The sequence below is a fragment of the Streptomyces sp. NPDC004134 genome (assembly GCF_042874195.1).
GTDB lineage: Bacteria > Actinomycetota > Actinomycetes > Streptomycetales > Streptomycetaceae > Streptomyces.
Window position 1 is genome coordinate 168,392 of sequence record NZ_JBIAMS010000011.1, and the last position, 40,942, is coordinate 209,333.

Annotated in this window: 34 protein-coding genes and 1 pseudogene (1 of these 35 only partly in view); 18 read left to right on the forward strand and 17 right to left on the reverse strand. The window is 74.9% G+C overall.

All coding sequences use genetic code 11. The features are described 5' to 3' along the window. Together ACFYVJ_RS16605 and ACFYVJ_RS16610 are read left to right on the forward strand one after the other, a co-directional pair. On the forward strand, nucleotides 1-334 hold the 3' portion of the coding sequence (locus ACFYVJ_RS16605) for a methylated-DNA--[protein]-cysteine S-methyltransferase (protein ID WP_388891732.1). It extends 152 nt beyond the left edge of the window; only the last 334 of its 486 coding nucleotides appear in the window; its start codon lies beyond the left edge, outside the window; the stop codon is at nucleotides 332-334. A 147-nt stretch (nucleotides 335-481) separates the two neighbouring features. Further along, nucleotides 482-1,609, forward strand: coding sequence for a glycerate kinase (locus tag ACFYVJ_RS16610; RefSeq protein WP_388891841.1), 1,128 nt, complete (start codon nucleotides 482-484; stop codon nucleotides 1,607-1,609). A gap of 242 nt (nucleotides 1,610-1,851) precedes the next feature. Here the strand turns inward: ACFYVJ_RS16610 and ACFYVJ_RS16615 are convergent, their stop codons facing one another. Beyond that, nucleotides 1,852-2,808 (reverse strand): LysR family transcriptional regulator, encoded by a 957-nt coding sequence (locus tag ACFYVJ_RS16615; protein ID WP_388891735.1) that lies wholly within the window; start codon nucleotides 2,806-2,808, stop codon nucleotides 1,852-1,854. 105 nt (nucleotides 2,809-2,913) lie between these two features. Between ACFYVJ_RS16615 and ACFYVJ_RS16620 the strand changes: the two genes are divergently transcribed. Continuing rightward, nucleotides 2,914-4,923 carry a M4 family metallopeptidase gene (locus ACFYVJ_RS16620; protein WP_388891738.1) on the forward strand — a complete coding sequence of 670 codons (2,010 nt, stop codon included), beginning with the start codon at nucleotides 2,914-2,916 and terminating at the stop codon, nucleotides 4,921-4,923. A gap of 140 nt (nucleotides 4,924-5,063) precedes the next feature. Here ACFYVJ_RS16620 and pssA read toward each other — a convergent pair whose 3' ends face one another. From pssA to ACFYVJ_RS16665, 9 genes are all read right to left on the reverse strand, one after another. Then, nucleotides 5,064-5,912, reverse strand: coding sequence for a CDP-diacylglycerol--serine O-phosphatidyltransferase (gene pssA / locus ACFYVJ_RS16625; RefSeq protein ID WP_078898493.1), 849 nt, complete (start codon nucleotides 5,910-5,912; stop codon nucleotides 5,064-5,066). Further along, nucleotides 5,899-6,552, reverse strand: a complete 654-nt coding sequence (locus ACFYVJ_RS16630) for a phosphatidylserine decarboxylase (protein ID WP_388891741.1) — start codon at nucleotides 6,550-6,552, stop codon at nucleotides 5,899-5,901. The genes pssA and ACFYVJ_RS16630 overlap by 14 nt, the downstream gene beginning before the upstream one ends. Before the next feature lie 167 nt (nucleotides 6,553-6,719). After that, the gene (locus tag ACFYVJ_RS16635; protein WP_388891744.1) at nucleotides 6,720-7,937 is read right to left on the reverse strand and encodes an acyl-CoA dehydrogenase family protein; all 1,218 of its coding nucleotides are present in this window, start codon (nucleotides 7,935-7,937) and stop codon (nucleotides 6,720-6,722) included. Continuing rightward, complete coding sequence (locus ACFYVJ_RS16640; protein WP_388891746.1) at nucleotides 7,937-8,455, reverse strand: MaoC family dehydratase; 519 nt, start codon at nucleotides 8,453-8,455, stop codon at nucleotides 7,937-7,939. The genes ACFYVJ_RS16635 and ACFYVJ_RS16640 overlap by 1 nt, the downstream gene beginning before the upstream one ends. 1 nt (nucleotide 8,456) lies before the next feature. Continuing rightward, a complete protein-coding gene (locus ACFYVJ_RS16645; RefSeq protein WP_388891749.1) occupies nucleotides 8,457-9,431 on the reverse strand; it encodes an HpcH/HpaI aldolase/citrate lyase family protein in 975 nt (324 codons plus the stop codon). Then, on the reverse strand, nucleotides 9,428-11,452 hold the full coding sequence (locus ACFYVJ_RS16650; protein WP_388891751.1) for a protein meaA: 2,025 nt from the start codon (nucleotides 11,450-11,452) through the stop codon (nucleotides 9,428-9,430). Before ACFYVJ_RS16650 ends, ACFYVJ_RS16645 begins: the two co-directional genes overlap by 4 nt. Continuing rightward, nucleotides 11,452-12,870, reverse strand: coding sequence for a crotonyl-CoA carboxylase/reductase (gene ccrA, locus ACFYVJ_RS16655; RefSeq protein WP_388891754.1), 1,419 nt, complete (start codon nucleotides 12,868-12,870; stop codon nucleotides 11,452-11,454). Before ccrA ends, ACFYVJ_RS16650 begins: the two co-directional genes overlap by 1 nt. A 381-nt stretch (nucleotides 12,871-13,251) precedes the next feature. Next, entirely contained in the window at nucleotides 13,252-14,040 is a 789-nt protein-coding gene (locus tag ACFYVJ_RS16660) for a TetR family transcriptional regulator (protein WP_388891757.1), read from the reverse strand. 79 nt (nucleotides 14,041-14,119) lie between these two features. After that, on the reverse strand, nucleotides 14,120-15,943 hold the full coding sequence (locus ACFYVJ_RS16665; RefSeq protein ID WP_388891760.1) for a 3-hydroxyacyl-CoA dehydrogenase family protein: 1,824 nt from the start codon (nucleotides 15,941-15,943) through the stop codon (nucleotides 14,120-14,122). A gap of 422 nt (nucleotides 15,944-16,365) precedes the next feature. Between ACFYVJ_RS16665 and ACFYVJ_RS16670 the strand changes: the two genes are divergently transcribed. Further along, a complete protein-coding gene (locus ACFYVJ_RS16670) occupies nucleotides 16,366-16,977 on the forward strand; it encodes a HEAT repeat domain-containing protein (RefSeq protein WP_388891763.1) in 612 nt (203 codons plus the stop codon). Between the two features lie 104 nt (nucleotides 16,978-17,081). On the opposite strand, the gene ACFYVJ_RS16675 is transcribed toward ACFYVJ_RS16670, so the two are convergent. Continuing rightward, nucleotides 17,082-18,140 carry an Rv2578c family radical SAM protein gene (locus tag ACFYVJ_RS16675; RefSeq protein WP_388891766.1) on the reverse strand — a complete coding sequence of 353 codons (1,059 nt, stop codon included), beginning with the start codon at nucleotides 18,138-18,140 and terminating at the stop codon, nucleotides 17,082-17,084. Between the two features lie 322 nt (nucleotides 18,141-18,462). Here ACFYVJ_RS16675 and ACFYVJ_RS16680 point away from each other — a divergent pair, with 322 nt between their 5' ends. The 5 genes from ACFYVJ_RS16680 to ACFYVJ_RS16700 all read left to right on the forward strand — a co-directional run bounded on the left by ACFYVJ_RS16680 (nucleotide 18,463) and on the right by ACFYVJ_RS16700 (nucleotide 26,738). Continuing rightward, nucleotides 18,463-20,943 (forward strand): MFS transporter, encoded by a 2,481-nt coding sequence (locus ACFYVJ_RS16680; protein ID WP_388891768.1) that lies wholly within the window; start codon nucleotides 18,463-18,465, stop codon nucleotides 20,941-20,943. 214 nt (nucleotides 20,944-21,157) lie between these two features. Then, nucleotides 21,158-21,991: a M55 family metallopeptidase gene (locus tag ACFYVJ_RS16685; protein ID WP_101420685.1), complete on the forward strand. Its 834-nt coding sequence runs from the start codon at nucleotides 21,158-21,160 to the stop codon at nucleotides 21,989-21,991. Then, entirely contained in the window at nucleotides 21,984-23,351 is a 1,368-nt protein-coding gene (locus ACFYVJ_RS16690) for a M20/M25/M40 family metallo-hydrolase (RefSeq protein ID WP_388891771.1), read from the forward strand. The genes ACFYVJ_RS16685 and ACFYVJ_RS16690 overlap by 8 nt, the downstream gene beginning before the upstream one ends. Before the next feature lie 106 nt (nucleotides 23,352-23,457). Further along, nucleotides 23,458-26,436, forward strand: a complete 2,979-nt coding sequence (locus ACFYVJ_RS16695) for a prolyl oligopeptidase family serine peptidase (protein WP_388891774.1) — start codon at nucleotides 23,458-23,460, stop codon at nucleotides 26,434-26,436. Nucleotides 26,437-26,510: 74 nt separating this feature from the next. Then, on the forward strand, nucleotides 26,511-26,738 hold the full coding sequence (locus tag ACFYVJ_RS16700; protein WP_125937852.1) for a lipopolysaccharide assembly protein LapA domain-containing protein: 228 nt from the start codon (nucleotides 26,511-26,513) through the stop codon (nucleotides 26,736-26,738). Nucleotides 26,739-26,756: 18 nt separating this feature from the next. Here ACFYVJ_RS16700 and ACFYVJ_RS16705 read toward each other — a convergent pair whose 3' ends face one another. Further along, nucleotides 26,757-27,632 (reverse strand): LysR family transcriptional regulator, encoded by an 876-nt coding sequence (locus ACFYVJ_RS16705; RefSeq protein ID WP_388891776.1) that lies wholly within the window; start codon nucleotides 27,630-27,632, stop codon nucleotides 26,757-26,759. 73 nt (nucleotides 27,633-27,705) lie between these two features. Between ACFYVJ_RS16705 and ACFYVJ_RS16710 the strand changes: the two genes are divergently transcribed. The 4 genes from ACFYVJ_RS16710 to ACFYVJ_RS16725 are packed head-to-tail and all read left to right on the forward strand — an operon-like array spanning nucleotide 27,706 to nucleotide 30,727. After that, complete coding sequence (locus tag ACFYVJ_RS16710) at nucleotides 27,706-29,220, forward strand: pyridoxal phosphate-dependent decarboxylase family protein (protein WP_388891779.1); 1,515 nt, start codon at nucleotides 27,706-27,708, stop codon at nucleotides 29,218-29,220. 10 nt (nucleotides 29,221-29,230) lie between these two features. Further along, nucleotides 29,231-29,770: an endonuclease domain-containing protein gene (locus tag ACFYVJ_RS16715; RefSeq protein WP_388891781.1), complete on the forward strand. Its 540-nt coding sequence runs from the start codon at nucleotides 29,231-29,233 to the stop codon at nucleotides 29,768-29,770. Nucleotides 29,771-29,777: 7 nt separating this feature from the next. Beyond that, entirely contained in the window at nucleotides 29,778-30,149 is a 372-nt protein-coding gene (locus tag ACFYVJ_RS16720; protein WP_101420679.1) for a glyoxalase superfamily protein, read from the forward strand. Between the two features lie 23 nt (nucleotides 30,150-30,172). Then, nucleotides 30,173-30,727, forward strand: coding sequence for a GNAT family N-acetyltransferase (locus tag ACFYVJ_RS16725; protein WP_388891785.1), 555 nt, complete (start codon nucleotides 30,173-30,175; stop codon nucleotides 30,725-30,727). A 28-nt stretch (nucleotides 30,728-30,755) separates the two neighbouring features. Here ACFYVJ_RS16725 and ACFYVJ_RS16730 read toward each other — a convergent pair whose 3' ends face one another. Continuing rightward, complete coding sequence (locus ACFYVJ_RS16730) at nucleotides 30,756-31,103, reverse strand: VOC family protein (RefSeq protein WP_027770346.1); 348 nt, start codon at nucleotides 31,101-31,103, stop codon at nucleotides 30,756-30,758. Nucleotides 31,104-31,180: 77 nt separating this feature from the next. Continuing rightward, complete coding sequence (locus ACFYVJ_RS16735) at nucleotides 31,181-31,981, reverse strand: methyltransferase domain-containing protein (RefSeq protein WP_388891788.1); 801 nt, start codon at nucleotides 31,979-31,981, stop codon at nucleotides 31,181-31,183. A gap of 162 nt (nucleotides 31,982-32,143) precedes the next feature. Between ACFYVJ_RS16735 and ACFYVJ_RS16740 the strand changes: the two genes are divergently transcribed. The 3 genes from ACFYVJ_RS16740 to ACFYVJ_RS16750 all read left to right on the forward strand — a co-directional run bounded on the left by ACFYVJ_RS16740 (nucleotide 32,144) and on the right by ACFYVJ_RS16750 (nucleotide 34,947). Beyond that, a complete protein-coding gene (locus ACFYVJ_RS16740) occupies nucleotides 32,144-32,386 on the forward strand; it encodes a DUF6158 family protein (RefSeq protein ID WP_388891791.1) in 243 nt (80 codons plus the stop codon). A gap of 219 nt (nucleotides 32,387-32,605) precedes the next feature. After that, on the forward strand, nucleotides 32,606-33,919 hold the full coding sequence (locus tag ACFYVJ_RS16745; protein ID WP_388891793.1) for an aminotransferase class I/II-fold pyridoxal phosphate-dependent enzyme: 1,314 nt from the start codon (nucleotides 32,606-32,608) through the stop codon (nucleotides 33,917-33,919). Beyond that, nucleotides 33,916-34,947 (forward strand): MBL fold metallo-hydrolase, encoded by a 1,032-nt coding sequence (locus tag ACFYVJ_RS16750; protein ID WP_388891796.1) that lies wholly within the window; start codon nucleotides 33,916-33,918, stop codon nucleotides 34,945-34,947. Before ACFYVJ_RS16745 ends, ACFYVJ_RS16750 begins: the two co-directional genes overlap by 4 nt. 49 nt (nucleotides 34,948-34,996) lie before the next feature. Here ACFYVJ_RS16750 and ACFYVJ_RS16755 read toward each other — a convergent pair whose 3' ends face one another. Both ACFYVJ_RS16755 and ACFYVJ_RS16760 read right to left on the reverse strand, forming a co-directional pair. Beyond that, on the reverse strand, nucleotides 34,997-35,641 hold the full coding sequence (locus tag ACFYVJ_RS16755) for a DedA family protein (protein WP_388891843.1): 645 nt from the start codon (nucleotides 35,639-35,641) through the stop codon (nucleotides 34,997-34,999). 2 nt (nucleotides 35,642-35,643) lie between these two features. Continuing rightward, nucleotides 35,644-36,426 carry an MBL fold metallo-hydrolase gene (locus ACFYVJ_RS16760; protein ID WP_388891799.1) on the reverse strand — a complete coding sequence of 261 codons (783 nt, stop codon included), beginning with the start codon at nucleotides 36,424-36,426 and terminating at the stop codon, nucleotides 35,644-35,646. A gap of 149 nt (nucleotides 36,427-36,575) precedes the next feature. On the opposite strand from ACFYVJ_RS16760, the gene ACFYVJ_RS16765 reads away from it, so the two are divergent. Beyond that, complete coding sequence (locus tag ACFYVJ_RS16765; protein WP_388891802.1) at nucleotides 36,576-39,125, forward strand: phage holin family protein; 2,550 nt, start codon at nucleotides 36,576-36,578, stop codon at nucleotides 39,123-39,125. 18 nt (nucleotides 39,126-39,143) lie between these two features. On the opposite strand, the gene ACFYVJ_RS16770 is transcribed toward ACFYVJ_RS16765, so the two are convergent. Next, the gene (locus ACFYVJ_RS16770; protein ID WP_388891805.1) at nucleotides 39,144-40,100 is read right to left on the reverse strand and encodes a LysR substrate-binding domain-containing protein; all 957 of its coding nucleotides are present in this window, start codon (nucleotides 40,098-40,100) and stop codon (nucleotides 39,144-39,146) included. A gap of 252 nt (nucleotides 40,101-40,352) precedes the next feature. On the opposite strand from ACFYVJ_RS16770, the pseudogene ACFYVJ_RS16775 reads away from it, so the two are divergent. Continuing rightward, nucleotides 40,353-40,772: pseudogene (locus ACFYVJ_RS16775) on the forward strand (hypothetical protein); the annotation flags it as partial. Nucleotides 40,773-40,942 lie beyond the last annotated feature (170 nt).

A 40,942-nucleotide genomic window follows, 5' to 3' on the forward strand; every position in this document is an offset into this window, starting at 1 on the left:
CGCGGCGGCGGCCGTGCAGCTCGCGGCGTACTTCGCGGGCGAGCGCACCGACTTCGACCTGCCGCTGCACCTTTCCGGCACGCCGTTCCAGCAGCGGGTGTGGGAGCAACTGCGGCAGATCCCGTACGGCGAGACGATCTCCTACGGCGAACTCGCCGAGCGCGTCGGCAACCCCGCCGCCTCCCGCGCCGTCGGCATGGCCAACGGGCGCAACCCCGTGGGGATCATCGTCCCCTGCCACCGCGTCGTCGGCGCCAACGGCAGCCTCACCGGGTACGGGGGCGGGATCGACCGCAAGAAGCAGTTGCTCGCGCTGGAGCGGCGGGAGGGCTGAGCGCCCCGCCCCGGTCGCTGCCGTACGGGCCCGGGGCCGGCGTCATGCGCCGGTCCCGGGCCGATGGGCAATCGGGCGGGCTTGCGGATAGGGTCGCAGCGGCGTGACCAGGACCAGAGCGAGGGGTGGCAAGTGACGCACGGATCGGTGACCCGGGTGCTGATCGCGGCCGACAAGTTCAAGGGCTCCCTTACCGCGGAAGAGGTCGCCCAGCGGGTGACGGCAGGGCTGCGGAAGGTCGCGCCCGGCCTCGCGGTCGAGGCCCTGCCCGTCGCGGACGGCGGGGACGGCACGGTGGCCGCGGCCCTGGCGGCCGGCTTCGAGCGCCGCGAGGCGCGGGTCACGGGCCCGCTCGGCGAGCCGGTCACCGCGGCGTACGCGCTGCGCGACGGCACCGCCGTCGTCGAGATGGCCGAGGCGTCCGGGCTGCAACTGCTGCCCCCCGGCCACTTCGCGCCGCGCACCGCCACCACGTACGGCAGCGGCGAACTCCTGCGCGCGGCGCTCGACGCCGGGGCTCGGAGCATCGTCTTCGGCGTCGGCGGCAGCGCGACCACGGACGGCGGCGCGGGCATGCTCGCGGCGCTGGGCGGGGTCTTCCTGGACGCGGCGGGGGCGCCGGTGGGCCCCGGGGGCGGACCGCTGGCGGATCTCGCGCGGGCGGACCTGAGCGGGATCGACCCGCGGTTCGGGTCCGTGGAGCTGATCCTCGCCAGCGACGTCGACAACCCGCTGACCGGCCCGACCGGCGCTCCGGCGGTCTACGGCCCGCAGAAGGGCGCGAGCGCGGCGGACGTCGAGGCGCTGGACGCGGCGCTGGCGCACTATGTGCGGGTGCTGGAGGAGGCCGTGGGCCCGCGGGCCGCCGCGCTGGCGCGGGAGCCGGGCGCGGGGGCGGCGGGCGGCATCGGGTACGGGGCGCTGATCGGCCTCGGCGCGGTCTTCCGGCCCGGGATCGAGGTGCTGCTCGACGTCCTGGGCTTCGAGGCGGCGGTCGCGCGGGCGGACCTCGTGATCACGGGGGAGGGCTCGCTGGACCGCCAGACGCTGCACGGCAAGGCCCCGGCGGGCGTCGCGTCGGCGGCGCGCGCGGCGGGGAAGCGGGTGGTGGCGGTGTGCGGGGGCCTGTCGATCGACGAGGCGGCGCTGCGGGGGGCGGGGATCGAGCGCGCGTACGCGCTGTCGGCGCTGGAGCCGGACGTCAACCGCTCGATGCGCAACGCGGGCCCCCTGCTGGAGTCAGTGGCCGAATCCCTCGCCCGCGACTACCTCTGACGGCTCCCACCCGCGGGGCCGCGCCCCGGCCCCCTGCGGGGCTGCGCGCCGAACCCCCGCGGGGCCGTGCGCCGAACCCCCCGCGGGGCTGCGTCCCAATCTGCCACGGTCCCCCTCGGACCCCGGCGCTGCGCCCCTGCACCCCCTGGGCCGCGCCCGGGCCTCTCGCCGCACTCCGGCGCTCCACCCTGACTCCGCACGCAGTCCCCCTGAATCCCGCGGGCTCCACCGCCCCGCCCCACTCACGTGCGTTCCGGGTGGATCTCCGGGTGGTTCTGCCACCACGTCCCGTACCGCGGGTTGTTCGCCAGTCCCGCCTCGTACGCCCGGGACGCCGCCCGGTACAGCAGGTTCGCCTGTTCCGCCGGGACCGCCCGGCGTTGCCAGGCCAGGGTCAGGCGGCCCCTGATCGGGTCGCCTGCCAGGGGGCGCAGGGTCACGCCTGCCGTGGCGGGGGCCGTGGGCTGGAAGACCGCCACCGCGCGGCCGGCCGCTATCAGGCGGCGGTTCAGGGCCGTGTCGCCGATGCGGTAGCGCAGCGACGGGGTGAAGCCCGCCGTCGTGCAGGCCGTGTGGAGGGCTTCCGGGCCGCCGTCGTCCTGGCTCGTCATCGCCATCCACTGCTCGTCCGCCAGGTCGCCCAGCTCCACCCGCTCCCGCTCCGCGAGCCGGTGCCGCTCCGACAGGGCGATCCAGAACGGCTCGCCGGCGACCAGCGTGCGGGCCGTGACGCCGGAAGGGAGCGGCGTGCGGTGGTCGTTGACCTCGCCGTAGAGGATCGCGTCGTAGTGGCCGGAGCCCAGCAGCCGGGTCAGCGCCGTGACCGAGTCCTCGCTGTCGACCGTCGTCTGCCGCCCCGGCAGCAGCTCGTCCAGCTCCGCGACCAGCGCGCCGAGCATCACCAGCACGATGCTCCCCAGCCGCAGCGGCCCCGCCGCCGCGGCGCGCGCACCGGCCGCCAGCGCCTCCATCTCGTCCAGCACCCGGTGCGCCTTGGAGAGCACGAACTCGCCCAGCGGCGTGGGCAGTACGCCCCGCGGGGTGCGCGTGAACAGCTCGCCGCCCGCCACCCGTTCGATGCGGCGGAGCTGGGCCGAAAGCGCCGGCTGGGAGACGCCGAGGAGGCGGGCGGCGCCCGCGAGGCTGCCGGTCTCGGCGATCCGGCAGACAGCCTGCAGGTGCCGTAACTCCAGCTCCATTCCAGCAGCGTATAACCCGGGTATGGGGGCGGGTGGGATATCCCCGAAGCGCCATGTCCATGCCGATACTCGCGTCACCGGTTTCCCTAGAGGGGAGCAACAGACGTGAAGTCCACAAGACTTGGCGCGGTCGTGGCGGCACTCGCCCTGACCGCCGGCCTGACCGGTGCCTTCACCGGCACCACCAGCGCCGCGCCGCCGCCACCCGAGCAGCCGGGCGGCAAGGCCCGTGCCCTCGCCGCCGCCGACCGCGCCGCGGACAGCGGGCTCGACGGGCTGCGCCACAGCCCCGGCGAGGAACTCGTCCGCACCGGGGTGACCCCCTGGGACGACGGGCTCTACTACGCCGCGTACGAACGCACCTACCTCGGGCTGCCGGTCACCGGCGGCGACGCCGTCGTGCTCGCCGACAGCCGCGGGCGAGTCCTCGACGTGGCCGCCGCGCCCGCGCCCCCGCTGTCGCTCTCCCCGCGCGCCACGGTCTCCGCGGCCGCCGCCGAACGGACCGCCACCGCGCGGGTCGCGCACCCGGAGAAGGCCACGGCGCCCGAACTCGGCGTGCTGCTCAAGGGCGGCGACGCCGGCAAGGGCGTGCTGACCTGGCAGTCCACCGTCACCGGGACCACCGCCGCCGGCGCCCCCAGCGTGCGCGAGGTGTACGTCGACGCCCGTACCGGCAAGGTCGTCGAGACCCGCGAGCAGGTCCGCGACGCCTCCGGGCAGGGCTACCACTACGGCACCGTCGAGATCGACACCGCTGCCAACTCCATGACCGACCCGCTGCGCACCGGCTTCCAGTGCGGCGGCCAGAACGGCGCCCCGTACACCACCCCGCCCTGGGGCAACGGCGGCGCGAACGACCTGGAGACGGCCTGCGTCGACATCATGTACGCGGCCCAGCAGGAGTTCGACATGCTCAAGGAGTGGACGGGCTACAACGGCCAGAACGGCCGCGGCGGCCTCGTCCCCGCCCGCGCCGGTCTCAGCGTCGTCAACGCCTACTACGACGGCTCCAAGACCACCTACGGCCGCAACCAGACCGGCACCAACCAGCTCACCTCCATCGACGTCGTCGCGCACGAGTACGGGCACGAGATCTTCGACCGCACCCCCGGATCGAGCGGCTCGGGCAGCGAGAACGGCGGCATGAACGAGTCCACCGGCGACATCTTCGGCGCCATCACCGAGGCGTACGTCGACAGCCCCGCCGATCCGCCCGACTACACCGTCGGCGAGAAGGCCCGCTTCTACGGCGACACCCGCCCCATCCGCAACATGTACAACCCGTCGCTGGTCAACAACGACCCCAACTGCTACACCCAGCTCGGCTCCGGCACCGAGGTGCACGCCGCCGCCGGCCCGCAGAACCACTGGTTCTACCTGCTCGCCGAGGGCTCCAGCCCGGGCGGCGGCAAGCCGGACAGCCCGATCTGCGCCGGCGGCCCCTCCTCCGTCACCGGCGTCGGCGTCCAGAAGGCCGCGAAGATCTTCATGGGCGCGCTGCTGCTGAAGACCTCCGGCTGGAACCACCGCGCCGCCCGCGCGGCGACCATCACCACCGCAAAGGCCACCTACGGCACCACCGAGTGCAACGCCGTCAAGGCGGCCTGGAGCGCCATCGCCGTGCCCGCGGCGGCCGGCGAGGCGGACTGCGGCGGCAGCCAGACGCCGGACTTCTCCCTCGCGCTGTCGCCGAACTCCGGGAGCGCCGAGGCCGGCGGCTCCGCCACCGCCACCGTGAGCACCACGACGACCGGCGGGAACCCGCAGAGCGTCGCGCTCACCGCCGCCGCGCCCGCCGGCGTCACGGCGGCCTTCTCCCCGGCGACGGTGACCTCCGGCAACTCCGCGACGCTGACGCTCGACATCGCCGCCGGAACGGCGGACGGCACGTACCCGATCACGGTGACCGGCACCGGCAGCGCCACCCACACGGTGACGTACACCCTGACCGTCGGCTCCGACCCGGGACCCGGCACCTGGGCGGCCGGCACCTCCTACCGGGCGGGTGACACCGTCACCTACGGCGGCCGGGGCTACCGCTGCCTCCAGGCCCACACGGCCCTGCCGGGCTGGGAGCCGCCGAACGTCCCCGCGCTCTGGCAGCCCGTCTGACCCCGATCCAGGGCGGGCAGGCCGAAAAGGCCGCCGCGCCCGGGGGAGCGATCCCCCGGGCGCGGCGGTGCGGTCGTTCTCGTACGCCACGGGCCCCGCGGCGTGCCCTGCCGGACCCGTACGGCCCTGCCCGGCTCCGCTCAGCCCTGCGCGGCGGCGCGCGCTTCGCGGCGGCCGACGCGGAAGGTGTTCACCCGGCGGGCGGTGGCGAACAGCGGGATGGTCGCGGCCGTCACTATCTGCAGCGCGCAGCCGGTCTGGAGCAGCAACTGCCCGTTCGGCGCGTCGAACGCCCACGCGCCCAGGCAGGTCATGCTGATGAAGATCCACACCAGCGTGGCCACCGCGAGCCGGCCGCGCGGCTTGGGGTACTCCACCCGGCTCACCATCAGCCAGGCCACCCCGACGATCGCCAGCAGCGTCGGCACGAACGGCAGCTCCAGCAGCACCACCGAGATCACCGTCAGCGCCCCGAAGGGGCTCGGCATGCCCTGGAAGACGCCGTCCCGCACGGTGACGCAGGAGAACCGGGCAAGCCGCAGCACCACCGCCAGCACCACCGCGACCGCGGCCACCGTGGAGACCCGCTGGTGCGCGTCGTCGGCGACCATGCCGTAGACCAGCACGAAGTACGCCGGCGCCAGCCCGAAGCTGATCAGGTCGGAGAGGTTGTCCAGCTCCGCGCCCATCGCCGAGCTGCGCAGCTTGCGTGCCACCAGGCCGTCGAAGAGGTCGAAGACCGAGGCGAGCAGCATGAGGATCACGGCGGTGGCGGCGCTGTGCCGGGCGATGCCGCCGGCGTCCTCGCCCGCCAGGTGCGGGACCAGCACGCCGGTGGTGGTGAAGTAGACGGCGAGGAAGCCGCAGGTCGCGTTGGCCAGGGTGAGGGTGTCGGCGATCGACAGCCGCGTGGACAGCGGCATGTCGTCGTCGTCCTCGTCGACCTCGGGGACCCAGCCGGCCTTCGTCTCGGGATCAATCACGGTCAAGGCGCGTCACCCCCGCCGTGGTGGTCTGGCCGACGTCCACGCCGGGGTCGATGCCCTGCGGCAGGTACACGTCGACGCGGGAGCCGAAGCGGATCAGCCCGACGCGCTCGCCCTGCTCGACCTTGGTGCCGCCGGTCACGTACGGCACGATGCGGCGGGCGACCGCGCCGGCGATCTGGACCATCTCGACATCGCCGAGCTCGGTGTCCAGGTGCCACACGACGCGCTCGTTGTTCTCGCTCTCCTTGTTGAACGCCGGGACGTAGCCGCCGGGAACGTGCTCCACGGAGCGGACGGTGCCGGCCAGCGGCGCGCGGTTCACGTGCACGTTCAGCGGGCTCATGAAGATCGCGACCCGGGTGCGGCCGTCGGGCCACGGCATGATGCTCTGCACCACGCCGTCCGCGGGGGAGACGACCCGGCCGTCGGCGATCTCGCGGTCGGGGTCGCGGAAGAACCACAGCATGCCCGCCGCCAGCGCGGCGGGGGGCACGGCGGCCAGCCGGTCGGGCCAGCGCCCGCTGCGGCGGGCGCGGACGGCGGTGACGGCTGCGGTGGCCAAGGTCGGCAGGAGCCACGGCGATGCGCCGCGCGCCAGGCGGATCCGGCGGCGCGGAACGTTATCTGGGCTGTGGGGCATGTTTGACCTTCGTAGCGGGAGGGGGCCGCGGTGATGGGGGACGGCGGCTTGTCGGGGATGTTATCGGTTGGCACCGGCAACTCGGCAAGCCGAAGCGAGCTTTCGCCCGCCGGGGCCGCGTGACCGGCTGTCACGCCACCCCTGCCGCCTGCCCCTGAAGCAGTCCTTCAACCCTGGGACCCGTACTCCTCGAGCAGTCGCCGTCCAATGATCATTTTCTGGATCTCGGCGGTGCCTTCGCCAATGAGAAGCATCGGCGCCTCCCGGTAGAGGCGCTCGATCTCGTACTCCTTGGAGAAGCCGTAGCCGCCGTGGATGCGGAACGCGTCTTCCACGACTTCCTTGCAGTACTCGGAAGCGAGATATTTGGCCATTCCCGCCTCTAGGTCGTTACGTTCTCCAGTGTCCTTTTTGCGTGCCGCTCGCACCATCATCGCATGCGCCGCCTCGACCTTGGTAGCCATCTCGGCCAGTTTGAACTGGATCGCCTGGTGCCGGGCGATCTGCCGGCCGAAGGCGTGCCGCTGCTGTGCGTAGCCGACGCCCAGCTCGAAGGCCCGCTGGGCGACGCCGCAGCCGCGCGCGGCGACGTTCACGCGGCCCACCTCGACCCCGTCCATCATCTGGTAGAAGCCCCGGCCCGCCCCCTCGGGGCCGCCGAGCACCCGGTCGGCAGGTACGCGCAGCCCGTCCATGATCAGCTCGGTGGTGTCGACGCCCTTGTAGCCCATCTTGTCGATCTTGCCGGGGATGGTCAGCCCCGGCTTCACGGTGCCGAACCCCGGCTCCTTCTCCACCAGGAACGTCGTCATCGAGCGGTGCGCGGGCGCGTCGGGGCCCAGCCCCTCGTCCGTCCGGCACAACACCGCGACCAGCGACGACGTGCCGCCGTTGGTCAGCCACATCTTCTGCCCGGTGAGCAGGTAGTCACCGCTTTCCGCGTCCCGTACGCCCTTGGACGTGATCGCCGCCACGTCCGAGCCGAGCCCGGGCTCCGACATCGAGAACGCGCCGCGCACCTCGCCCGCGGCCATCAGCGGCAGGAAGTGCTCCCGCTGCTCGGCCGTGCCGTGCTGCTTGATCATGTACGCCACGATGAAGTGCGTGTTGATGATCCCCGACACGCTCATCCAGCCGCGGGCGATCTCCTCCACGCACAGCGCGTAGGTGAGCAGCGACTCGCCGAGACCGCCGTACTCCTCCGGGATCATGAGGCCGAAAATGCCCAGTTCCTTCAGGCCCTCGACGATCTTCGCGGGATACTCGTCGCGGTGCTCCAGGTCCGTGGCCACCGGCAGGATCTCTTTGTCGACGAAGCCGCGGACCGTGGCGACGATCTCGCGCTGGACCCCGGTCAGCCCCTCCGTCTGCGCCAGCCGCCCCATCACCGCTCCCCGCCGTGCCCGGCCGGCTCCGGGCGGCCCGGCTGCTCGCCGCCGCGCGCCCGGACGTACGCCTCCGTGGGCACCATCACCTTGCGCCGGAAGACGCAGACCAGGGTGCCGTCCTGCTTGTGGCCGCGGGTCTCGACGTGCACGATGCCGCGGTCGTCCTTCGACTTCGAGGGCCACTTGCCGAGCACGGTCGTCTCTCCGTAGACCGTGTCGCCGTGGAAGGTGGGCGCGACGTGCTTCAGCGACTCGACCTCCAGGTTGGCGATCGCCTTGCCGGAGACGTCCGGCACGGACATGCCGAGCAGCAGGGAGTACACGTAGTTGCCGACGACGACGTTGCGGCCGAAGTCGGTGGCCCCGCCCGCGTAGTGCGCGTCGAGGTGCAGCGGGTGGTGGTTCATGGTCAGCAGGCAGAAGAGATGGTCGTCGTACTCGGTGACGGTCTTGCCCGGCCAGTGCTTGTACACCGCGCCCGGCTCGAACTCCTCGTAGGTGCGTCCGAACTGCATGTCAGCCCTCCGGCGGGGTGAAGGCGGTGGTGCGGGTCATGCCGGCGGCGCGCCCCTTGCCCGAGATGACGAGGGCCATCTTGCGGCTCGCCTCGTCGATCATCTCGTCGCCGAGCATCGCGGAGCCCTTCCTGCCGCCCTCGTCCGAGGTGTAGTAGTCGTACGCGTCGAGGATCAGCTCGGCGTGGTCGTAGTCCTCCTGGGACGGCGAGAAGACCTCGTTGGCGGCCTCGATCTGGCCCGGGTGCAGCACCCACTTGCCGTCGAAGCCGAGCGCGGCGGCGCGGCCCGCGACCTCGCGGAAGCCGTCGACGTCGCGGATCTGGAGGTACGGGCCGTCGATGGCCTGGAGGTCGTGGCTGCGGGCGGCCATGAGGATCCGCATGAGGATGTAGTGGTAGGCGTCGGCCGGGTAGCCGGGCGGCTGCTGCCCGACGACCAGGGACTTCATGTTGATCGACGCCATGAAGTCGGCGGGCCCGAAGACGATGGTCTCCAGCCGGGGCGAGGCGGCGGCGATGGCGTCGACGTTCACCAGCCCCTTCGCGTTCTCGATCTGCGCCTCGATGCCGATGCGGCCGACCTCGAAGCCCATCGTCTTCTCGATCTGGGTGAGCAGCAGGTCGAGCGCGGTGATCTGCCCGGCGTCCTGGACCTTCGGCAGCATGAGGCAGTCCAGGTTCGGCCCGGCGCCCTCGACGACGGTGATGACGTCGCGGTACGTCCAGTGCGTGGTCCAGTCGTTGACCCGTACCACCCGCGTCTTGCCGCTCCAGTCGCCCTCGTTGAGGAACTTCACGATGGTGTGCCGCGCGTCGGGCTTGGCGAGCGGCGCGCAGGCGTCCTCCAGGTCCAGGAACACCTGGTCGGCGGGCAGCCCCTGCGCCTTCTCCAGGAACCGGGGGCTGGACCCGGGCACGGCGAGACAGGAACGCCGCGGCCGCAGCCGGTCGGACGGGGTGGGGGCGGGGCTCATGCGGGGGCCTCCTGGGGGTCGAGTTCGTTCGCGCGCCTGATCTCGTCGACGATACGGCCGATGATCTGCGTGATTCCGAAGTCCTTCGGGGTGAACACGGCCGCCACCCCGGCGGCGCGCAGCGTCTCGGCGTCCGCCGCCGGGATGATGCCGCCGACGACCACCGGCACGTCGCCGGCGCCCGCGCGGCGCAGCCGGTCCAGCACGTCGGGGACGAGTTCCGCGTGCGAGCCGGAGAGGATGGACAGGCCGACGCAGTGCACGTCTTCGGCGACCGCGGCGGCCGCGATCTGCTCCGGCGTCAGCCGGATGCCCTGGTAGACGACCTCGAAGCCGGCGTCCCTGGCGCGTACGGCGATCTGCTCGGCGCCGTTGCTGTGCCCGTCGAGACCCGGCTTGCCGACGAGCAGCCGCAGCCGGCCGCTGCCCAGCTCCGCGGCGGTGCCCGCGGCCCGGTCCCGTACGGCGGTGAGCGCGGCCTCGCCGCCCGTCTCCGCCGCCGGGACGGCGACCGGCGCGCCGCCGACGCCCGTCGGGGCCCGGAACTCGCCGAAGACGTCGCGCAGCGCCCAGGCCCACTCGCCGGTGGTGGCGCCGGCGCGGGCGCACTCCAGGGAGGCGGGCATCAGGTTGGCCGTACCCGCCGCGGCGGCCTTCAGTTCCGTCAGCGCGCGCTGCACGCGCGGCTCGTCGCGGGACAGCCGCCACTCGTGCATGGCGGCGACGACCCGTGCCTCCACGTCCGGGTCGACTGTCATGATCGCGGCGTCCAGGTCCGCGGTGAGCGGGCTGGGCTCGGTCTCCGTATGGCAGTTGACCCCGACGATCCTCTCCTCGCCCGACTCGATCCGGGCCCGCCGCTCGGCGTGCGAGGCCACCAGCCGCGCCTTGAGGTAGCCGGACTCCACCGCCGCGACGGCGCCGCCCAGCTTCTCGATGTGCGCCATCTCGGCGGTCGCGCCCTCGACCAGTTCGGCCACCCGCGCCTCCACCACATGGCTGCCGGCGAAGAGGTCGGGGTGCTCCAGCAGGTCGCTCTCGTACGCCAGCACCTGCTGGATGCGCAGGCTCCACTGCTGGTCCCACGGGCGCGGCAGGCCCAGCGCCTCGTTCCAGGCGGGCAACTGCACGGCCCGGGCGCGGGCGTCCTTCGACAGCGTCACGGCGAGCATCTCCAGCACGATGCGCTGGACGTTGTTCTCCGGCTGCGCCTCGGTCAGGCCGAGGGAGTTGACCTGCACGCCGTAGCGGAAGCGGCGCTGCCGGGGGTCCTCGATGCCGTAGCGCTCGCGGGTGAGGGTGTCCCAGATGCGGGTGAACGCCCGCATCTTGCACATCTCCTCGACGAACCTGACCCCGGCGTTGACGAAGAAGGAGATCCGGCCGACGACCTCGCCCAGCTTCTCCGGCGGCACCTGGCCGGAGTCGCGGACGGCGTCCAGGACGGCGGTCGCGGTGGCCATCGCGTACGCGATCTCCTGCACCGGCGTCGCGCCCGCCTCCTGGAGGTGGTAGCTGCAGATGTTGACGGGGTTCCACTTCGGCATCTTCCCGACGGTGTACGCGATGGTGTCGGTGGTCAGCCGCAGCGAGGGCCCGGGCGGGAAGACGTACGTGCCGCGGGACAGGTACTCCTTGACGATGTCGTTCTGCGTGGTGCCGGCGAGCTTCGCGACGCCCGCCTCGTCCAGGCCCTGCTCCTCGGCCACCACCTGGTAGAGCGCCAGCAGCCACATCGCGGTGGCGTTGATGGTCATGGAGGTGTTCGTGCGCTCCAGCGGGATGCCCGCGAAGAGGCGGCGCATGTCGCCCAGGTGCGAGACGGGCACGCCGACGCGGCCGACCTCGCCGCGGGCGAGCACGTGGTCGGGGTCGTAGCCGGTCTGGGTGGGCAGGTCGAAGGCGACCGACAGGCCGGTCTGGCCCTTGGCGAGGTTGCGCCGGTACAGCTCGTTGGACGCCTCGGCGGTGGAGTGGCCCGCGTAGGTGCGCATCAGCCAGGGCCGGTCCTTGGCCGCCATCACGCGTTCCCGGCGTGCTCGACGGCCCGCTCCGGCGCGCTGGGACGACCCGGTGCCGCGGCCGCCCGCGGCCCCGGCGGGGGGCCGCTGCGGAAGAGGTGGATGGCGTCGATGTGCGCGGCGCGCTTCTCCTCGTCCCGTACGCCCAGGCCCTCGGCCGGGGCGAGGCAGAGCACGCCGACCTTGCCCTGGTGCAGGTTGCGGTGGACGTCGTACGCCGCCTGGCCGGTCTCGGCCAGCGGGTAGGTCTTCGACAGGGTGGGGTGGATCCGGCCCTTGTCGACGAGCCGGTTGGCCTCCCACGCCTCGCGGTAGTTGGCGAAGTGCGAGCCGATGATCCGCTTCAGCGACATCCACAGGTAGCGGTTGTCGTACTCGTGCACGAAGCCGGAGGTCGACGCGCAGGTGACGATGGTGCCGCCGCGGCGGGTGACGTAGACGGAGGCCCCGAAGGTCTCCCGGCCGGGGTGCTCGAAGACGATGTCGACGTCCTCGCCCCCGGTCAGCTCGCGGATGCGCGCGCCGAAGCGCTTCCACTCGCGCGGGTCCTGCTCGTGCTCGTCGCGCCAGAAGCGGTAGTCCTCGCCGCGCCTGTCGATGATCGCCTCCGCGCCCATCCGGCGGCAGATGTCCGCCTTCTCGGGGCTGGAGACCACGCAGATGGGCGTGGCGCCGCCGGCGAGCGCGAACTGCGTGGCGTACGAGCCGAGTCCGCCGCTCGCGCCCCAGATGAGCACGTTGTCGCCCTGTTTCATGGCGGCGCCGTTGCGGGAGACGAGCTGGCGGTACGCGGTGGAGTTGACCAGCCCGGGGGCGGCGGCCTCCTCCCAGGACAGGTGGTCCGGCTTGGGCATGAGCTGGTTGGACTTCACCAGCGCGATCTCCGCCAGGCCGCCGAAGTTGGTCTCGAAGCCCCAGATGCGCTGCTCGGGGTCGAGCATGGTGTCGTCGTGGCCGTCGGCGCTCTCCAGCTCCACCGACAGGCAGTGCGCCACCACCTCGTCGCCGGGCCGCCAGGCGACGACGCCGGGTCCGGTGCGCAGCACGACGCCGGCGAGGTCGGAGCCGATGACGTGGTACGGCAGGTCGTGGCGGCGGGCGAGGGGGGAGAGGCGGCCGTAGCGCTCCAGGAAGGCGAAGGTGGACAGCGGCTCGAAGATCGAGGTCCACACCGAGTTGTAGTTCACGGAGCTGGCCATCACCGCCACCAGGGCCTCGCCGGGGCCGAGTTCCGGCACCGGCACCTCGTCCAGGTGCAGCGACTTGCGCGGGTCCTTCTGCCGGGTGGTGAGCCCGTCGAACATCTCCGTCTCGTCCTTGTGCACCGTCACGGCCCGGTAGGACTCGGGCAGGGGCAGGGAGGCGAAGTCGGCGGCCGTGCTGTCCGGTGCCTGAATCGCGGCGAGTATCTCGTTCATGGTGCTGCCTCCGGCGAAGCGTGTCGGGGACGCTTGAGGGACGTCGGGGGTGAGAGCTGTGCGGCGTTCGCGAGGCGGTTCGGCTCCGGCGGTGCCGGTGTGCGCGGTACGGGCGCGGTGGCGCCCCCGCGACTGTGACGAGGCGCGGGCCGGGTGCGCGAGCCGGGGGCTTGCGGGGACAGCCGGCGCGCGCTCTGGTCGCGTACGCCGGTCACCCGGATGCCTCGTACCGTATGGCACGGCGTGCCAAGCCGCAAGACACTCGGTGCCAAGAATCTCTCTCACATGTTCGCGGCGGTGCACGGATGAGCAGGCGAAGGCTCCCCGGCCGGAAGTGGCCGGGGAGCCTTGGGCGGGGTGAAACCCCTGGTCAGCTCTTTTTCAGCTCTTTTTCAGTGCCTTTTCGATGGTGCGCATGACCTCGCTCAGCGGCGCGTCCGTACGGGCCACCGCGACCAGCACGTCCGAGCCCTCGCCGCCCGCCGTGACGACCGCCGGCGCGCCCGCCTCCACGCCGCCCAGGCCCGCGGGGCCCTGCGGCTGGCCGACACCGGTGAACCTGGCCCGCACCACCGCGAAGGCGCGGTCGAGCTGGCCCTCCACGTCGCCCTCCGCGCCCGCGCGCAGCCAGCGGCGCAGCACGTGGTTGTGCGCGGTGACCACCGCCGAGGCGGCGACCTCGGCGAGCAGCGGGCCGTCGTCGCCGTCCTGGTGGGCGCCCTCGTCGAAGTGGCCCAGCAGGTAGCGGGTGAACAGCCGCTCGTAGCGGGAGACCGAGGCGATCTCGCGCTCGCGCAGCGTGGGCACCTCGCGGGTCAGCCGGTAGCGCTCGACGGAGACCGCGGGCTGGGCCGCGTACATCCGCATGACCTCCCGGATGCCGCGGCAGATGGTGTCCAGCGGGTACTCGTGCGGCGGCGCGGCGTCCAGGACGGCCTTCACGCGCTCCAGCGTGTCGTCGTGGTCGGGGAAGATCGCTTCCTCTTTGGAGCGGAAGTGCCGGAAGAAGGTGCGGCGGGCCACGCCCGCCGCGGCGGCGATCTCGTCCACTGTCGTCGCCTCGTAGCCCTTGGTCGCGAACAGCTCCATGGCGGCGGCCGCGATGTCGCGGCGCATCTTCAGGCGCTGGGTGCTGGAGTTCGAACGGCTGGGCTTCGCAGGCTGGGACATGTAAGGAACGTACTCCATGCGTGGCCCCCGGATCGCCGGCAATTCGGGGACGGGCGGGCGGCGGCCGGCCGGCGGGGGATCAGCGCCGGGCGGCGGCGTACTCGCGGAAGCCGCGGCCCGTCTTGCGGCCGAGGCAGCCCGCGGCGACCAGGTGCTCCAGCAGCGGCGCGGGCGCCAGGCCGGGGTCGCGGAACTCGCGGTGCAGCACGCGCTCGATGGCCAGCGACACGTCCAGGCCGACGACGTCGAGCAGCTCGAAGGGGCCCATGGGGTAGCCGCCGCCGAGCTTCATCGCGGCGTCGATGTCGTCGGGCGAGGCGTAGTGCTCCTGGACCATCTTCACCGCGTTGTTGAGATACGGGAACAGCAGCGCGTTGACGATGAAGCCGGCCCGGTCGCCGCAGTCCACGGCGTGCTTGCCCAGCCCGGCGCAGACTGCGCGAACGGTGGCGTGCGCGTCGTCCGCGGTACGGACCGTGCGCACCACCTCGACGAGCTTCATCACCTGCGCCGGGTTGAAGAAGTGCATGCCGACCACGTCCTCCGGGCGCGAGGTGGCGGCGGCGCAGGCGATGACGGGCAGCGAGGACGTGGTGGTCGCCAGCACGGCGCCGGGCCGCGCCACCTCGTCCAGGGCGGCGAACAACTGCCGCTTGACCGCCAGGTCCTCGGCGACGGCCTCCACCACCAGGCCGGCGCCGGCCAGCGCGTCCAGGGTGCCGGAGGCGGAGATCCGGGCCAGCGCGGCGTCGCGGTCGGCCGCGCCGAGGCGGCCCCTGGCGACGGAGCGGTCCAGCGACGCGGTGACCCGGGCCTTCGCCGCGGCCGCCTTGTCGGCGCTGCGGGCGGCGAGCGTGACCGCGTACCCGGACCGGGCGCAGACCTCCGCGATGCCGCTCGCCATCGTGCCGGAGCCGGCCACGCCGATCTCCTCGACGGGGCGCGGCGGCGCGCCCGGTGCCGCCGCCGCGGCGCGCGCGGCGTCCGGCACCACGGTGCCGCTGCCGGGGGCGTCGTAGGCGTAGAAGCCGCGGCCCGCCTTGCGGCCGGTCAGCCCGGCGGCGGTCAACTGGCCGAGGACGGGCGCGGGGGCGTGCAGCCGGTCCTGCGACGCGGCGTACATGGCCTCCAGCACCGTACGCGCGGTGTCGACGCCGATCAGGTCGAGCAGTTCCAGCGGGCCCATGGGCAGGCCGCAGCCGAGCTTCATCGCCGCGTCGATGTCCTCGCGGGTGGCGTACCGCGACTCGTACATCGCCGCGGCCTGGTTGAGATAGCCGAAGAGCAGCCCGTCGGCGATGAACCCGGGGCGGTCCCCGACCGCGACGGGCTCCTTGCCCAACTCCCGCACCAGCGCGGTGACCTGCGCCATCGCGGCCGGCTCGGTGAGTACCGAGGAGACCACCTCCACCAGCCGCATCGCCTGGACCGGAGTGAAGAAGTGCAGGCCCAGGACGCGCTCGGGGCGGGCGGAGGAGGCGGCGAGACGGGTGACGGACAGCGCGTTGGTGCCGGTGGCGAGCACCGTGCCGGGGCGGACGATCTCGTCGAGTTCGGCGATGACCTGCTGCTTGATCTCGTACGACTCGGGCACCACCTCGATGACGAGGTCCGCGTCCGCGGCGGCGCGCAGGTCGGGGAACGTGCGCAGCCGGGCCAGGACGCCGGCGCGATCGCTCTCGGCGAGCCGGCCGCGGGCGACGGCGCGCTCCGTGGCGCGCTCCAGCGCGGCGACGCAGCCGCGGGCGGCGGCCGGGCTGATATCGATGCCGACGACCTCGCGGCCGGCGCGGGCGAGCACCTCGCACAGGCCGGTGCCCATCGTGCCGAGGCCGACGACGGCGACGGTGGGGAAAGGAACCGGGGGGAACTCGGGGGACTCGGGGACAGGGCTGCGGTCCATCGCGGGACTCCAGTCGTGACGCGGGAGATGAGGGTCCGTGGCCGCGCGTGCACGGCGTCCCGGCCGGGGCATGGGGGGCTCGCGGCGGGAACCGCGCGGGGCGGCGGGGCGCGCGCGGCGGGATCCGCGGCCGGCCCTGTCCCGGGGCCGGGCGTCCTCGCCACGGGCACGGGGGTGCCCGTCGCGCGTGCTGTCGGTTGCCGAACCACTTCAGCTCTCGGCGGCTGCGTCACCAGACCGCCCGAGCAGGGGTGCTGCTCGTCCCGCGAGCTTAACTCGTGAGTAACCATGGGCGCCAGAGGGCGAATCAGGGAATGTACCCGTCAGCCGGGGCACACATGGAGTGAACCCCGATCGACGAGCCCGTCACCGACCGGTGGCGGGTACGTACCCTGAGTGCCGGCGAGGCAGGGGGCCGAGGCATGGACCAGGAGTATCTGGCGCTCACCGAACGGATCCGCGGCAGGCTGGAGGACCCGCCGGCGCGGGCCCGGTTCGAGCACATGACCGCGCTCGCGCGGCAGCGCACGACCACCGCCCAGGAGGAGCTGGCGCGCGTGCTGGAGCTGCCGGGCGAGCCGCTGTGGGCCCGGGAGCTGGCGGCCTTCGCGCTGGGCACGGCGGGGGACCGGCGGGCGTTCGAGACACTGGTGCTGCTGCTCAACTACCGCGATCCGGTACGGGCGGAGAGCGCGGCGTGCGCGCTGGCCCGGCTCGGCGACCCGCGCACCGCACGCGCGGCGGCGGCCCTGGCGACGAACCCGCTGCGCACCGCGTACGCGTTGCACGCCATCCGGCTGCTGGTCAGGCTGCGTGCGCCGGAGTCGGCGCCCGCGCTGATCAGCACGCTCCAGCGGCTGGTGCGCGAGCCGCAGCACCACTGGCCGATCGCCACCGCCTGCGTCGAGGGGCTGGGCGAGCTGGGCGACCAGCGCGCGATCCCGGCGCTCTCCGAGGCGCTCGGCTTCCCGCAGTTGTGGCGCGCGGCCACGGCGGCGATCACCCGCATCGGCCCGCGCACCCCGTCGCAGTGAGCCGGCGCGCACCCGGGCAGGCGCGGGCCGCCGGCGGGACGGCGCCGGCCGCGGGTGCGGCGTCACGGCCCGGGCCCGCCGTGGCGTAGCGCCGCCGACCGGCGTCAGAGCAGCGTCAACTGCGTGTTCTCCGGGCCCTCCGGCGGCGCGTCCGGTCCCTCCTCGGGCTCGATGCGGCGCGCGATGCCGGGGGCCGACGGGCCTATGCCCAGCTCTGTCGCGTACTCGTGGACCTGGCGGGTGATCTGGCGCTGATACCACTTCGGCGCGTACGACCCGCCCGCGTACATCGTGCGGTAGCGGCCGACCAGATGCGGGTGGTGGCGCTCCAGCCAGGCCATGAACCACTCCCGCGCGCCCGGCCGCAGATGCAGCACCAGCGGCGTCACCGACGTGGCCCCCGCCTCCGCCACCGCCCGCACCGTGGCGCGCAGTTGCCCGGGGGAGTCGCTGAGGAACGGGATCACCGGAGCCATCAGCACCCCGCAGCCGATGCCGTGCTCCGCGAGCGTGCGCACCACGTCGAGCCGGCGCTGCGGCGCGGGCGTGCCCGGCTCCACGGTCCGCCACAGCTCCTCGTCCAGAAAGCCCACCGAGACCGCGACCCCGACCTGCGTGACCTCGGCCGACTGCTTGAGCAGCGGCAGGTCCCGGAGGATGAGCGTGCCCTTGGTGAGGATCGAGTACGGGTTGGCGAAGTCCCGCAGCGCGGCGAGGATGCCGGGCATCAGCCGGTAACGCCCCTCGGCCCGCTGGTAGCAGTCGACGTTCGTGCCCATGGCGATGTGCTCGCCGCGCCACCGGCGGCTCGCCAGCTCGCGGCGCAGCAGCTCCGGGGCGTTGATCTTCACCACGATCTGCGAGTCGAAGCCGCGGCCGGTGTCGAGGTCCAGATAGTCGTGGGTCTTTCTGGCGAAGCAGTAGACGCAGGCGTGGCTGCAGCCCCGGTAGGGGTTCACGGTCCAGTCGAAGGCCATCCGCGACGCGCCCGGCACCCTGTTGACGATCGAGCGGGCCCGCACCTCGTGGAACGTGATCCCGCGGAACTCCGGGGTGTCGAACGTGCGGGTCACGACGGCCGCCGTGCCGAAGAGGGCGGGCGCCGCCGCCCCCGTGGCCGCGCCGCCGTCGGCGGCCTCGTCGGTCAGATTCTCCCAGCGCATCGGCACCTCCTGTTGATCTGCCGCCGAGAATAGAACACACGTTCCCTTCGCGTCGAGTCCTCGATCGGGTGATCCCGGTCAACGCCGCGCCGGACGCGGCCCCGCGCAGCTCGCCGGTTCGAGTGGATTCCCGCCGCGCGCCCCTACGCCCCCGGCTCCGCGGGCTCGTCGCGAAAGCCGCTGATGAGCGCCCGATGGGTGCCCCGCGCACCAGAGTTGGCGCGGTCCCGCGGCGCCGTACGGGGGAGTGAATCCCGTTTGCCCCCGGATCTTGCGCGGTGCGAAAAATGGTCCGGCGCAGGCGGACGATGGGGAGTGGCACGTGGGGACGACCCTGGTGAACGACGAGCCGGTCACCGTGCCCGCGGCCGGCCCGGCGGCGGGACCGGCGGAGCCGGCGCAACGGCCGGGGCGTACCGGAAAGGGCGGACCGCCGGCCGGGCGCGGCGCGGCGGCGGGCCCCGGCGACGGCGGGGAGCTGAGCCCCCGGCGCGTACGGCTGGTGTTCCCTGCCCTCATGCTCGCGCTGCTGCTCGCCGCGCTGGAGCAGATGATCGTCGCCACCGCGCTGCCGAAGATCGTCGGTGAGCTGCACGGCCTGGACCGGATGTCCTGGGCGATCACCGCCTACCTGCTCACGTCCACCATCAGCCTGCCGATCTACGGCAAGCTCGGCGACCTCTTCGGCCGCAAGGGCGTCTTCCAGTTCTCGATCGTGGTGTTCGTCATCGGCTCCGGGCTCGCCGGGGCCTCCGGCAGCATGGACCAGCTCATCGCGTTCCGCGCCGTCCAGGGGCTGGGCGCGGGCGGCCTCATGATCGGCGTGCAGGCGATCATCGCGGACATCGTCCCGTCCCGCGAACGCGGCCGGTACATGGGCCTGATCGGCGCGTCCTTCGGGCTCGCCTCGGTCGCCGGACCGCTGCTCGGCGGGTTCTTCACCGACGAGCTGTCCTGGCGCTGGTGCTTCTACTTCAACGTCCCCTTCGGCCTGCTCACCCTGCTGGTGACAGGACTGGTGCTGAAGCTGCCCAAGCCGACGGCCCGGCCCCGGCTCGACGTCCTCGGCGGGCTGTTCCTCGCCGCGGCCTCCACCTGCCTGGTGCTGCTGACCAGTTGGGGCGGCCTGGAGTACGACTGGACCTCCGACGTCATCCTCGGCCTCGGCGCGGGCGCCGTCGCCGCCACCGTCCTGCTGCTCGTCGTCGAGCACTTCGCCGTCGAACCCGTGATGCCGCTGCGGCTCTTCCGCGACAGCATCTTCAACGTCACCTCCCTGGTCGGGGTGGTGACCGGGGTGGCGATGTTCGGCGCCGCCAGCTATCTGCCGACCTTCCTGCAGATGGTCGACGGGGCCAGCGCCACCGAGTCCGGACTGCTCATGCTGCCGATGATGATCGGCACCGTCGCCGCCTCGATCACCTCAGGGCAGCTCATCACCCGCACCGGCCGCTACCGCCCCTACCCGGTGGCCGGCTGCGCCGTCGCCGCCGTCGGCATGTGGCTGCTCTCCCGCCTGGACGAGGACACGTCGCAGCTCTCGTACAGCATCTGGATGGCCGTCCTCGGCATCGGCCTCGGGCTCGTCCTGCCGGTGCTCATCCTGGCCGTGCAGAACGCCGTGCGCCCCGCCGACCTGGGCGTCGCGACCAGCGCGCACAACTACTTCCGGCAGATCGGCGGCTCGGTCGGCACGGCCGTCTTCGGCACCCTCTTCTTCGACCGCCTCGCCGACGAACTGGTCGGCACCCTGCCCCCGCCGCCCCCCGGCACCACGCTGCCGGAGGCGGAGTCGATCACCCCCGAGGCCGTCCACGCGCTCGACGCCGAGCTGCGCGACGGCTACATCCGCGCCTACGCCGAGGCGATGCCGGGCATCTTCCTGTACCTGGTGCCCGTGCTCGTCCTCGGCGTGGTGTTCGCGTTCCTGCTGAAGGAGAGACCACTGGTGTCCCAGAACCACTCGGGGCCCGGCCCCGCCACGGACGAGTACCCGGCGGTCGACACCACCGTGCCCGCGGCCCGCGGCACCGTCCCGGCGGGCACAGGGGTGCCGGTCTGCGGCAGCGTGCAGCACCAGGACGGCACCACCGTGCCGCGCGCGGCGCTCACGCTCATCGACGGCGCCGGCCGCCAGGTGGGCCGCGACGCCAGCCGCGACGACGGCAGGTACGTGCTGCCCACCCCGGGCGCCGGCTCGTACGTCCTGGTGGCCGCGGCCGGCGGGCACCAGCCGCAGGCCGTGACGGTCACCGTCGGGGACCGGCCGGTCGAACTGGACCTCGTGCTGGGCGGCGCGGGCCGCATCTGCGGCACCGTCGCGGCGGCCGACGGCACGCCGCTGGGGAACGTCGTGGTGACGCTCACCGACGCGCGCGGGGAGGTCGTCGCCTCGGCGCGCAGCAGCCACGACGGGTCGTACGCGATCGGTGAACTGGTCGCCGGCGAGTACACCCTGGCGGCCACCGCGCCGGGCTTCCGGCCCGCGGCGCTGCCGGTCTCGGTGCAGGCGGCGCGGGAGACCCGGCAGGACGTCGAACTGGCCGGCGGCGCGGTGCTGCGCGGCACGGTACGGGCGTACGGCGGCCGGCCGGTGGAGGACGCCAGGGTCACGCTCCTGGACGCCGCGGGCAACGTCGTCGACACCGGCACCACCGGCCCGGACGGCGCGTTCCGCTTCGTCGACCTGTCGGCGGGCGAGTACACCGTCATCGCCGCCGGGTACCCGCCGGTGGCCACGGTGCTGCGCGTGGAGGGCGGCGGCCGTACGGAACGGGACCTCCAGCTCGGCCACGGCGACTAGCCCCTCGCGACCGGCGGAGGACCCGCGCCGGGACGCGTGCGCCGGGGGCGCGGCGCCGGTCGTCGCGAGCGGGCTTCCTCCGGCTGGCGGAGAGCCGGGACAGCCGTCGAAGTGGCTGGTCGCGGGGCGTTCCCGGGGAGTTGAGGCGGTCTAGACCTCTGTACGTATCCACAGGGGTTTCACCGCTTCGTCCGACCGCGTACCGTGGCTCGTCATGAAGGTCTTGATCAGCGCCGACATGGAGGGGGCCACCGGCGTCACGTGGCCCGCCGACGTGCTTCCCGGCGGCCCGCAGTGGGAGCGCTGCCGGCCCATGTTCACATCCGACGTCAACGCCGCCATCGAGGGCTTCTTCGCCGGCGGTGCCGACGAGGTGCTGGTCAACGAGGCGCATTGGACGATGCGCAATCTGCTGCTAGAGCGGATCGACGACCGCGCCCAGATGCTCACCGGGCGGCACAAGTCGCTGTCCATGGTCGAGGGCGTCCAGCACGGCGACGTCGACGGCATCGCCTTCGTGGGCTATCACACGGGCGCGGGCGCCGAAGGGGTCCTCGCGCACACCTACCTGGCCAACTCCATCACGGGCGTCTGGCTCAACGGCGTGCGGGCCAGCGAGGGCCTGCTGAACGCGCACGTGGTCGCCGAGTTCGGCGTCCCCGTCGTGCTCGTCACCGGGGACGACAAGACCATCGAGGACGCCAAGGGGTACGCGCCCGCGGCCCCCGGCGTCGCCGTCAAGGACTACGTGTCGCGGTACGCCGCGGTGTGCCGCACCCCGGCGCGTACCGCGGCGGACATCCGGGCCGCGGCCACCGAGGGCGCGGCGCTCGCGGTGCGGGCGGAGCCGGTGCGCGGCGGCCCGTTCACGGTGGAGCTGGAGTTCGACGCGGAGCATCTGGCCGGCGCGGCCACGGTGGTGCCGGGCGTGGCGCCGACCGGCGAGCGGCGCGTGGCGTACACGACGGAGACCATGTACGAGGGCATCCGCTGCTTCAAGGCGGTCACCACGCTCGTCTCGGCCGCGGTGGAGGAGCAGTATGGCTGACGCGACCCGGCAGGCGCCGGCCGCCCCGCACCCGGGCCCGGACGACGCGGCGCTGGACGAGGTGGTGGGCTTCACCTCCGACCTGATCCGCATCGACACCACGAACCACGGCGGCGGCGACGGCGTGGAGCGCCAGGCCGCGGAGTACGTCGCGGAGCGCCTCGCAGGTGCCGGCATCGAGCCCACCCTGCTGGAGAAGGCCCCCGACCGGACGAACGTCGTGGCCCGTATCGAGGGCACAGACCCCGGCGCCGACGCGCTGCTCGTCCACGGCCACCTCGACGTGGTGCCCGCCGAGCCCGCCGACTGGAGCGTCCACCCGTTCTCCGGTGAGGTCCGCGACGGCGTGGTCTGGGGCCGCGGCGCCATCGACATGAAGAACATGGACGCGATGGTCCTCGCGGTCGTACGGGCCTGGGCCCGCGCCGGCGTCCGCCCCCGGCGCGACATCGTGCTCGCCTTCACCGCCGACGAGGAGGCCAGCGCCGAGTACGGATCCGGCTATCTCGCCGAGGAGCACGCCGCGCTCTTCGACGGCTGCACCGAGGGCATCAGCGAGTCCGGCGCCTTCACCTTCCACGCCGGCGACGGCCTGCGCCTCTACCCCGTCGCCGCCGGCGAGCGCGGCACGGCCTGGCTGCGGCTCACCGCCCGCGGCCGCGCGGGACACGGCTCGAAGGTCAACGCGGACAACGCCGTCTCCCGGCTGGCTGCCGCCGTCGGCCGCATCGGCGAGCACCGCTGGCCCGTGCGGCTCACCCCCACCGTCCGCGCGGCGCTCGTCGAGACGGCCGCGGCGTACGGCGTCGAGGTCGCCCCCGGGGAGCTGGACGACCCCGCCTTCGACGTGGACGCGCTGCTGGCCAAGCTCGGCCCGGCCGCCGCCCTCGTCGCGCCCACCGTGCGCAACAGCTCCAACCCCACGGTCCTCGAAGCCGGCTACAAGGTGAACGTCATTCCCGGCAGCGCCACCGCGCAGATCGACGGCCGGATGGTGGCCGGCGGCGAGGAGGAGTTCGCGCGCACGCTCGACGAGCTGACCGGACCGTACGTGGACTGGGAGTTCAGCCACCGCGAGGTGCCGCTCACCGCCCCCGTCGACGCTCCCCTCTACGCCGCGATGCGCGCCTCCCTGGAGCGCTTCGATCCCGGCGCGCACGTCGTGCCCTACTGCATGTCGGGCGGCACCGACGCCAAGCAGTTCTCCCGCCTGGGCATCACCGGCTACGGCTTCTCGCCGCTGAAGCTCCCCGCCGGATTCGACTACCAGGAGCTGTTCCACGGCGTGGACGAGCGGGTGCCGGTGGACGCGCTGCACTTCGGCGTGCGGGTGCTGGACGACTTCCTCAGATCGGCCTGACGGCACACCGCCCCGGGCAGCCGCGCGGGAAGCGGCCAACGACCAGCGAGCGCGCCGGCAGTGCGGCCGGCGCCTCGACCACCAGCGGAAAGAGACGACGCCGCCCGTGACCACCGCCCCGTACGGCTCCTGGCCCTCCCCCCTGACCGCCGCCCTCGCCGCGACCCACGACGGCCGCCCGGAGTATCTGGACACCGTCGGCGACGAGGTGTGGTGGACCGCCCCGCGGCCGCGCGAGGGCGGGCGCCGGGCGCTGGTGCGGCTGCGCCCGGACGGCACCGAGGAGTCGGTGCTGCCCCCGCCGTGGAACGTGCGCAACAGGGTCATCGAGTACGGCGGCCGGCCCTGGGCCGGCGCCCCGCGCGCCACCGGCGGCCCGCTGATCGTCTTCACCCACTTCGCCGACCAGCGGCTGTACGCGTACGAGCCGGACGGCGGCGGCGAGCCCCGCCCGCTCACCCCCGTCTCCGCCGTCGGCGGCGGGCTGCGCTGGTGCGACGCCGTCGTGCTGCCGGAGCGCGGCGAGGTGTGGTGCGTGCTGGAGGAGTTCACCGGGCAGGCCCCCACCGACGTACGCCGCGTGCTCGCCGCCGTGCCGCTCGACGGATCGGCGGCCTCCGACCGCGCCGCCGTGCGCGAGCTGACCGACGACCGGCACCGCTTCGTCACCGGCCCCCGCCTCTCCCCGGACGGCCGGCAGGCCGCCTGGATCGCCTGGGACCACCCGCAGATGCCCTGGGACGGCACGGAGCTGCGCGTCGCCGACGTCACCGGCGACGGCCGGCTGGCCGGGGTCACCACGGTCCTCGGCGCCCAGACCGGCTCCGAGGCGGAGTCCGTCGCACAGGCCGAGTGGCTGCCGGACGGCACGCTGGTCGCCGCCACCGACCGCACCGGCTGGTGGAACCTGCACCGGGTCGACCCCGCCACCGACGTGACCACCGCGCTCTGCCCGCTGCCGGAGGAGTTCGCCGACGCGCTGTGGAAGGTCGGGCTGCGCTGGTTCGCCGTCCTCGGCAGCGGTCTCGTCGCCACCCTGCACGGCACCGGCGGCACCCGCCTCGGCGTCCTCGACCCCGCCACCGGCGAGCTGGCCGACGTGCCGGGCCCCTGGTCGAACTGGGCCGCGGGCCTCGCCGTCGCCGGCGAGCGGGTCTTCGGCCCGGCCGCGAGCCCCGTCACCGGGTACGAGGTCGTGGAGCTGGACACCGCCACCGGCTACGCCCGCGTCGCGGGCAACGCCCACCGCGACGCCGTCGACCCGGACTACCTGCCGCGGCCGGTGTCCCGCACCTTCGCGGGCCCCGGGGGCCGCGAGGTGCACGCCCACGTCTACCCGCCGCGGCACCCGGAGCTGACCGGCCCCGAGGACGAGCTGCCGCCGTACGTGATCTGGGCGCACGGCGGCCCCACCGGGCACGTACCGCTGGTGCTCGACCTGGAGATCGCCTACTTCACCTCGCGCGGCATCGGCGTCGCCGAGGTCAACTACGGCGGCTCCACCGGCTACGGCCGCGCCTACCGCGAGCGGCTGCGCGAGCAGTGGGGCGTCGTGGACGTCGAGGACTGCGCCGCCGTCGCCCGCGCGCTGGCCGACGAGGGCACCGCCGACCCGGCCCGGCTGGCGATCCGCGGCGGCAGCGCGGGCGGCTGGACGACCGCCGCGTCCCTCACCTCGCCGCTGGCCGAGGGGCTGTACGCGTGCGGCACGATCGTCTACCCCATCCTCGATCTCGCCGGCTGGGCCACCGACGAGACCCACGACTTCGAGTCGCGCTATCTGGAGTCGCTGGTCGGCCCGCTCGCCGAGGTGCCCGAGCGGTACCGCGACCGCTCCCCGGTCCACCACGCCGACCGGATCACCGTGCCGTTCCTGCTGCTCCAGGGGCTGGACGACGTGATCTGCCCGCCGGTGCAGTCCGAGCGCTTCCTGGCCGCGCTCGCCGGCCGGGGCGTGCCGCACGCGTACCTCACGTTCGAGGGCGAGGGCCACGGCTTCCGCCGGGCCGACACGCTGATCCGGGCGCTGGAGGCCGAGCTGTCGCTGTACGCGCAGACGTTCGGCTTCGCGGCACCGGACGTGCCGGCCGTGGACCTGGGCGCCCCCGTGCCCCCCGCCGCCGCGGCCGCCCGCCCGGCCGCCCCGGGCACCGGGTCCGCCGCCGCACTCGTCCGCCCCCGCCGGCTGCGCACCGGCGACCGGGTCGCGGTCGTCGCCCCCAGCGGCGGGTGCCCGCGCAAGGAACTGGACGCCGGCGTCGAGGTGCTGCGCGGCTGGGGCCTGGACGCCGTCGTCCACCCCACCGCGTACGGCGAGCACGGCACGCTGCCCTACCTGGCCGCCGAGGACGCCGCCCGGGCCCGCGACTTCGAGCGGGCCTGGCTCGACCCGGAGATCGCCGCGGTCTTCTCCGGCAGGGGCGGCTACGGCGCCCACCGCATGCTCGACCACGTCGACTGGGCCGCCCTGCGCGCCGCGGAGCCGAAGGTCTACGTCGGCTTCAGCGACGCCACCGCCCTGCACGAGGCCATCGCCACCCACCTCGGCGTGGCCACCCTGCACGGGCCGATGCCCGCTTGGGGCCCGTTCGTCGCGGACGGCACCACCCGCGAGCACCTGCGCCGCACCCTCTTCGAGCCGGCCGCCGTGCGGCGCCTGACCAGCCCCGGCGCCCGCGCCCTCGTCCCGGGCCGGGCCCGCGGCGTCACCCTCGGCGGCTGCGTCAGCCTGCTGGCCGCCGGCCTCGGCACCCCCGGCGCCCGCGCCGGGGCCGCCGGCGGCATCCTGCTCATCGAGGACGTCGAGGAGGAGGACTACCGGCTCGACCGCATCCTCACCCAGCTCCGCCGCAGCGGCTGGCTGACCGGCGTCGCCGGCGTCGTCTGCGGCACCTGGGAGGACTCGGGACCCTACGAGGCCGTCCGCGCCGTGCTCGCCGACCGGCTCGGCGACCTCGGCGTGCCGGTGCTGGAGGGCCTGGACTTCGGCCACGGCGTCCCCGCCCTCACCGTCCCGCTCGGCCTCCCCGCCGTCCTCGACGCGGACGCCGGCACCCTCACCCTCGACGCCCCCGGGCTCGCCTGAGCCGGCGGGCGGCGTTCGCCCGAACGGGCCCTGCCGCCGGGCGCGATCCCGGCCGCCGGGAGGAGGCTGGGCTCATGGCTCATACCTCGGTACGGACGGGCGGCCCCCGGCAGGCGCTCACGGCCCGCCGGGTGGCCGCGCTGGTGCTGGCCGCCCTCGGCCTTGCGTTCATCTTCCAGAACACCCGGCGCACCCGCATCCAACTGCTGTTCTGGGAGGTCACCACGCCGCTGTGGCTGGCGCTGCTGGCGGTGGCGGTGATCGGCATGATCGTGGGCTGGATGCTCCAGCGCCGCAGGTGACGCGGGCGCCCCGCGGCCTCAGCCGGCGCCGAGCAGCGCCGCGCGCAGCGCCCGTACGGGAGCGGTGGCGGCGTCCTGCGCCCGGTGGGCCAGGGCGAGGGTCAGCTCCCAGCGCGGCAGGTCGGTGACGGGCAGCTCGACGAGCGCGCCGGCGGCCAGGTCCGGGCCGACGGTGGAGCGGGTCAGCACCCCGGCGTGGCTGCCGCGGCGGGCCAGGCTCGCGACGGTCTCGGCGGGGGAGACGGGGTGGAGCCTGGTCGCCGGTACGGGGGTCGCGCGCAGCAGGTCGAGGAAGCGCGCCGCGCCGTCGCCCCACGTCGTACACGCCACCGGATACGCGGCCAGGTCCCGGATCCGCAGCGGTTCCCCGGTGTCCAGCGGGTGCCCGGGCCGGGCGACGCAGACGACCGGGTCGGTCAGGAACGGTTCCACGGTCAGCGTGTGCGGGTACGGTCCCGGCACCACGAACCCGATGTCCACGGTGTGGTCGGCCAGGCCGCGCACCACCTCCTCGCTGTGCGCGTCGGTGCACGCGACCTCGACGTCCAGCGGCGCGAGCGCGTCGAGCACCCGCGGCACCACGCTCGGCGCGAACGTGGCGTGCAGGGCGACCCGCACCCGCGGCCGGCCGGGCTCGGCCCGTACCACCGCGACCGCCTCCTCGGCGAGCGCCAGGCACCGCTCGGCATAGGGCAGCAGCCGCTCCCCGGCCGCGGTGAGCCGCACGCCCCGGCCGCCGCGCAGGAACAGCGGGCGGCCCAGGTCGCGTTCGAGCCGGGCCATCCGCTCGCTGACCGCCGGCTGGCTCAGCCGCAGCCGCGCGGCGCCCCGGCCGAAGCTGCCGGCCGTGGCCACCGACCGGAACACCCGCAGATCCTCCAATGACACTGCCATAGGAAAACCCTATGTCTTCTCATCGGAAAGATGCCCCTTCCCTGTCGCGGGGCCGCTTGTGAAGATCGGCTTCATGGACGTATCCATGTACGACGACGACCTCACCGCGGCGGCGCTCGCCGCCGAGCACCGGCGGCTGGGCACCGCCGCGACGCGACTGGTCGCCGACTACGCCGCCGCGCTGGACGGCCTCCCCGTCTGCTCCGGCGCCACCGCGGAGCAACTGCGCGAGCGCTTCGCCGGGCCGCTGCCCGAGCGGGGCACGGATCCGCTGGAGCTGCTCGACGCGCTCGCCCGCGACGTCGTCGCCGACGCCACGCACATCTCCAGCCCGCGCTACTTCGGCCTGTTCAACCCCGCGCCGCTGCCCGTCGCCGTCTGGACCGACGCGCTGTGCTCCGCGCTCAACCAGAACGCCGCCGCCTGGCGGCAGTCGCCGACCGCGACCGCGCTGGAGGAGCGCGTCCTGCGCTGGCTGTGCGACCTTCTCGGCTACGGCGACGGCGCGTTCGGCACGCTCACCAGCGGCGGGTCGGAGGCGAACCTCATCGGGCTGAAGTGCGCCCGGGACGCGGCGGCCGGCACCGCGGCCGCGGCGGGCCTCGGCGGCGCGCGGCTTCGCGTGTACGCCTCAGAGCAGGCCCACTTCTCACTGGTCAAGGGCGTGGACGTGCTCGGGATCGGCCGGGACAACCTGCGCCGCGTCGGCACCGACGCGCGCTTCCGCATCCGGGTCGGCGAGCTGCGCGCCGCCGTCGAGCGGGACCTGGCCGCCGGGCTGCGGCCCGCCTGCGTCGTCGGCGTGGCCGGCACCACCTCCTCCGGCGCCGTCGACCCGCTGGACGAACTCGCCGACGTGGCCGCGGAGTACGGGCTGTGGTTCCACGTCGACGCCGCGTACGGCGGGGCGCTGGCGTTCTCCGCGGCGCACGGCGGGCTGCTGCGGGGCGTGGCGCGGGCGGACTCGGCGACGCTGGACCCGCACAAGTGGATGTTCGTGCCGTTCTCCTGCGGTGCGCTGCTGACCCGCCACGGTGCCCGGGTGCTGCGCGACGCCTTCGACACCGATCCGGCGTACCTGGACGACCGGCGGGGCGGCGGCCGCGGGCCGGCGGACGGCCCCCCGGACGAAGGGCCGCTCGACTTCTTCCGCCTCGGCCAGCTCGGCACCCGGCGCGCCAACGCGCTCAAGCTCTGGGCCGCGCTCGCGGGCCTCGGCCGGGACGGCTACCGGCGCATCGTGGAACGGCAGTTGGACCTCACCCGGTACCTCGCCGCCGAACTGGCCGCCGCGGACGGCTTCGAGCCGGCGGGCGACGTGCAGACCGCGGTGTGCTGCGTGCGCTATCTGCCCGCGGCGGTACGGGACGCGCCGCCCGGCACGCGGGACGCGGTGCAGCGTGCGCTCCAGCAGCGCGTCGAGCGCGGCGGGCGGGCGTGGGTGGCGACCACGGTGCTCGACGGCCGGCGGGCGCTGCGGATCAACGTCAACGGGTTCCTCACCCGCCGCGAGCACGTGGACGAACTCGTCGCGCTGCTGCGGGCGGAGGGGCCGCGGGCGGCGGCCGATGTCAGTGCCGGGCCGTAGCGTCGGAACCATGAGCAGCACCCCGGGGCCGGGCCGCGATGTCCCCGCCTGCCACGAGTGGACGCCGCCCGGCACACCGGGCGGCCCGGCCCGTGCACCCGCCGCCGGTCCGGGCGGGGCGCTGGCGGCGATACGGCGGTGGCAGGACGGCCGGTGCGCGGTCTGCGGGCTGCGCCCGGCCCGGCTGGTCGTCGACCACCACCACGTCTCCGGGCTGGTCCGCGGCCTGCTCTGCGAGTCGTGCAACGTCGCCGAGGGCCGCCGCACCTCGTACTACGCCGAGCCGTACGCCTCGTACCGGCGCCGTCCGCCCGCGCTGATCGTCGGCCTCACCGAGCGCTATCCCCACTGGCGCCCGAACGCCTACCACTACGTCCTCGGCGACCCGCCCGACGATCCCGCGCTCGCCGCCCGCGTCCTCGGCCACCTCATACGCCACCCGCCCCGGCGCCCCACCGGACGCCCCGTCGAGATCCCCGGGCTGCCCGGCCACTACCTGGCCGGAGACGAGATGCGCCGTCTCGCCGAGCGGCTGGCGGCGGAGGCATAGTGGAGTCATGACTGTCCTCTTCCGGCGTACCGCACCGATCCTGCGCATCTTCGACATCGCCAAGGCCCGCGAGTTCTACGTCGACTACCTGGGCTTCACGGTCGACTGGGAGCACAGGTTCGCCGACGGCTTCCCGCTCTACATGCAGGTCTCCCGCGGCGACCTCACCCTCCACCTGAGCGAGCACCACGGCGACGCCAGCCCCGGCGCCACGGTCTACGTCGAGATCGACGGCGCGGGCGAACTGCACGCCGAGCTGAAGGCCAAGGACTACCCGTACCTGAAGCCGGGACTCGAAGAGGACGCCGGGATCGGCACGATCCTGGAGCTGACCGACCCGTTCGGCAACCGGCTGCGGTTCGTCCAGCCGAACCCCTGACCGGCGGGGCGTACACTCGCCCGGTGCCAGAGAACGACGTCGTCGCGGCCGGCGCCCGTACCGCGATCCGCACCCCGCGCCCCGCGGACGAGGAGGAGTTCCTCGCCCGCGCCCGGGCCAGCGCCGGGCTCCACCACCCGTGGCTGTCCCCGCCCGCCACCCCCGCCGACTACCGCACCTACCTGGAGCGGCTCACCGAGCCGCAGACCGAGGGGTTCCTCGTCTGCGAGCGGGAGTCGGGCGCCCTCGCCGGCTTCGTCAACATCAACGCCATCGTGCGCCGGGCCTTCCTCTCCGGCGCCCTCGGGTACGCGGCCTTCGTCCCGTACGCCGGCCGCGGCCTGATGTCCGAGGGCATCGGCCTCGTCGTCCGGCATGCCTTCACCCACCTCGGCCTGCACCGCCTGGAGATCAACGTCCAGCCGGGCAACGCCGCCTCCATCGCGCTGGCCAAGCGCGCCGGCTTCCGGCTGGAGGGCTTCTCGCCCGACTACCTGTTCATCGGCGGCGCCTGGCGCGACCACGAACGCTGGGCCCTGACCGTCGAGATGACCGGCATCGGCGGCGCCTCCCGGTAGTGGCCGGGGCTAGCGGCCGGGGCGCGGGTCAGCGGCGGCGGTCGACGTACTCGAAGATGCTGCCGTCGGGGTGGCGCGCCACCATGTTGCGCCCGATCGGCGTCTCCGACGGGCCCGCGACGATCTCCGCGCCGACCGACCGGAGCGTCGCGTACGCCTCGGCGACGTCCTTGACCGCCAGCGTCGCGGTGATTCTGCGCAGCACGTCCAGGGTCTGCGGCGGACCCGACATCAGCAGGAAGCAGCCGACCGCGGCGACGGAGACGCCCGCCTGCGAGAAGTGCTGCGCCTGTTCGCCGGTCAGCCTCTCGTACGTGTCGACGGCGGACTCCAGGTCGTCCACGCAGATGCGCAGTGAGGTGCCGAGGATCTCCATGGGGAGAGTCTAGGGGCGGCGAAGCCCGCCCGGACGCCGGGCCGTTGGCGCGGGTACGCGCCTGGCCCGGCGCGCCGTCACGGCACCCGGCAGAGCACCTCGCCGTGCAGCACCGCGAACCATGCGCCGGCCGCCGCGCCCCACTCCCGCCAGCCCGCCGCGATCCGCGCCAGCGCCGCGGCGTCCGCGTGCCCGCCGTCGACCGCGAGCCGGGAGTACGACGAGGCCACCGTGCGGTCCGCCCACGACTCGCTCCACCACGCGCGCTCCTCCGCCGCCGCGAAGCACCACGCGCCCGCCGAGGCCGTGACGTCCTCGAACCCCGCCTCGCGGGCCCAGCCCAGCAGCCGCCGCCCCGCGTCGGGCTCCCCGCCCGAGGCGCGGGCCACCCGGCGGTAGGTGTCCAGCCAGTCGTCCAGGGCGGGCACGTCCGGGTACCAGGTCATCGCCGCGTAGTCCGCGTCCCGCGCGGCGACGAGCCCGCCGGGGCGGCACACCCGGCGCATCTCCTCAAGGGCCCGCACCGGGTGCGCGAGGTGCTGGAGCACCTGGTGGGCGTGGACCACGTCGAACGAGTCGTCCGGGAAGTCCAGCGCCTCGGCGTCGGCCACGGCGAACTCCACGTTCGCCACGCCCCGTTCCGCCGCCACCGCGCGCGCCTGCGCCAGGATCCCCTCCTCGGCGTCCACCGCGGTCACCCGGCCCCGGGGCACGAGGGCGGCCAGGTCGGCGGTGATCGTGCCGGGGCCGCAGCCGAGGTCGAGGACGTGCATGTCCGGGCGGAGTTCGCCGGTCAGGTACGCCGCCGAGTTGGCGGCCGTGCGCCAGCGGTGCGAGCGCAGCACCGAGTCGTGGTGTCCATGTGTGTAAACGGCCATGTCGGCAGCGTAGCTCCTGTCTCGTATGACGAGAAGTATCGTCTCGTTATCCGGGCAGTCAGAGCGGGTTCCGCGCACTTGTGAGCGTCCCCCGGGTAGCAGCGGAACCCGGATTGCCCGATCCTGGGAGACGGAGACCGCCGGCGCGAAGGAGAGCCGCAGATGGGCGAGAGCGACCGGCGCCGGGGCGGCATCGCCCCCGCGCGGCTGACCGACCAGCAACTGATAAGGGAGCTGGAGACCATCCACCGCACCCGCCACGACACGCTGCTGCACGGTTCCGCGGCGGCGCTCGCCATGCACAACACCCGCATGGCGCAGCTCGAAGGCGAGTACCTGAGCCGGCACCCCGAGCGCTCCGTCGCGCTCGGCCGCACCCGCGACGGCGCGCGCGAGCGCGGCTGAGGACCGTGCGGACGGGAAGCGGGCCGGACGGGACGTCGGGGGCGTACGGGCCGGGCACAGGGCCGAACGCCGGCCGCGCGCTCCGCCGCCCCCGCCCGGCCGCACCTCACCTGACCAGGCGCGCAGCGCACCGCCCCGGTCGCCGCCCGATCTGGGACAGTGGGAGAGATTCGCACCCTTGTGAGCGCCCGACGGGCGCGTGACGGCGGGAGGTGGCGCATGCAGCAGGCCGTCCCCGACGCCGGTCTGCCACCTCCCGCGGAGCTCGTCGACGGCTTCGCCGGCGCCGCCACCGCCGCCCCGGGGCCGCCCGGCGGCGGGCCGGAGCTGCGCGCCGCCGCCGCGGGCTACTGGCACCGCCGCGGCCTGGCCACGGACCCCGGGCGGACCCTCGCCGCACCCGGCGGCCCCGCGCTGCTCCTCGCCCTGGTCGCCGCGGTCGGCGGCGAGGTGCTGCTGCCCCGCCCCTCGGCGTCCTGGTACGCGGCGCAGCCGGCGATCCTCGGCCGCGCCGTGCACCGTGTGCCCACCACCGCCGAGTCCGGCGGCGCCCCCGACCCGGTCGCGCTGCTGGAGACCGTGCGACGGGTACGGGCCGAGGGCGGCGACCCGCGGCTCCTGGTCCTCTCCGTCGCCGACGACCCCACCGGCACCGTGCCGCCGCCGGAGCTGGTGCACGAGGCGTGCGAGGCGGCGGCCCGGGAAGGGCTGCTCGTCGTCAGCGACGAGACGTACCGCGACACCCTGCACGACCCGCACGCCACCGTGCTCGTCAGCCCCGCCGAGATGCTGCCCGACGACGTCGTCGTCCTCGCCGACCTCGGCGGCACGCTCACCCCGCCCGGCTGGCCCGCCGCCGTGGCCCGCTTCCCCGCCACCCGCGCGGGCACCGTGCTGCACACCGCCGCGCTGGCCGTGCTCGGTACCGCCGTGCCGCCGCTGCCGCCGCCCGTCGAGGCCGCCGCCGCGGCGGCGCTGGCCGAGCCGCCCGCGGTCACCGGCCGGCTGGCCGCCGCCGTACGGCTGCACACGGCGCTCACCGCGGCCGTACGGGACGTGCTCACCGCCGCCGGCGCGCTGGTCCGCCCGCCGCAGGCCGGCTACCACGTGTACGCGGACCTCGAAGCCCTGCGCCGGGACCTGGCCCGCGGCGGCGTCGTGGACGCCGTGGACCTGGAGGCGGCCGTCGTCCGGGCGCTGGGCCCCGGGGCCCGCGCCTGCGCGGTCGCCGGGGCCCAGCGCTTCGGCGACGACCTCACCGCGCTGCGGCTGCGGGTGACGACGGCGCCGCTGCTCGGCGACGCCGGGGGCGCGCACGCCGCCGCCCTCGCCCCGGCGCGGGCCCGGCCGCCCGCCGCCGCGGCGACCACCCTGACCCCCGCCCCCGTGGCCGTCCCGACGGCCCCCGGGGTCCCCGCCGCTCCCGGAACCGCGGGGGAGGAGCAGCCGGATCCCGCGGAGTGGCCGCAGGTGGCCGAGGCGTTGAGGTCCCTCGGATCGGCCCTCACCGAGCTGACAGGAGCCCGCCGTTGACCAGCCAGTCACCTCGGACGGGAGCCGCAGGACCCGCCGCACCGACCGAGCGCTCCGCCACAGAACTGCGCCCCCTCGGCGAGATCCGCCGCTGGCCGCGGTCCTTCACCGACCGCCTCAACGCCCCCCTCCCCGGCATCTCCATGCTCGCCCGGCTGGCCCGCACCGGCCAGTTCCGCCCGTCGGCCAGGACCCTCGAAGAGATCCCGGAGCTGCCCTACGAGCCGGGCCCGCTGCCCGCCGCGGGCCCCGCCACCGTCGCCGTCACCTGGGCCGGGCACGCCAGTTGGGTGCTGCGCATCGGCGGCCTGACCGTGCTCACCGACCCGCTGTGGTCCCGGCGGATCCTCGGCACCCCGGCCCGCGTCACCCCCGTCGGGGTGCGCTGGGAGGACCTGCCGCCCGTCGACGCCGTCGTCGTCTCCCACAACCACTACGACCACCTCGACCGCCCCACCCTCAAGCGGCTGCCGCGCACCACCCCGCTGTTCGTGCCCGCCGGGCTCGCCCGCTGGTGCCGCCGCCGCGGCTTCACCCGGGTCACCGAGCTGGACTGGTGGGAGACCGCGGAACTGCCCGCGCCCGGCGGTCCTGTGCGCTTCGACTTCGTACCGGCGCACCACTGGAGCAAGCGCACGCTCACCGACACCTGCCGCTCGCTGTGGGGCGGCTGGGTGCTCACCGACGGCTCGGGCCGGCGGGTCTACTTCGCCGGCGACACCGGCTACGGCCACTTCTTCGAGGAGATCGGCCGCCGGCTGCCCGGCATCGCCCTCGCGCTGCTGCCCATCGGCGCGTACTCGCCGCGCTGGATGCTGGGCCCGGTGCACATGGACCCCGAGCAGGCCGTGCGCGCCTGCGGCGACGTCGGCGCGCGGCGGATGGCGCCGATGCACTTCGGCACGTTCCTGCTGTCGGCCGAGCCGCCGCTGGAGCCGCTGCGGCGGGTGCGGGCGGCCTGGGAGCGCACGGGCCGGCCGCGCGCGGAGCTGTGGGACCTGCCGGTGGGTTCTTCGCGGGTGCTGTGACGGCGGTGCGGAGGGTACGGCGGGCACGCGGGGCGCGGCCGCGTACGCGCTACGCGCCCTGCCCCCGGTCGCCGCGGCCGCGCAGCCGGCGCCACACCGGCGGCGCGACGCTGATCAGCACCGTCAGCGCCACCGCGGCCGCCACCCCCTGCCACGGCTCGGGGAAGAGCGAGCCGCCGAGGATGCCGATCAACTGGTACGTGGCCGCCCACGCCAGACAGGCGGGGAAGTTGCCGCGCACGAAGGTGCGCAGCGGCATCCGCGCCAGCAGGCACGCCAGCATCACCGGGATCCGCCCGGCCGGCAGCAGCCGCGACAGCACGAGGACCGAGATCCGGTGCTGCTCCAGCTTCCGCTGCGCGTGGGCGAGTTGCTCGGGCGCGACGCGGTCGCGCAGCCGGTCCAGCCAGCGCGAGCCGTTGCGCGAGCGCACGCCGCGGCTGCCCAGCCAGTAGAGCGCGACGTCGCCGAGGAAGGCGGCGATCGAGGCGGTGCCGAACACCAGCAGCAGTGCGTACGCGGCCTCGTGGTGGAAGGCGACGACGGCGGCCGAGCTGACGACGGCGCCCGTCGGCACCACGGGCACCAGCGACCCGACGAGCACGAGCAGGAACAGCGACGGGTAGCCCACCGCCTGCTGCGCGGGGGCCACGTCCCCGGCGGCGGCGAGCAGCGGGGGCGGCGCGTTGGGCAGCCTCAACGGGCCGCCTCCAGCCGCATGCCCTCGCCGTGCCCCAGCCGGTGCACCGCCACCTCCGGGGCCAGCGCCGCGGCCCGGCGGACGAAGTCGTGGCCGGGGGCGTGGAACTCGTGCGGCCGGACGGCGTCCATGCCGATCGGCCAGTACGTGCCGTAGTGCACCGGCACCGCCGCGCGCGGCGCCAGCTCCGCCAGCGCCTCGGCGGCGCGGCCGGGGTCGAGGTGCCCGTGGCCGAGGAACGGACCCCAGCCGCCGACGGGCAGCAGCGCCACGTCGCACGCGCCCACGGCGCGGGCCATGCCGTCGAAGAGGCCGGTGTCGCCGGCGAAGTAGGTGCGGGCCTCGCCCTCGAAGACGTAGCCGAGCGCGGGCGCGGTGCGCGACCCGTACGGCCAGCGGCGGCCGTCGTGGGCGGCGGGCACGGCGCGTATCGTCAGCGGCCCGGCGGCGACCTCGTCGCCCGGGCGCACCTCGGTCACCGGCAGCCCGCGCGAGCCGGCGAGCCGCCCCAGCCCGGGGACGGCGCTCCTGGCCCCGTACGGCACCACGAGCCGGGTGCCGGGTGCGATCCTGGCCAGGGACGGCAGGTGCAGGTGGTCGGAGTGCAGGTGGGAGACGACCACGACGTCGGCGATCGCGGCCGAGGGCGGCGGCAGGGCGCCGCGGCGCCGCCGCAGGTGCATCAGCCGCGGCACGAACAGCGGGTCGGTCAGCACCCGCACCCCCGAGTCCCGCACCGTCGCGGTGGCATGTCCCCACCACGTGATCTCGACCGGCAACGCCCGCTCCCTCCGCCGCCACCACCAGCTCCGGCCCCACCGAGGGTACGGCGTCCCGCCCGCCCCCCGCGGCCCCGCGGTGCCGGGCGGAACGGGTTGCCGCCCGGCTGTGGAAGGCTGGTACGACAGGAGCGGAGGTGAGACAGCGCATGGCAGAGCCGCGGAAGTCGTCCGGCGGGTACTCCGGAGCGGGTGAGGAGCCCGCGTCCGGGGAGGGCGCGGGGGAGGGCACCAGACCCGGCCCGGACCCCGGGTCCGGGCCGCACGCCGGGTCCCCCGCGGACCCGGACCACCAGTTCCCCGCGCGGCCGGATCCCGCGTCCGGCACGGAGGGGGATCCCCGGTCCCGGCCGGAGCCGGGGCCCGGGTCCGGGTCCGGTACGGAGCCGGACGACCGGTCCCGTACGGACGCCGGCCATGGGTCCGGTAAGGAGCCGGACGACCGGTCCCGTACGGACGAGGACCACCCCTCCCGCTCCGCCCCCGGCACCGACCCCCGCGCCGGCCTCACCGCCCTGCGGGCCGCCGCCACCCGCAAGGGCCGCCGCGCCGCCGCCCGCGGCCTCGGCCGGATCGTCGTCGTCTGGGCCGTCGGCACGGTGACGATGCTCATCCTCGCCGGTGCCCTGCCCGACTTCCGGCTCCAGTCGCCCGACGGCGACAGCGCCACCCACATCGCCGTCACCGCCGCCGTCGGCGCCGGCGTCTTCGGCGTGCTCTCCGCGCTGGTGTGGCCCGTGCTCGTCCGGGCCCTGCTGCTGGTCCCCGCGTTCGTGCTCGGCCTGCTCGTCTTCTTCCTCAACGGCTCCCTGCTGCTGATCGCGCTCAGCCTCAACCCCACGGGACGCGGCGAGGCCAACCCGGAGACCGCCGTCGTCGTCGCCGCGGTGATGTCCGCCGCCTCCTCCGCCACCAGCACCGCGCTCACCGTCCGCGACGACGGCGCGTACCGCCGCCGGCTCGCCCGGCTCGCGTACCGCCGCGGCGCCCCCGCGGTGTCCCCCGACGCCGCCCCCGGCATCGTCTTCCTCCAGCTCGACGGCGTCGGCCACGACGTGCTGCACGCCGCGCTGCAGGAGCGCGAGCGGACCGGCGGGCGCAGCCTCGGCGGGCAGCGGCTGCTCGCCCACCGGCTGCCGCCGGTGATGGAGACCGTCGCCTCCTGGCACGGCACCAGCCACCGGCTCGTCCCCTGGCGCACCGACTGGTCCAGCCAGACGGGCGCCAGCCAGCTCGGCATCCTGCACGGCACCAACGAGGACGTGCCCGCCTTCCGCTGGTACGAGAAGGAGACCGGCGAGGTGATGGTCTGCAGCCACCCCTCCACCGCGCAGGAGCTGGAGCGCCGGGCCGCCGCCCGCGCCGGGGACCCGGCCGCGCCCGGCGGGCTGCTGGCCACAGGGGAGCCCGGCGACACCGCCAGCCGCGGCAACCTCTTCACCGGCGGCGCCACCCAGCTCGCCCTGGTGCTGTCGGTCGCCGTCCGGCGGAACAAGAAGACCCGCTCCCGCGCCGGGTACTTCGCCTACTTCTCCGACCCCGCCAACGCCTCCCGCACCTTCGCCTCCTTCGTCGCCGAGGCCGCCCGCGAGGTGTTCCAGTCGGTGCGCTCCCGGCTGCGCCGGGAGACCCCGCGCGTCGGCCGCGGCGGGCTGTACCCGTTCGTCCGCGCCTTCGCCACCGTCGTCTCCCGGGACGTCGTCGTGGCCTCCGTCATAGGGGACATGCTCGCGGGGCGCACCGCGGTCTACGCCGACCTCGTCGCGTACGACGAGGTGGCGCACTACTCCGGGCCGCAGCACCGCGACACCCAGCAGGTGCTGCGCCGCATCGACCGCTCGATAGCGCTCATCGCCAAGGCCGCGGAGCACGCCCCGCGCCCGTACCGCATCGTGCTGCTGTCGGACCACGGCCAGAGCCACGGCCCGACGTTCGCCGCCGCGTACGGCCTCACGCTGCAGGACCTGGTACGCGCCGGCTGCGGGCTGCCCGTCTCGCGGCGGGCCGGCAAGTCCAGGAGCGGCGCCGAGGCCCGCACCGCCGCCCGCGCCGCCCTGCGCCGCCCAGAGCGCCCGGAGGACGGGCACGGCGGCGAGGGGCGCCGCGGCCTGGAGCCCGTGGTGCTCGGCTCCGGGAACCTGGGCCTGGTGTCCTTCCCCGAACTGCCCGGCGTGGTCAGCCGGGAGACGATCGAGCGCCGCCACCCGGCGCTGCTGCCGGCGCTGACGGAGCACCCCGGGGTGGGCTTCGTGCTGGTGCGCTCCGAGGAGCACGGTCCGGTGGTCCTCGGAGCCGACGGTGCGGAGCACCACCTGGAGACCGGCAAGGTCGTCGGCATCGACCCGCTGCTGCCCTTCGGGCCCGGCGCCGCCGGCACGGTGCTGCGCACCGCGCGCTTCCCGCACGCGGCGGACATCATGGTCAACTCCTCGTACGACCCGCAGACCGGCACCGTGCACGCCTTCGAGGACCAGATCGGCTCGCACGGCGGCCTCGGCGGCGAGCAGAGCCGGGCGTTCCTGTTCTGGCCCGAGGGGCTGACGCCGCCGGTGCCCGCGGGCGAGACGCTGGCGGGCGCCGAGTCGGTGCACCGGGTGCTGCGCCGGTGGATCGGCGAGTGCGGCGGCCCGGTCGTGCGCCGGGCGGCGGCGGCCGGGGTACGCCCGGAGCCGGTGGCGGAGGACCAGCACGCGGGCTGACCGCGGCCGGCCGGCCCGTCAGCCCGCGGTGCCGTACTCGGGGTGGGTGGCGAGCCACTTCGCGTAGACCGGGTTGCGCCGCGCCGCCTCCGCGTGCGCCGCCCGCGCGTACATCAGCACGGCGGGCGCCATGCCCGCCGCGGGCGACTCGGGGTGCCAGCCGATGAGGTGCCGCCAGCTCAGCGGCGTCCCCGTGATCGGCACGGTGGCGATCCCCGGCGTCGGCGGCATGGTCGCCCGGCACAGCCCCACCGCGCGGCCGACCTGCACCAGGTGCGCGCACGAGACGGTATCGGTCTCCAGGATCGGCGTCGGCGTGAACCCGGCCCGCGCGCACGCCGCCGAGAAGCAGTCCCCGAAGCACCCCTCACCCGGCACCGTCGTCCACCGCTCCTCGCGGAACCGCCCCAGCTCCAGCTCCGGTTCGTCCGCCGCCGGATGGTCCCCGGCGAGCATGAGGTACACCGGGTCCGTGCCCACCAGCCGCCACTCCAGGTCCTCGGCGGGCGGCGGGCTCTCGCCGCAGACCCCGATCAGCGCGAAGTCCAGCCGCCCCGAGGACGCCATCTCGCTGATCTCCTGCACCGACCAGGAGGTGTACGTGCTCACCGGCTCGTCCGGGTGGAGCGCCGCCAGCCGGTCCACCAGCGCCCCCAGCAGCGGCCCGTGCGTACCGCCGAGCCGGAACCGGTGCATGTCCTCCCAGGCGTTGGCGAACCGCACCGCCTCCTCCTGCAGCTCCCGCACCGCGGGCAGCAGCACCTGCGCCCGGTCGAGCACCAGCTCGCCGAGGGCCGTGGGCCTGGCGCCCGCCCGGTCGCGTACGAACAACGGCCCGCCCAGGGCCCGTTCGATGCGCTTGAGCTGCGCGCTGATCGCCGACTGGGCGAGGCCGAGGCGGCCGGCGGCCCGGGTGAGGCTCCCCGTCTCCGCGATGGCGCGCACGAGCTTGAGATGCCGCAGTTCCAGTTCCATCGCCGTCTCATCTCAGGCCGGGCACGGGCCGCTTCCGGAAACGTAGGGCCACGGACGCGGCACCGCAACAGCGCCGGAACCGGCAGGTCGCCCGCCCGGGATCCGGACCGTGGGGAGCCGGACATTACCTCGCCGGTAATCGACGTGCGGAGCGGGGGCGGGCACCGTAGGGGCATCGGAGCCCGGACCGGCGCACTCCGGCCCGGGTTCCGGCTCTGACCAGTACCTACGTCTCCCGGAGGGTGATCCGTCATGTCCGCAGCCGTCTCCCCGACCGCCGCCTCCACCCCGCAGATCACGCTCCGCCGCTGGCTCGGCCTCGACGCCGTCGTCACCGGCGGCAACGGGCTGGCGTACCTGGCCCTCTCCGGGCCCCTCTCCGACCTCCTGGGCATGGACCGCGGGCTGCTGCTCGTGCTCGGCGCGGTGCTCGTCGTCTACGCCGCCGACGTCGCCTGGCTCGCCCGCAAGCCCGCGCCGCCCGCGCGGCTGGTGGCGCTGGTCGTCGACATCAACATCGTGTGGGCGGTGGCCAGCATCGTCGTCCTCGCCACCGGGGTGCTCGACCCGACCACCGCGGGGTACGTGTGGATCCCGCTGCAGGCGGCGGTGGTGCTGGGCTTCGCCGTCGTGCAGTACGGGCTGCTGCGCGGCATCCGGGCCGCCGCCGGGGGCGGGCCCCCCCCCCCCCCCACCGCCCCGCCCCCCCCCCCGCCCCGGGGGGGGGGGGGCGGGCGGGGGGGGGGCCCCCCCCCCGGGGGCGGCCCCCCCCCCCCCCCCCACCTCCGCCAGCCGCAGCCGCTGCACGTCGGAGGTGCCCGCCGGCGGTAACACGTGGTACG

What these genes read in the sequence shown, in the direction of transcription:
- ACFYVJ_RS16615 (WP_388891735.1), bottom strand. Translation starts at nt 2,808, where the DNA reads ATGGAGCTGGAGTTACGGCACCTGCAGGCTGTCTGCCGGATCGCCGAG.
- ACFYVJ_RS16630 (WP_388891741.1), bottom strand. Translation starts at nt 6,552, where the DNA reads ATGCCCCACAGCCCAGATAACGTTCCGCGCCGCCGGATCCGCCTGGCG.
- ACFYVJ_RS16635 (WP_388891744.1), bottom strand. Translation starts at nt 7,937, where the DNA reads ATGGGGCGGCTGGCGCAGACGGAGGGGCTGACCGGGGTCCAGCGCGAG.
- ACFYVJ_RS16640 (WP_388891746.1), bottom strand. Translation starts at nt 8,455, where the DNA reads ATGCAGTTCGGACGCACCTACGAGGAGTTCGAGCCGGGCGCGGTGTAC.
- ACFYVJ_RS16645 (WP_388891749.1), bottom strand. Translation starts at nt 9,431, where the DNA reads ATGAGCCCCGCCCCCACCCCGTCCGACCGGCTGCGGCCGCGGCGTTCC.
- ACFYVJ_RS16650 (WP_388891751.1), bottom strand. Translation starts at nt 11,452, where the DNA reads ATGGCGGCCAAGGACCGGCCCTGGCTGATGCGCACCTACGCGGGCCAC.
- ccrA (WP_388891754.1), bottom strand. Translation starts at nt 12,870, where the DNA reads ATGAACGAGATACTCGCCGCGATTCAGGCACCGGACAGCACGGCCGCC.
- ACFYVJ_RS16660 (WP_388891757.1), bottom strand. Translation starts at nt 14,040, where the DNA reads ATGTCCCAGCCTGCGAAGCCCAGCCGTTCGAACTCCAGCACCCAGCGC.
- ACFYVJ_RS16665 (WP_388891760.1), bottom strand. Translation starts at nt 15,943, where the DNA reads ATGGACCGCAGCCCTGTCCCCGAGTCCCCCGAGTTCCCCCCGGTTCCT.
- ACFYVJ_RS16670 (WP_388891763.1), top strand. Translation starts at nt 16,366, where the DNA reads ATGGACCAGGAGTATCTGGCGCTCACCGAACGGATCCGCGGCAGGCTG.
- ACFYVJ_RS16675 (WP_388891766.1), bottom strand. Translation starts at nt 18,140, where the DNA reads ATGCGCTGGGAGAATCTGACCGACGAGGCCGCCGACGGCGGCGCGGCC.
- ACFYVJ_RS16685 (WP_101420685.1), top strand. Translation starts at nt 21,158, where the DNA reads ATGAAGGTCTTGATCAGCGCCGACATGGAGGGGGCCACCGGCGTCACG.
- ACFYVJ_RS16690 (WP_388891771.1), top strand. Translation starts at nt 21,984, where the DNA reads ATGGCTGACGCGACCCGGCAGGCGCCGGCCGCCCCGCACCCGGGCCCG.
- ACFYVJ_RS16700 (WP_125937852.1), top strand. Translation starts at nt 26,511, where the DNA reads ATGGCTCATACCTCGGTACGGACGGGCGGCCCCCGGCAGGCGCTCACG.
- ACFYVJ_RS16705 (WP_388891776.1), bottom strand. Translation starts at nt 27,632, where the DNA reads ATGGCAGTGTCATTGGAGGATCTGCGGGTGTTCCGGTCGGTGGCCACG.
- ACFYVJ_RS16710 (WP_388891779.1), top strand. Translation starts at nt 27,706, where the DNA reads ATGGACGTATCCATGTACGACGACGACCTCACCGCGGCGGCGCTCGCC.
- ACFYVJ_RS16715 (WP_388891781.1), top strand. Translation starts at nt 29,231, where the DNA reads ATGAGCAGCACCCCGGGGCCGGGCCGCGATGTCCCCGCCTGCCACGAG.
- ACFYVJ_RS16720 (WP_101420679.1), top strand. Translation starts at nt 29,778, where the DNA reads ATGACTGTCCTCTTCCGGCGTACCGCACCGATCCTGCGCATCTTCGAC.
- ACFYVJ_RS16730 (WP_027770346.1), bottom strand. Translation starts at nt 31,103, where the DNA reads ATGGAGATCCTCGGCACCTCACTGCGCATCTGCGTGGACGACCTGGAG.
- ACFYVJ_RS16735 (WP_388891788.1), bottom strand. Translation starts at nt 31,981, where the DNA reads ATGGCCGTTTACACACATGGACACCACGACTCGGTGCTGCGCTCGCAC.
- ACFYVJ_RS16740 (WP_388891791.1), top strand. Translation starts at nt 32,144, where the DNA reads ATGGGCGAGAGCGACCGGCGCCGGGGCGGCATCGCCCCCGCGCGGCTG.
- ACFYVJ_RS16745 (WP_388891793.1), top strand. Translation starts at nt 32,606, where the DNA reads ATGCAGCAGGCCGTCCCCGACGCCGGTCTGCCACCTCCCGCGGAGCTC.
- ACFYVJ_RS16765 (WP_388891802.1), top strand. Translation starts at nt 36,576, where the DNA reads ATGGCAGAGCCGCGGAAGTCGTCCGGCGGGTACTCCGGAGCGGGTGAG.
- ACFYVJ_RS16770 (WP_388891805.1), bottom strand. Translation starts at nt 40,100, where the DNA reads ATGGAACTGGAACTGCGGCATCTCAAGCTCGTGCGCGCCATCGCGGAG.